Source organism: Streptomyces sp. NPDC085460 (genome assembly GCF_044541975.1).
Classification (GTDB): Bacteria; Actinomycetota; Actinomycetes; order Streptomycetales; family Streptomycetaceae; genus Streptomyces.
Genome location: NZ_JBITTO010000007.1, coordinates 1 through 54,034 on the forward strand (window position 1 = coordinate 1; position 54,034 = coordinate 54,034).

Annotated in this window: 52 protein-coding genes and 1 pseudogene; 20 read left to right on the forward strand and 33 right to left on the reverse strand. The window is 74.8% G+C overall.

Going from position 1 to position 54,034, the window contains the following annotated elements; all coding sequences use genetic code 11:
* Positions 1-263: 263 nt before the first annotated feature.
* From ACIGHB_RS18820 to ACIGHB_RS18835, 4 genes are all read left to right on the forward strand, one after another.
* Complete coding sequence (locus tag ACIGHB_RS18820) at positions 264-587, forward strand: RICIN domain-containing protein (protein WP_399914358.1); 324 nt, start codon at positions 264-266, stop codon at positions 585-587.
* A gap of 141 nt (positions 588-728) precedes the next feature.
* Complete coding sequence (locus ACIGHB_RS18825; protein WP_360309603.1) at positions 729-1,364, forward strand: ATP-binding cassette domain-containing protein; 636 nt, start codon at positions 729-731, stop codon at positions 1,362-1,364.
* Positions 1,361-2,239, forward strand: a complete 879-nt coding sequence (locus ACIGHB_RS18830) for a metal ABC transporter permease (RefSeq protein WP_399914361.1) — start codon at positions 1,361-1,363, stop codon at positions 2,237-2,239. The genes ACIGHB_RS18825 and ACIGHB_RS18830 overlap by 4 nt, the downstream gene beginning before the upstream one ends.
* Positions 2,188-3,006, forward strand: coding sequence for an ABC transporter substrate-binding protein (locus ACIGHB_RS18835; RefSeq protein ID WP_360309606.1), 819 nt, complete (start codon positions 2,188-2,190; stop codon positions 3,004-3,006). Before ACIGHB_RS18830 ends, ACIGHB_RS18835 begins: the two co-directional genes overlap by 52 nt.
* A 64-nt stretch (positions 3,007-3,070) precedes the next feature.
* On the opposite strand, the gene ACIGHB_RS18840 is transcribed toward ACIGHB_RS18835, so the two are convergent.
* Positions 3,071-4,726 carry a class I adenylate-forming enzyme family protein gene (locus ACIGHB_RS18840; protein ID WP_399914363.1) on the reverse strand — a complete coding sequence of 552 codons (1,656 nt, stop codon included), beginning with the start codon at positions 4,724-4,726 and terminating at the stop codon, positions 3,071-3,073.
* Positions 4,723-6,522 carry a CoA transferase gene (locus ACIGHB_RS18845; RefSeq protein WP_399914365.1) on the reverse strand — a complete coding sequence of 600 codons (1,800 nt, stop codon included), beginning with the start codon at positions 6,520-6,522 and terminating at the stop codon, positions 4,723-4,725. Before ACIGHB_RS18845 ends, ACIGHB_RS18840 begins: the two co-directional genes overlap by 4 nt.
* A 145-nt stretch (positions 6,523-6,667) precedes the next feature.
* On the opposite strand from ACIGHB_RS18845, the gene ACIGHB_RS18850 reads away from it, so the two are divergent.
* Entirely contained in the window at positions 6,668-7,858 is a 1,191-nt protein-coding gene (locus tag ACIGHB_RS18850; RefSeq protein WP_399914367.1) for an acyl-CoA dehydrogenase family protein, read from the forward strand.
* Here ACIGHB_RS18850 and ACIGHB_RS18855 read toward each other — a convergent pair.
* On the reverse strand, positions 7,845-8,933 hold the full coding sequence (locus tag ACIGHB_RS18855) for a sugar ABC transporter permease (RefSeq protein ID WP_399914369.1): 1,089 nt from the start codon (positions 8,931-8,933) through the stop codon (positions 7,845-7,847). The genes ACIGHB_RS18850 and ACIGHB_RS18855 overlap by 14 nt on opposite strands.
* On the reverse strand, positions 8,930-10,261 hold the full coding sequence (locus ACIGHB_RS18860; RefSeq protein ID WP_399914371.1) for an MFS transporter: 1,332 nt from the start codon (positions 10,259-10,261) through the stop codon (positions 8,930-8,932). The genes ACIGHB_RS18855 and ACIGHB_RS18860 overlap by 4 nt, the downstream gene beginning before the upstream one ends.
* A 241-nt stretch (positions 10,262-10,502) precedes the next feature.
* Here ACIGHB_RS18860 and ACIGHB_RS18865 point away from each other — a divergent pair, with 241 nt between their 5' ends.
* The 3 genes from ACIGHB_RS18865 (at position 10,503) to ACIGHB_RS18875 (ending at position 12,450) form a co-directional block, all read left to right on the forward strand.
* Complete coding sequence (locus ACIGHB_RS18865) at positions 10,503-11,177, forward strand: hypothetical protein (protein WP_399914373.1); 675 nt, start codon at positions 10,503-10,505, stop codon at positions 11,175-11,177.
* Between the two features lie 155 nt (positions 11,178-11,332).
* Complete coding sequence (locus ACIGHB_RS18870; protein ID WP_399914375.1) at positions 11,333-12,031, forward strand: sigma-70 family RNA polymerase sigma factor; 699 nt, start codon at positions 11,333-11,335, stop codon at positions 12,029-12,031.
* Positions 12,032-12,225: 194 nt separating this feature from the next.
* Positions 12,226-12,450 (forward strand): hypothetical protein, encoded by a 225-nt coding sequence (locus ACIGHB_RS18875; protein WP_360309622.1) that lies wholly within the window; start codon positions 12,226-12,228, stop codon positions 12,448-12,450.
* Between the two features lie 36 nt (positions 12,451-12,486).
* On the opposite strand, the gene ACIGHB_RS18880 is transcribed toward ACIGHB_RS18875, so the two are convergent.
* Complete coding sequence (locus ACIGHB_RS18880) at positions 12,487-12,894, reverse strand: cupin (protein ID WP_399914377.1); 408 nt, start codon at positions 12,892-12,894, stop codon at positions 12,487-12,489.
* Between the two features lie 96 nt (positions 12,895-12,990).
* Entirely contained in the window at positions 12,991-14,109 is a 1,119-nt protein-coding gene (locus ACIGHB_RS18885; protein ID WP_399914379.1) for a serine hydrolase domain-containing protein, read from the reverse strand.
* Between the two features lie 121 nt (positions 14,110-14,230).
* Here ACIGHB_RS18885 and ACIGHB_RS18890 point away from each other — a divergent pair, with 121 nt between their 5' ends.
* Complete coding sequence (locus tag ACIGHB_RS18890) at positions 14,231-14,890, forward strand: helix-turn-helix domain-containing protein (RefSeq protein ID WP_360309628.1); 660 nt, start codon at positions 14,231-14,233, stop codon at positions 14,888-14,890.
* A 58-nt stretch (positions 14,891-14,948) separates the two neighbouring features.
* Here ACIGHB_RS18890 and ACIGHB_RS18895 read toward each other — a convergent pair whose 3' ends face one another.
* The 6 genes from ACIGHB_RS18895 to ACIGHB_RS18920 all read right to left on the reverse strand — a co-directional run bounded on the left by ACIGHB_RS18895 (position 14,949) and on the right by ACIGHB_RS18920 (position 20,564).
* A complete protein-coding gene (locus ACIGHB_RS18895) occupies positions 14,949-15,554 on the reverse strand; it encodes a hypothetical protein (protein ID WP_360309630.1) in 606 nt (201 codons plus the stop codon).
* A complete protein-coding gene (locus tag ACIGHB_RS18900) occupies positions 15,554-17,236 on the reverse strand; it encodes a helix-turn-helix domain-containing protein (RefSeq protein WP_399914382.1) in 1,683 nt (560 codons plus the stop codon). The genes ACIGHB_RS18895 and ACIGHB_RS18900 overlap by 1 nt, the downstream gene beginning before the upstream one ends.
* A gap of 58 nt (positions 17,237-17,294) precedes the next feature.
* Positions 17,295-18,614 (reverse strand): hypothetical protein, encoded by a 1,320-nt coding sequence (locus tag ACIGHB_RS18905; RefSeq protein WP_399914383.1) that lies wholly within the window; start codon positions 18,612-18,614, stop codon positions 17,295-17,297.
* Between the two features lie 133 nt (positions 18,615-18,747).
* On the reverse strand, positions 18,748-19,953 hold the full coding sequence (locus ACIGHB_RS18910; RefSeq protein WP_399914385.1) for a peptidase S1 and S6: 1,206 nt from the start codon (positions 19,951-19,953) through the stop codon (positions 18,748-18,750).
* Positions 19,954-19,977: 24 nt separating this feature from the next.
* The gene (locus ACIGHB_RS18915) at positions 19,978-20,289 is read right to left on the reverse strand and encodes a hypothetical protein (RefSeq protein ID WP_360309638.1); all 312 of its coding nucleotides are present in this window, start codon (positions 20,287-20,289) and stop codon (positions 19,978-19,980) included.
* Positions 20,290-20,294: 5 nt separating this feature from the next.
* Entirely contained in the window at positions 20,295-20,564 is a 270-nt protein-coding gene (locus ACIGHB_RS18920; RefSeq protein WP_399914387.1) for a hypothetical protein, read from the reverse strand.
* A gap of 279 nt (positions 20,565-20,843) precedes the next feature.
* Between ACIGHB_RS18920 and ACIGHB_RS18925 the strand changes: the two genes are divergently transcribed.
* Positions 20,844-21,830, forward strand: coding sequence for a LuxR C-terminal-related transcriptional regulator (locus tag ACIGHB_RS18925; protein WP_399914389.1), 987 nt, complete (start codon positions 20,844-20,846; stop codon positions 21,828-21,830).
* 23 nt (positions 21,831-21,853) lie between these two features.
* On the opposite strand, the gene ACIGHB_RS18930 is transcribed toward ACIGHB_RS18925, so the two are convergent.
* From ACIGHB_RS18930 to ACIGHB_RS18980, 11 genes and pseudogenes are all read right to left on the reverse strand, one after another.
* Positions 21,854-23,653 (reverse strand): ABC transporter ATP-binding protein, encoded by a 1,800-nt coding sequence (locus tag ACIGHB_RS18930; protein ID WP_399914391.1) that lies wholly within the window; start codon positions 23,651-23,653, stop codon positions 21,854-21,856.
* Positions 23,650-25,419 carry an ABC transporter ATP-binding protein/permease gene (locus tag ACIGHB_RS18935; RefSeq protein WP_399914393.1) on the reverse strand — a complete coding sequence of 590 codons (1,770 nt, stop codon included), beginning with the start codon at positions 25,417-25,419 and terminating at the stop codon, positions 23,650-23,652. The genes ACIGHB_RS18930 and ACIGHB_RS18935 overlap by 4 nt, the downstream gene beginning before the upstream one ends.
* The gene (locus tag ACIGHB_RS18940; RefSeq protein ID WP_399914395.1) at positions 25,416-26,801 is read right to left on the reverse strand and encodes a SagB/ThcOx family dehydrogenase; all 1,386 of its coding nucleotides are present in this window, start codon (positions 26,799-26,801) and stop codon (positions 25,416-25,418) included. Before ACIGHB_RS18940 ends, ACIGHB_RS18935 begins: the two co-directional genes overlap by 4 nt.
* 8 nt (positions 26,802-26,809) lie before the next feature.
* Complete coding sequence (locus ACIGHB_RS18945; RefSeq protein WP_399914397.1) at positions 26,810-28,207, reverse strand: YcaO-like family protein; 1,398 nt, start codon at positions 28,205-28,207, stop codon at positions 26,810-26,812.
* Entirely contained in the window at positions 28,204-29,850 is a 1,647-nt protein-coding gene (locus ACIGHB_RS18950) for a CocE/NonD family hydrolase (protein WP_399914399.1), read from the reverse strand. The genes ACIGHB_RS18945 and ACIGHB_RS18950 overlap by 4 nt, the downstream gene beginning before the upstream one ends.
* Positions 29,847-30,815 carry a hypothetical protein gene (locus ACIGHB_RS18955; RefSeq protein WP_399914400.1) on the reverse strand — a complete coding sequence of 323 codons (969 nt, stop codon included), beginning with the start codon at positions 30,813-30,815 and terminating at the stop codon, positions 29,847-29,849. Before ACIGHB_RS18955 ends, ACIGHB_RS18950 begins: the two co-directional genes overlap by 4 nt.
* A gap of 94 nt (positions 30,816-30,909) precedes the next feature.
* A complete protein-coding gene (gene amiA, locus ACIGHB_RS18960; protein ID WP_360309656.1) occupies positions 30,910-31,044 on the reverse strand; it encodes a streptamidine family RiPP in 135 nt (44 codons plus the stop codon).
* Between the two features lie 58 nt (positions 31,045-31,102).
* On the reverse strand, positions 31,103-31,921 hold the full coding sequence (locus ACIGHB_RS18965; RefSeq protein WP_360309838.1) for an ABC transporter ATP-binding protein: 819 nt from the start codon (positions 31,919-31,921) through the stop codon (positions 31,103-31,105).
* Between the two features lie 75 nt (positions 31,922-31,996).
* Positions 31,997-33,004 (reverse strand): FecCD family ABC transporter permease, encoded by a 1,008-nt coding sequence (locus ACIGHB_RS18970; RefSeq protein ID WP_399914402.1) that lies wholly within the window; start codon positions 33,002-33,004, stop codon positions 31,997-31,999.
* A 155-nt stretch (positions 33,005-33,159) separates the two neighbouring features.
* Positions 33,160-34,212: pseudogene (locus ACIGHB_RS18975) on the reverse strand (FecCD family ABC transporter permease); the annotation flags it as partial.
* Positions 34,213-34,403: 191 nt separating this feature from the next.
* Positions 34,404-35,384 carry an ABC transporter substrate-binding protein gene (locus ACIGHB_RS18980; protein ID WP_399914404.1) on the reverse strand — a complete coding sequence of 327 codons (981 nt, stop codon included), beginning with the start codon at positions 35,382-35,384 and terminating at the stop codon, positions 34,404-34,406.
* A gap of 81 nt (positions 35,385-35,465) precedes the next feature.
* Here ACIGHB_RS18980 and ACIGHB_RS18985 point away from each other — a divergent pair, with 81 nt between their 5' ends.
* On the forward strand, positions 35,466-36,665 hold the full coding sequence (locus tag ACIGHB_RS18985; protein WP_399914406.1) for a hypothetical protein: 1,200 nt from the start codon (positions 35,466-35,468) through the stop codon (positions 36,663-36,665).
* A gap of 94 nt (positions 36,666-36,759) precedes the next feature.
* On the opposite strand, the gene ACIGHB_RS18990 is transcribed toward ACIGHB_RS18985, so the two are convergent.
* Both ACIGHB_RS18990 and ACIGHB_RS18995 read right to left on the reverse strand, forming a co-directional pair.
* Entirely contained in the window at positions 36,760-38,346 is a 1,587-nt protein-coding gene (locus ACIGHB_RS18990; RefSeq protein ID WP_399915010.1) for an MDR family MFS transporter, read from the reverse strand.
* 59 nt (positions 38,347-38,405) lie between these two features.
* On the reverse strand, positions 38,406-39,137 hold the full coding sequence (locus ACIGHB_RS18995; RefSeq protein ID WP_399914408.1) for a TetR/AcrR family transcriptional regulator: 732 nt from the start codon (positions 39,135-39,137) through the stop codon (positions 38,406-38,408).
* Between the two features lie 140 nt (positions 39,138-39,277).
* Between ACIGHB_RS18995 and ACIGHB_RS19000 the strand changes: the two genes are divergently transcribed.
* Together ACIGHB_RS19000 and ACIGHB_RS19005 are read left to right on the forward strand one after the other, a co-directional pair.
* Positions 39,278-40,021, forward strand: a complete 744-nt coding sequence (locus tag ACIGHB_RS19000; protein ID WP_399914410.1) for a sortase domain-bontaining protein — start codon at positions 39,278-39,280, stop codon at positions 40,019-40,021.
* Between the two features lie 9 nt (positions 40,022-40,030).
* The gene (locus tag ACIGHB_RS19005) at positions 40,031-40,555 is read left to right on the forward strand and encodes an AAA family ATPase (RefSeq protein ID WP_399914412.1); all 525 of its coding nucleotides are present in this window, start codon (positions 40,031-40,033) and stop codon (positions 40,553-40,555) included.
* On the opposite strand, the gene ACIGHB_RS19010 is transcribed toward ACIGHB_RS19005, so the two are convergent.
* A complete protein-coding gene (locus tag ACIGHB_RS19010) occupies positions 40,545-41,126 on the reverse strand; it encodes a TetR family transcriptional regulator (protein WP_399914414.1) in 582 nt (193 codons plus the stop codon). The two genes, ACIGHB_RS19005 and ACIGHB_RS19010, sit on opposite strands and share 11 nt — an antisense overlap.
* Before the next feature lie 113 nt (positions 41,127-41,239).
* Between ACIGHB_RS19010 and ACIGHB_RS19015 the strand changes: the two genes are divergently transcribed.
* The 5 genes from ACIGHB_RS19015 (at position 41,240) to ACIGHB_RS19035 (ending at position 44,420) form a co-directional block, all read left to right on the forward strand.
* Positions 41,240-41,848, forward strand: coding sequence for a DUF2867 domain-containing protein (locus ACIGHB_RS19015; protein WP_360309672.1), 609 nt, complete (start codon positions 41,240-41,242; stop codon positions 41,846-41,848).
* Positions 41,849-41,998: 150 nt separating this feature from the next.
* Positions 41,999-42,436 carry a nitroreductase family deazaflavin-dependent oxidoreductase gene (locus ACIGHB_RS19020; protein ID WP_360309674.1) on the forward strand — a complete coding sequence of 146 codons (438 nt, stop codon included), beginning with the start codon at positions 41,999-42,001 and terminating at the stop codon, positions 42,434-42,436.
* A 306-nt stretch (positions 42,437-42,742) separates the two neighbouring features.
* Positions 42,743-43,012 (forward strand): hypothetical protein, encoded by a 270-nt coding sequence (locus tag ACIGHB_RS19025; protein WP_399914416.1) that lies wholly within the window; start codon positions 42,743-42,745, stop codon positions 43,010-43,012.
* Positions 43,013-43,022: 10 nt separating this feature from the next.
* On the forward strand, positions 43,023-43,760 hold the full coding sequence (locus tag ACIGHB_RS19030) for a VOC family protein (RefSeq protein ID WP_399914418.1): 738 nt from the start codon (positions 43,023-43,025) through the stop codon (positions 43,758-43,760).
* A gap of 117 nt (positions 43,761-43,877) precedes the next feature.
* Positions 43,878-44,420: a DapH/DapD/GlmU-related protein gene (locus ACIGHB_RS19035; RefSeq protein ID WP_360309680.1), complete on the forward strand. Its 543-nt coding sequence runs from the start codon at positions 43,878-43,880 to the stop codon at positions 44,418-44,420.
* 36 nt (positions 44,421-44,456) lie between these two features.
* Here ACIGHB_RS19035 and ACIGHB_RS19040 read toward each other — a convergent pair whose 3' ends face one another.
* Both ACIGHB_RS19040 and ACIGHB_RS19045 read right to left on the reverse strand, forming a co-directional pair.
* Positions 44,457-45,575 (reverse strand): glutamate--cysteine ligase, encoded by a 1,119-nt coding sequence (locus ACIGHB_RS19040; RefSeq protein ID WP_399914420.1) that lies wholly within the window; start codon positions 45,573-45,575, stop codon positions 44,457-44,459.
* 164 nt (positions 45,576-45,739) lie between these two features.
* Positions 45,740-45,925: a hypothetical protein gene (locus ACIGHB_RS19045; RefSeq protein ID WP_360309684.1), complete on the reverse strand. Its 186-nt coding sequence runs from the start codon at positions 45,923-45,925 to the stop codon at positions 45,740-45,742.
* A 176-nt stretch (positions 45,926-46,101) separates the two neighbouring features.
* On the opposite strand from ACIGHB_RS19045, the gene ACIGHB_RS19050 reads away from it, so the two are divergent.
* Positions 46,102-46,593: a GNAT family N-acetyltransferase gene (locus ACIGHB_RS19050; RefSeq protein WP_399914422.1), complete on the forward strand. Its 492-nt coding sequence runs from the start codon at positions 46,102-46,104 to the stop codon at positions 46,591-46,593.
* Positions 46,594-46,660: 67 nt separating this feature from the next.
* Here the strand turns inward: ACIGHB_RS19050 and ACIGHB_RS19055 are convergent, their stop codons facing one another.
* Positions 46,661-47,779: a sigma-70 family RNA polymerase sigma factor gene (locus ACIGHB_RS19055; RefSeq protein ID WP_399914423.1), complete on the reverse strand. Its 1,119-nt coding sequence runs from the start codon at positions 47,777-47,779 to the stop codon at positions 46,661-46,663.
* Positions 47,776-49,005, reverse strand: a complete 1,230-nt coding sequence (locus ACIGHB_RS19060) for an NAD(P)/FAD-dependent oxidoreductase (RefSeq protein ID WP_399914425.1) — start codon at positions 49,003-49,005, stop codon at positions 47,776-47,778. Before ACIGHB_RS19060 ends, ACIGHB_RS19055 begins: the two co-directional genes overlap by 4 nt.
* Positions 49,006-49,676: 671 nt before the next feature.
* On the opposite strand from ACIGHB_RS19060, the gene ACIGHB_RS19065 reads away from it, so the two are divergent.
* Entirely contained in the window at positions 49,677-51,311 is a 1,635-nt protein-coding gene (locus tag ACIGHB_RS19065; RefSeq protein ID WP_399914427.1) for an FG-GAP repeat domain-containing protein, read from the forward strand.
* On the opposite strand, the gene ACIGHB_RS19070 is transcribed toward ACIGHB_RS19065, so the two are convergent.
* The 3 genes from ACIGHB_RS19070 to ACIGHB_RS19080 all read right to left on the reverse strand — a co-directional run bounded on the left by ACIGHB_RS19070 (position 51,308) and on the right by ACIGHB_RS19080 (position 53,451).
* Positions 51,308-52,390: a CU044_5270 family protein gene (locus ACIGHB_RS19070; protein ID WP_399914428.1), complete on the reverse strand. Its 1,083-nt coding sequence runs from the start codon at positions 52,388-52,390 to the stop codon at positions 51,308-51,310. The genes ACIGHB_RS19065 and ACIGHB_RS19070 overlap by 4 nt on opposite strands.
* The gene (locus ACIGHB_RS19075; protein ID WP_399914430.1) at positions 52,387-53,088 is read right to left on the reverse strand and encodes an RNA polymerase sigma factor; all 702 of its coding nucleotides are present in this window, start codon (positions 53,086-53,088) and stop codon (positions 52,387-52,389) included. Before ACIGHB_RS19075 ends, ACIGHB_RS19070 begins: the two co-directional genes overlap by 4 nt.
* Positions 53,089-53,211: 123 nt before the next feature.
* Entirely contained in the window at positions 53,212-53,451 is a 240-nt protein-coding gene (locus tag ACIGHB_RS19080) for a hypothetical protein (RefSeq protein WP_399914432.1), read from the reverse strand.
* Between the last annotated feature and the right edge of the window lie 583 nt (positions 53,452-54,034).

Below are 54,034 nucleotides of genomic sequence, written 5' to 3' on the forward strand. Positions count from 1 at the left end.
GGGGCCCCGGGCGGGCCGCGGGGGCGCGCCCGCGGGGCCCGCCCCGCCCCCCCCCCCCCCCCCCGGCCGGCCCCCCCCCCCCCCCCCCCGCCCCCCCCCCCCCCCCGGCGGGGGGGGGGGGGGGCCCCCCCCCCCCCCCCCCCCACGGCTGGGTCACCATCCGCCCCGCCCGCACTCCCGACCTCTGTCTGACGGACGGACGGATCCGGGACGGCACCTATCCGAGCGCCGTCGCCGTCCAGCTCCCCTGCGACCTCGCCACCGTGCCGCGCACCTTCCTCGAACCGGCCGGTGAACGCCTGTACCGCATCCAGTGGCATCACCCCCGGGAGGGAAAGGGGTGCCTGACGGTCATGGGCGCCGGTCCGGCGAAGGGGCTGCTCGAACCGCGGCAGGACTGTGCCCGGGCCACCCTCTTCCGCCTGGAGTCCGCGGGCGGCGACGGCGCGGCCGGATTCCGGCTGCGTCCGGCCGACGGCAGCCGGTGCATCGGCATCGTCGGCGACGACACCACCGACGGGGCCGAGGCCGCCGAGGAGCGGTGCGCCGACGGAGCCGACCAGCGCTTCCTCGTCCGGAAGGACTGACAGGGGGAACGGACCCTTCCGCCCCGGCCGCGCAGGCGAGCGCCGCCGACCGCGCGCACCGGTTGCCGGAGCGCGGGAACTCGGCGTCCCTCCCGTACGACTCCTTCTCCGCATCGGCACGACGGCGGCGAGGGGCAGGGGATGGGCGGACTGGACGTACGCATGCGCGGAGTCGCCTGCCGGCACGGCCGTACCGACGCCGTGGTCGGGGTGGACCTGGAGATCGCCGCCGGCGAGCGGGTCGCCCTGACCGGGACGAACGGGTCCGGGAAGACGACGCTGCTGCGCGCGGTCCTCGGGCTGCACCGGCACACGCGCGGCACCATCGAGGTGGGCGGGCGCGGCGCGCGCTCGGCCGCCGAGTGGGCGTGGCGGCGCCGGTCGTGCGCCTGGATCCCGCAGAAGCCCGCCGCCGGACGGTTCCCGCTGCGTGGCGACGAGCTGCTGGCGAGCAGCGGTGCGCCGGTGGAGGCCGCCGAGGCCGCGGCACGGCTCGGGGTCGGTGCCCTGGTCGCACGGTCCGTGGACACCTTGTCCGGCGGGCAGTTGCAGCGGATGTACCTGGCGCGGGCGATCGGTTGCGTCGCGGCGGGCGCTCAGGTGCTCCTCGCCGACGAGCCGACGGCCGCCCTCGACTTCGAGGGGCAGGAGGAGGCGGCCGACGTGCTGACCTCGCTGCCGGTGACGCTCGTGGTCGTCACCCACGACCGGTCGCTGGCGGCCCGGTGCGACCGGGTCCTGGAGATGGCCGCCGGCCATCTGCGGGAGGTGCGGTGAACGCGCTCGCGGCGGCCGACCTCGGCGCCCTGCTCCAGCTCGTGCCCGTCCAGCGGGCAGGGGTGGCGCTGCTCCTCGCGGCCGTCGGGCTGCCGGTGATCGGGGTGGTGATCGTCGGGCTCGACATCATGCCGGTGCGGTTCGCGATGATGCACGTGGCGCTGCTCGGCGTCGCCGTCGGCCTGCTGACCGGGCTCGATCCGATGGTGTGCGCCCTGGTGGCCTGTGCCTTGTCGGGGGCGGGCGTCGCCCCGCTGGCCCGGACACCGGCCGGGCTCTCCGGGGCGATGGGGCTGCTGATGAGTCTGGCGATCGCCGCCGCGCTGCTCCTCCTCGCCGTCTCCGGCGTCAACGCCTCGGGCGCCTTCGCCCTCCTGTGGGGGTCGATCCTCTCGGTCGGGACCGCCGACCTCGTGGTGCTGGGGGTGCTGGCCGTGGCCGTGCCGGCGTTGCTCTGGTGGCGCCGCCGCGAGGTGGCACTGCTGCTGTACGACCGGGAGCTCGCCCAGTGCTCGGGCGTGCCCGTACGTCTCCTCACCACGGCGCTGCTCGTCCTCGTCGCCGTCGCGGTCGCCGGCGCCATCAAGCTGACCGGCGCGCTGCTGGTCGACGCCCTGACCCTGCTGCCGGCGCTCGCGGCCCGGCGGCTCGGCCGCTCGCTGTGGTCGATCACCGTGTGGGCGATCGGCATCGGCGTCACCGTCAACGCGGTGGGTTTCCTCCTGGCCCTGTGGCTGGACTGGCCTCCGGGCCCGGTCCTCGTCCTGACGGCGGGGACGGTGGTCCTCGTCGCGCATCTCATCCCCGAACGGAGAACCGGCTCATGGCGCGCACCCGCGTCCGTCACACCCGCATCGTTTCCCTCCTCGCACTGAGCACGGCCCTGCCGCTGCTCACCGGGTGCGGCGGTGAGGCCGCCCCCTCCCCCGGGGCCACCGGGACCGGGGCCACCGGGACCGGGGGCCGCAAGCCCGTGGTGGTCGTGACCACCACCTGGGAGGGTGCCCTCGCCAAGGCCGCCGGAGCCGAGGACATCACGGTGATCGTGCCGCAGTCGGTGCACCACGCCCCCGACTACGACCCGAAGCCGTCGGACCTGGCCGCCGTCGCCGCGGCGGACTTCGTGCTGTACGCGCCGTTCGAGCCGTACGCGGCGAAGATCAAGGAGGCGGCCGGCTCGAAGGCGCGGCTCGTCGAGGTGAACCTCGACAACGACCCCGCCAAGGCGGGTGCCGAAGTCGTGCGCCTGGGTGGCCTGTTCGGTACGGAGGACGCCGCGGCCGGGTGGAAGAGCCGGCTCGACGGCGAGGTCACGAAGCTCAACGGCGAGCTCAAGGCCGCCTGGCCGGGCGGGCGGAGCCCGGTCGTCGTCACCCAGGTGTTCACCGCCTGGGCGGCGGGACTCGCGGGCGCCACGACGGTCGGCACGTACGGCCCCGAGCCGGTCACGCCCTCCCAGCTCGCGTCGCTGTCGGCGAAGAAGCCGGCGTTCGTGCTGGACAACGCCCACATGTCGACCGGGACGGTGCTGCCCGACGCGGGCGCCGAGCAGGTCGCGATCGTCAACTATCCGGGCGAGGACCTGGATCTCCTCGCCGTGTACCGCGACGCGGCGGCCGAGCTGAAGAAGGCCATGGGCTGAGCCCGGGCCGCGCGCGGGAGGGGAGGGCCGCCGGCCGGCGGCCCTCCCCTCCCGTCTGTCGTCGTCAGGCCCGGACGAGGTCTCGTTCCCGCTCGACGATCAGGCTCCGCAGCGCGGCGCGATCGGGCTTTCCGGCGGCGGTGAGCGGCAGTTCGGGCAGGACGAGGAGGTGCTCGGGGTGCTGGTGCCGGTCGAGTCCGCGTTCGGTCAGGTACGTGCCGAGTTCCGGCAGCGTCGGAACGTCGGGGCCCTTGCCCACCAGGCAGGCGGCGAGCCGCTCGCCCATCAGCGGATCCGGCACTCCGACGCACACGGCGTCGAGGACGCTCGGATGGGAGACGAGCGCGCGCTCGACCTCGGCGGGGCTGATGTTGGCGCCGCCGCGGATCACGATGTCCTTCAGCCGCCCGACGACGTGGAGGATCCCGTCGTCGTCGAGGAAGCCGAGATCGCCGGTGCGGACCCAGCCGTCCGGGGTGCGGTAGCGGGCGTCGAGCTCCGGGGAGGCGACGTAGCGGAGCGGGGTCATCGGTCCGCGCGAGACGATCTCCCCGATCCGTCCGTCGGGGAGCCGCTCGTGCGTGTCGGGGTCGGCGATGCGGATCTCGGCGACCCGGGGGTCGGGGCGGCCGGCGACGACGCCGGAGCGGTCGGTGGGCGGCACGGTGTGCCCCAGGCCCGTATGGCAGTTGACGCCGTCGGCCGAACCGTAGAGGTTGACGACCGGGCAGCCGAACGCCTCGGCCGCCGCCGCCGCGGTCGCCTCGTCGAGGGGCGCGCCCCCGAGGACGAGCGCGGTGGGGGCGGGCAGGGGCTCGTCCGTCCGCTCCACGGCCTCCAGCATCATCCGGATCATGGTGGGCACGCCGAGGATGTGGGTGGGTTCGTGCTCCCGTACGGCGGCGAGCGCGGCCTCGGGCGTGAAGTGGTCGAGCAGGACGAGGGTGCCGCCGTGCCGGGCGAGCGTGACGGCCGTGCCGTTGGAGCCGAAGGCCGAGGCGAGCGGGACGAGGAAGAGGCAGCGGGGCGGGGTTCCGTCGGGCATGAGGGAGGCGAGGAAGTTGCCGCGCCCGCCGGCGAGGGCGTTGTGGGAGTACGCCACCATCTTCGGCTCCGCCTCGGACCCGGAGGAGACGAGGATCCGCGCGGCGCTGTCGGGGTCGGGGCGGGCCGGGACGAATCCGGTGGGGTCGGTCCGCAGCAGCCGGGAGAGCCGAATCGTTCCTTCGGGTGCGGTGCCGCGGCCGGCGGCGATCACGTGGCGCAGTGCGGGCAGCGTCGGGGCGAGGGCCTGGAGATCGGCGGCGTGGTGCCGGCCGCGGTGGTCGACGGCCACGATCACCGCCACGGCCTCGGCCCGGCGCAGCAGGCTCTCGGCCTCCGCGGCGCCGCGCCCGACCGGGAAGGGGAGGGCGACGGCGCCCAGGGCGGCGAGGGCGAGGTCCGCGATGACGGCGTCGCGCCCGTTGGGGAGCTGGACGCCGATGACGTCCCCGGCGCCGATGCCGAGCCCGCGCAGGCCCTCGGCCAGACATCGGGCCTTGCGGTCGAGGGCCGTGTAGCAGAGCGCGCCCTTGGCGTCGATCACGGCGGTGCGGTGCAGGTCGGCTATCTGTCTGGCGCGGTAGAGGCTGTAGAGGTCGAGGTCCGGGCAGGTGCCGTCGACCGCCCAGGAGCGGCGCAGTGCGGCGGGCAGCAGGTCGGTGAGGGTGACGGTCACGCGAGGCTCCAGGGGTCGGGAACGGCGGGGGCACCGTGCGTGTCCCGGCCGATCGGGCCGGACAGGCGCGGGTCGTGGTGGAGGGCGGACAGGTCGGTGGTGACGGCGGTGGCCGTGAGGCCGTGGCCGCGCAGCTGGTCCAGGGCGTCCTCGGTGCACATGCCCGAGACGTCGTACGCCGCGGCTGCGGGCGCGGCGGCGTCGGCGGCGGCGATCCAGCCGTCGGCGGTCCTGAGCGGGTGCCGGAATCCGGCGGGGCGCCGGGGTTCCGCGCCGCCGGCGGCCCGGCGCAGGGCGGGGGCGAGGAGGGTGTCGGCCGCGCCGAGCAGCGAGGAGTCGACGCGTATGCCGTGGCCGGTGCGCTCGCGCAGCAGGAGGCCGGCGAGGACGGCCTCGGTGCCGTGCAGGCCGCCCAGGACGTCGAGCAGGGTCATGAGGGACGGTGCGGGCGGTTCGTCCGCCGGGTGGACGGCCTCTCCCACTCCGGTGCGGGCCTGCACCATGAAGTCGGTACCCATGGGGGCGTCGGCGACGCGGTCGGCCCAGCCGCCGGTGTAGGCGTAGACGAGGGACGGGTTGACGGCGGCCAGGTGTCCGGCGTCGAGTTCGAGCTCGGCCGCCTTGCCGGGAGCCCAGTTGTGGACGAACACATCGGCGGTGGCCACGAGTTCGCGCAGGCGACTCCGGCCGTCGGGCGCCTTGATGTCGATCTCCACCGCGTCCTTGCCCCGGTTGAGCGCGAGCCAGCGCGCGGAGATCCCGTCGCAGGCGGGCGGCATGCCCCGGAGCGGGTCGCCGCCCGGCGGCTCGATCCGGATCACGCGGGCGCCGAGCAGCCCCAACAGATGGGCCGCGAGGGGTGCTTGGATGCGCCGGCCGGCCTCCAGGACGGTCAGCCCGGCCAGCGGGAGGTCCGCCGTCGGCGCCGCCGAGCTCCTGAGGCGCCGGCCGGGGCCGAGCGAGCACAGGGCCCACGGGTCGGCGTCGCCGTCGCCGTCGTACTCGGCCGCGCGCTCGACGAGGGTGCGCAGCCGGCACACCTCGGCTCCGGACCGCGCGGCGGCCTGCCGGATCCGGGTCCAGGCGTGCCGCCGGGTCACCTCGTGCAGCGCGGCGGGGAAAGGCGCGCAGGCCGTGGCGTACCGGAACTGGAAGGGCCGCCAGCCCGTCCGTACGGCGTCGGCGGGGGCCTCCAGGCAGCGCCAGAACTCCGCCCAGGCCCCCGGGTCGAGCGTCTCCAGCTCGAAGAGGACGCCTTCGGCGGAGGTGAACGGCGGTCCGCCCGGGGCGGGTCGGACGGCTTCCGGCTCGTCGGCGCCGGAGGCGGCGAGGTACTGGGAGACGGCGAGGAGTCCGGCCCGGTCGGCCGTCGTCGTCCGCACGCGGGCCGGCGCGCCTCCCCTGGCCTGCCCGATGAGCCCGGCGAGCAGTCCCTGGACGGTGAGGACGCCGGTGGCGGTGGCCAGGTAGTCGACGCCGAGTCCGCGGGGCGCGCCGTGGCGACGGCCGTGGACGGCCATCACCCCGGTGACGGCCTGGGCGGTGGCCTCGTCCTCGATCCCGGATCCGGCCGCTCCCCATTCGGTACGGGCGGCGACGGGCGCGAACCCGCCGCCGCCGAGCGCGATGGCCCCCGCTCCGTCGTCCCGCACCGTCGCCCCGAGCCGTCTCATGTGGTCGGACACGACGCGGGTCAGCGCCTCGGGGCCGCCGACGTCGCACCGCAGGGCGTGGAGCGGACGGGCTGTGTCGAGCGGACGGCGGGCCGCGGTGCTCGCGGTCGTCGATGACGCCATGGCTCTCCTCTCCTGGCGCGGCGGCGGTCGCCGTCGCGCGGGGACTTCTCGGTCTCGGGAACTGGGGAGCCGGTACGCCCGACCACTTCCCCGGGCAAGAAGTCGGACGCGCGTTCTGCCGAGTTCCCGGGACGGAGGAAAAAAGGTGACGGATCATGGCGTAACGGAGCGCGGGGCGGCGGGTGTCGAGCCGCCGCACGCGGACGTGTCCGCGTTCGTCCGTGAGCGTGTCTTCCCCGTGGAGCCGGTCCTCGACGCCGGCGGTCCGGCCGCCCGGGAGCTGCGGGAGCGGCTGCGCTCCGAGGCCCGCGCCTGCGGCCTGTGGGCCCTGCCCCTGCCGGGCGAACTGGGCGGCGGCGGACTGCCCTTGAGCGCGTACGCGGCGATCGCGGAGGCCGAGGGTGCCAGTGATCACGGACCCGGGGCCCTCGGCTCTGCTTCCCTCCTCGACGTGACGATGCTGTCCCGGCACGGCTCCGCGCGGGTGGGCGAGGAGTACCTGCCGCGTCTGGTCTCGGGCGAGCTGCGCGCCTGCTACGCGATGACGGAGCCGGACACGCCCGGGACGGAGCCCGCGCTCACGGCGACGCGGGCCGAGAGCCGGCCCGGTGGCGGGTGGCGGGTCACCGGCCGGAAGTGGTTCGTGTCGCACGCGGGGGACGCGGACCTGGTGACCGTGCTCGCGCGGACGAGCGGCCGGCCCGGCGACCGCACGGGCCTGTCCCTGCTCCTGGTGCCCACCGGCTCTCCCGGCTTCCGGGTGGTGCGCGAGCTGCCGGTCCTGGGCGCGACGGGGCAGTACGAGATCGCGTTCGACGGCGTCGAGGTCGGCGCCGGCCACCTCGTCGGCGACCCCGGTCAGGCCCTGGCGGTCGCGGGCGAACGCCTCGGCCTCGGCCGGACCCTGCGGGCGTTGCGGTGGCTCGGGCAGGCGCAGCGGGCCTTCGACCTCCTCTGCGACCGCGCCACGGCGCGGCAGGGCGCACGGGGGCCGCTCGCGGACCGTCAGCTCGTCCAGCAGCACGTCTTCGAGAGCCTGTTGGCGCTGCGGACGGCGCGGCCGCTCGTCCACGAGGCGATGGCCCTGGTGGCGGAGGGGCGCGAGGCCCATGTGGAGGTCGGCCTGGCGAAGACCGCGGCGGCCCGCACCCTCCAGGAGGTCGCGGACCGGGCCGTCCAGGTCTTCGGCGCGGCCGGCCTCGGCCCGGACACGCCGCTGCCGGCCCTGTTCCGCACCGGGCGGACGGCCCGGATCCTCGACGGGCCGGACGAACAGCACGTGTCCGCCGTGGCCCGGCGCGTCCTGCGGGGCCGGCCCGCCGTCACACCCGGCTGAGGTCGACGCGGCCGAGGAGCGCGGTCAGGCCGAGGGCCAGGAAGAAGTCGCCCCAGACGAGTTCGTGCCGGACGGCGGTGCCGGCGCGGGCGTCGTAGCAGCCGTCGAGGAGCATGCCCGGCGGGCGGCTCCCGCCCGGCCGGGTGAGGTGGGCGTCGGCGAGCCGGCGCAGGACCGCCTCCGCGCGGGCCGCGCTCGCGCCCGACCACGGGGCCCCGGGGACGCGCGCGAGCTTCAGCAGGGCGACGGCCGTGATGGCGGCGGCGGAGGTGTCGCACGGGCCGTCGGCGGGGGCGGCGTCCGCCGGCGGGACGAGGGGGCCGTCGAGCATCTCGCCTTCCGCGAGGAGGAGTTCGGCCGCCCGGGTCAGCCGGTCCGCGCGCCAGGGCGGGGCGTCCGCGAGCAGCAGGGCGTCCGCGACGGCCAGCAGGAGCCATGCCTCGCCCCGGGCCCATCCGGGGGCCGGGTCGGCTTCGGCCGTCCACCCGCGCGCCTCGTCCCGGCACCAGGCCGGGCGGGGCCGCTCCCCGCTCCGCGTCGGCAGACACAGGTCCAGGTGACGGTGCAGGTGGGCGGCGGCGGCCTCGCGGCCCCCGGGTCCGGCCGTGGCCAGCAGGGGTACGAGTCCGGGGACGCCGTCCGTACGGGCGCGCGGCCGGGGACCGCCGAGGGCCGCGCCCCACGGGACGAGGCCGAGTTCCGGGTCGAAGGCGCCGAGGACGGCCTCGGCCGCGCGTTTCCGCAGGGCTCCGGCCTCCGTGTCCCCGGTGGCCAGGGCCGTGCCGTACCAGAGGATGAGGCCACGGGTCGCGGTGTCCGCGTCGGCCCAGGGCGCGAGCCGCGCGGTGACGGCGGCCGCCCGCGCGCGGTGCTCGTCGCTTCCGGTGCGGGCGGCCCTGAGCCACAGAAGTCCCGCCCAGAAGCCGCCCGTCCACGAACCGCGCGCCGTGGTCGTCCAGCGTCCGCCGGCGGGATCGGCGTACAGGGGGAAGCGGTCGCCCACCTGCCCCCAGGTCTCCCCCACGCGGTGGAGCACGAGGTCGAGTGCCTCCTCCGCCCAGCCCGGGGCGTTCATCGTGGACCACCGTCCCGGCGGGCACGCCCGTCCCGTACCGCCCAGACGAGCGCGACGGCTCCCGCGACGGCGAACTCCGCCGCCACCAGCAGCCAGCCGCCCCCGTACTGCCCGCGCTCCGCCAGCAGCCCGAACAGCGGCGGCCCGACGGCGAATCCGGCGAAGAAGCCGGCGGCGACCAGGGCGGAGTCCTGGCCCGCGCGGCCCGGGGCGGAACGCTGCATCACCAGGACCATCGAGACGGCGTTGCCGGACACGGCGAAGACGCCGACCGCCACGGCGGCCACCCACACCAGCGGGTCGACGCGGTCGGCGGCGGCCAGGAGCAGGGCCGCGACCACCGCTCCCCCGGCGAGCAGGCCGGGCAGCCACGGCGCCCGGCCGGGGGTCGCGGCCCGGGACCACCCGACGCGGCCGGCGATCCCCGCCACGCCGAGGACGGCGACCAGCGCGCCCGCCACCGTGGGCCCCATGTCGAGGCGCCGGGCGCCGAACAGGGCGAGGTAGGTGTTGACGGAGGCGATGCCCGCGCCGAGGAAGAGCGAGAAGGCCGCCAGCCAGGGCACGGGACCCCGGCGCCCGGCCGGCGCCGCACCGCTCGCGGCTCCCTGCCGCTTCGTACCTGCCGTGGCCCCCCGTGGCGCCGCACCGCTCGCGGCTCCCTGCTGCTTCGCACCTGCCGTGGCTCCCCGTGGTGCCCCGCCGCTCGCGCCCTCCCCCGGCGCCGGCGCGTCGGCGGGCAGCGCGCGCCAGGCCCACACGGCGGCGAGGAGGGCCGCGCCGGCGGCCACCCAGACGGCGCCGCGCCAGCCGATCGCGCCCGCCGCCAGGGCGAGGGGCAGCCCGGCCGCGAAGGCCCCCAGCTGGACACCGGACTGCTTGGTGCCGGTGACCGCGCCCCTCCTCGGCGCGGGAACCGACGCCAGGATCGCCTTGTTCGTCGCCGGGTTGGCGAGCGCCTGGGGCAGCCCGCCGACCGCGACGGCCGCGAGCAGCAGGCCCGGACCGGGCGCGGCACCGATCAGCCCCAGCGCCACGGCCGAGAGGACGAGCAGCGCCACGAGGGAACGGCGGGGCCCGACGCGGTCCACGATCCGGCCGCCGACGGGCGAGAGGACGGCCGCCGTGCCGAAGCCCACCGTGGTGGTCAGGCCCAGCAGGGTCTCCGAGACGCCCAGCCGGTCCACGAGACGGGGGCCCAGCGCTCCGAGCAGGAAGAGCTGGAGCATCGAGAAGGCCATGGCCGTCGTCAGGAGCGCGGTCAGTCCCCGGGACCGCGCCTCTCCGCTCTCGGCGGGCACCACCGCCGCCGTGTCCGCGCCGCTCACCGCATGTCCCCTCCCCCGCCCGGACACCGGTCCGAACGCCGTCACCCTGGAGGAGTCGTGGCGGGCGAGCCGGAAGTTCCCGAGGCGCTCTTGTGGGACGGGTCACAGTCGCGTACTCATGTCCCGACAGGTCGAGGGGGCGGCCGCACACCGGTCGTACCGCCCCCGTACCTCCCGGGAGTGGTGCAAGGATGGGCGCGCCATGACGCCAGGCCGATGTTCGCGAGGGGTCCGGGCCGCGATGTTCGCGGCCGTCTGTGTGCTGCTCGCCGCCACCGGCCACATCCTGATGTCGGGCCGGGGCGTACCCGGCCCGGCCCTCGCGCTCGCCTTCGCCGGCACCGTCGCGGTCACCTGGGCTCTGGCGGGCCGCGAACGCGGCCTCCTGGCCGTGACCGTGGCGAGCGTGGCGGTGCAGAGCGCGCTCCACGAAGCCTTCACCTGGGCGCAGCCGACGGCGTCGACGACGCCGGCATCACCGACGCCGACGCCGCCGCCCGCGACGATGCCGACGCCCTCGGGCGACGCGCACGCGGCACACATCCACGCGTCGCACGCGGCCATGGGCCACGCGGACGTGAGCCCGTCCGCCGGGGTCGCCTTCGAGGCGCCCGCCGGGCACGACATGACAGACCTGTCGTCGTCTTTCGGCATGGTGGCGGCGCACCTTCTGGCCGCGCTCCTCAGCGGACTGTGGATGGCGTACGGGGAGCGGGCGGCGTTCCGCCTCCTGCGGGCCGCGTCCCTGCGGCTCTTCCGCCCGCTGTGTCCGCTGCTCGCGTCCTGCGCCGCCGTCGTACCGGACCGGCCTCGCCTCCGGCCGGTGCGGGCCGGGGACGAGCGCGCTCCGAGGCGGCTGCTCCTCGCCCACTCGCTCATCTCCCGGGGTCCACCACGGGAGCTCGCTGTCCTCTGACAGCCGGCTCCCCGAGCGCGACGGCTCCGTGCCGTCCCTCGGGCATCGGTCATGCCGCCTCCGCCCGGTCGCGGCCGGCCGTACCCGTCACCGGCACGGCGCCGCCCTCATCCGCGCCCGACCGGATTCCCTTTGCCTCGTAAGGACTTGTGGCGATGACTCCTGCCCACGGCACCCTTCCGCACGCCGCCGCCGAACGCCCGGCGCGCCCCTTCCGCTCCGCGCACGCGCCGGACGCCGACACCGACGCGGCGACGACGCTGCTCGCGCTCGCGGCCCGGGACGGCGACCCGGACAAGGCCGACCTGTTCGTCCGCGCGCTCCACCGCGACGTGCGGCGCTATGTGACCTATCTCAGCGCCGACCGCCAGGCGGCCGACGACCTCACCCAGGAGGTCTTCCTCCGCGCGCTCGCCGCGCTGCCCCGCTTCCAGGGGCGTTCCTCGGCCCGCACGTGGCTGCTGTCGATAGCCCGCAGGACGGTGGTCGACAGCCTGCGGCACGCGGCGGCCCGCCCGCGTCTGTCGGACCGCGACGACTGGCAGGCGGAGGCCGAACACACCCAGCCCCGGGGGCTTCCCGGCTTCGAGGACGGTGTCGCGCTCTCCGAACTCCTGGCCGCCATCCCGGCCGAGCGTAAGGACGCGTTCGTCCTCACCCAGCTCCTGGGCCTGCCCTACGCCGAGGCCGCCGAGGCCATCGGCTGCCCCGTCGGCACGGTCCGCTCGCGCGTCGCGCGGGCCCGGACCTCGCTGGTCGCGCTGGTGCGGGGCGACGAGGAGGCGGTGGCGCCGGCACCGGACGGCCACCCGCCGGCCCGGAGGCGGTTCACGCGGGCACCGGCGCTCGCCTGAGGGCTCCCTCCGGTGAAGCCTGGGGCATCGGTGGCACAGGTGACATCGGTGGCATCGGTGACGTGACCGGGGCGGGATCACGGTGTCGTACCGTCATCCCGCCCCGGGAACCGAACCGCCCCGCCGTCCGACTCCTCACGGAGGGACGGTCCGATCCGTCCGGTGCCGTACGACACGTTCGGGAGAGACCGCACATGGACAAGCCGCGAGCGTCCTCGCCCGCCGCGCGGGCGACAGGGCGGTTCAGGTCACCGCCCTTCGTCCTCGGCGGATTCCTCCTGCTGCTGGCGCTGGTCTTCCTGGGGTCGTACGCGCTCGGCGCGGCCGTGGGGCCGATCGGCCCGCTCCCGGACCCGCCGTCGACGCCGAGCCCGGCGCCCGGGACGTCGCACCCGCACCACGCGGGCCATCCCGGGTGAGCGGGGCGGTCGCGCGCGGCCGTGCCCCGGGAGGCGTCACGCCCCGGCTCCGGTCCACCTCTCCTCGCGGGTGCCGCGGGGCAGGGTGACGGCCATCATGTCGCTGGGGGCGTCCAGGGCGAGGCGGTGCCATCGGCCGCGCGGCACGATGGTTCCGGCGCCGGCGCCCAGTGCGATCACCTCCTCGTCGCCTCCCGGCTCTTCCGGGCGGAGGATGACGCGTATGCCGCCGGTGAGGCAGGCGACGAACTCGTCGGCCTCGGTGTGGATCTCCCAGTGGTCGCCGTGGACGTCGTCGTCGGTCTCCGCGTGGGCGACCATGAACAGCCAGCCCTCGCGCTCCAGTTCGGTGTCCGTGGCCGGCTGCTCGACGCGCATCCGGCCGCTCGGGTGGAGGTGGAGCAGGGATCCGAAGAGGTCGATCCGGGGGACGGGGACAGTCATGCGGGTACGTCCTTCCTGGGTGGGTCTTCATCGGGTGGTGCGTGCAGGGGTGCCGTCGGGCCTCGACCGCCCGCAGGCGGGGTCGGTGAGGGCCCGTCAGCCGTACATCGCCACGCGGTGCAGGGCCGCGAGCGCGTCGTCGAGGGGGTGCGGCGCCGGCCTGCCGGAGGGGTCGAGGCGGTTCCACCGCTGGAGGTTCACCGCGACGGCCATCTGCCGCCGGCCGTCAGCGCGGATCATGGCCAGTGCTCCGGCTCCCCACACCGTGCCGCCGTGGCCCCAGAACCGGGCCCGGCCGGGCTCCTCCATCGGGTAGAGGCCGAGGCCGTAGTCGCCCTTCTTCCCGTCCTGGGTGATCACCGGGACGGTGCCGCGCATCTGCTCCAGTGACGACGGGCCGACGATCTCGCCGGCGAGCAGCAGGCGGAAGAAGCGGTTGAGGTCCGCGACGGTCGATATCAGCGAGGCGGCCGGGCCGACCCAGGACATGTCGAAGACGCTGTAGTCGCGCGGCGGGTCGATCATGCCGAACCACGCCTCGTAGAGGTGCGAGTGCGGCCCCTCGATGTGGGGTCCGGCGGGGAATCCGGTGTCCGTGAGTCCGGCGCGCTCGATGACGTTCCGGGTGATGTACCGGTCGGCGGTGGTGCCGGTGACCTCTTCCAGGAGCCGCGTGAGAAGCAGGTAGTTGGTGTTGGAGTACACCCCCGGGGCACCGCCGGGGGTGCCGACGGCGGGCGCGGCGACACCCATCTCGATCAGTTCGGTGTGCTCGAAGCGGGTGAACCGGTGGTCGTCGAGACTCTCGGGCCGGGTCTCCGCGAGGGCGGGGAACGCCTTGAGCGAGGGGTAGGCGTACGGGAGGTACTCGGCGAGGCCGCTGGTGTGGTTGATCAGCATCCGCACCGTGATGGCCCGGCCCCGCTCCCCCGGGACCAGCCCCGGCAGGTACCGGCCGATCGGGGTGTCGAGGCCGATCCGGCCGGCCTCGGCCTGCTGGAGGACCGCGGCGGCGGTGAAGGTCTTCGTGATGCTGCCGACCCGGTGCCGCATGTCGGCGGTGACCGGGCGGCCGGTGGCGACGTCGGCCACCCCGCAGGCGCCGCGCCAGACCTGGTCGCCGTCGCGGACCTCGGCGAACACGCCGGGCATTCCGGCGCGATGGACGTTCTCCAGAGCGGCGTCAAGCGCCGCGGGATCCAGGGAGTTGCTCATGACACGCGTCCTTTCGCATGGCCTCTGGCCGAGCTCGTGCACTCATTATGCACGCGGTGCGTGCAACACCAAGTGCATTGCCGGGCGCATGGGTTAGAATCAGCCTGACGAGAGGGGCGAAATGGCAGGTCGCAAGCGTTGGTCGACCGAGGAGATCCTTGACGCGGCGGCGGAGTTGCTGCGCACGAGCGACGCGGAGTCGTTCAGCGTGCGCAAGCTCGCCGCGACCCTCGGGACCGATTCCTCCAGCCTGTACCGGCACTTCCGCAGCAAGACGGAACTGCTGCGCGCGGTCGCGGACCGCATCCTGGTGGCCTCCATGGACGGCTACCGCCCCGAGGGCGACTGGAAGCAGCGCATCACCGCCCTGGCCCTGCGCGTGCGGGAGGCGTTCGGCCAACAGCCCCAGCTTGCGTCGGCCTGGGGCCGGTACGCGTCGGGCGGCGCGGGCTCCCGTCTGGTCATGGAAGAGGTGCTTCAGGCCCTGCGCGCGTCGGGGCTGCCCGACGAGGAGATCCCGGTGCGGTACCACCGGCTCGCCGTCCTCATCGCCTCGCTGATCGCCTCCGAGGCCGGCGTCGGCACCCTCACCGCCGAGGAGTACGAGCAGGGCATGGAGCTGTTCCGGGTGGCGGTGCTCGGCGCCGACCCCGAACACTTCCCCGCGGTGGCCCACTTCGCGCGCGAGGTCCGCCCCCTCGGCGCGGACCGCGGCGCCGCGTTCGAGGAGATCCTCGCCGCCCACCTCGCCCACATCGAGGCGGCACTCCCCCCGGCCTGACCCGCGGGGCGCCGGTCAGGCTCGGGGCCGGGGGCCGTGAGGTCAGGCGCCGATGCCGTCAGGCGCCGATGCCGACCGAGGAGACGTAGGCGTAGGCGTTGTAGTCGGAGTCGAGATCGGTGATGACGTCGTCCCAGATCTCGTCGAGGGTGCCGGCGTCCTTGCGGGCCCAGGCGTCGACGAGGTCGCTCCAGATGTAGCGGACGGTGATGGTGCGCTGGGTGACGTTCGCACGGATGTGCTCAGGCGCGGTCAGGGTGGTGTCGACGGGGTAGATCTCCATACGCCGGCCGCGGCCCTGGTTGTCGAGGTGGCGGGTGAGCCAGCCCGAGCGGATCAGGTTGTCGCGGCGCCGGTGCCAGTAGGCGGCGTCGATCTTCTCGCGGCTCGCCGGAGTCGGGGCGATCCCGCCCTTCTCCCTCATCCACGCGCGGATCGTGCGGGGCGCGACGCCCTGCTCCCTGAGCGCCTCCCGGCCGGCCTTGCTGTCGAGGTAGCGCAGCCGGGCGGCGATGCCGCGCCGTGAGGTGACGGGCGAGGCGATGCCGGAGGAGTACACGATGCGGTTGAGCTCCAGGACGAGGGCCTCGCCGCCTTTCATGCCCCGGGCGTCGTACGCGCCGAAGCCGCCCCAGCGGGCCCACAGGTCGGGGGAACCGGTCATCACGCGCCTCCGAGGGTGTAGGTCTTCTTCGCCTTGACCTCATGCAGGTCGCGGCCCTCGGCGAAGACGGTGTGCCAGTCGCCGATGACGTGGAGCTCGTCGGTACCGGACATCTCCACGACCGTCAGTCCCGCGGTCCGTGCCTTGTCCGCCTTCATCCACAGGTTCGCGAACGCCTTGGCCCGGATGATGTGCATCCAGTCCGGGCGCCGGATCTCACGGTTCGCGCTGGACTCCCCGATGGTGGAGACGAACTTCGCGTACATCGCCTTGACGTACTCGACGGTGAGCGTGTCGCCCTCGGCGAGGGCGGTCCTGCGGACCTCGGCGAGGGCGCGGCGGAGCTTCTCCAGGAGGACTTCGGTGGCGCCGGAGACGAGCGAGCGGTGGATGACGGGGGCGTCGGCGAGTCCCGCGCGGGCGCAGTCGAGGAGCTGGCGGAGGGTGGACTCCGTCACCCACAGCTCCCCCGGTTCCATGCGGTGGCCGAGCGGGTTGGGCAGGTCGGTGTGGTGCCAGTCGGCGGGAGTGATCAGGTGGACGCCGGACTTCTTCGGATCGTGGACGCCGCCGCTCGTCTCGCGGAGCTGCCCGATGGGCAGCCAGCACTTGAGGGCGGAGAGGTAGGCGGCGTTCATGTCGAGGGCCGTGACCTCGAAGCGGGCCCCCTGCTTCGCCGCCTTGAAGACGTCGGCGTTACGCCACTTGGGGCGGCCCTCCCAGATCTCGTCCGCGCCCTTCTGGGACTTCTTCCGCAGGATGTCGGCGGTCGGGGGGAAGTCGGAGTGCTCGTAACGGCCGCTGGCCCGGGACACCTTGAACAAGGCCATGACGTCCGGGATCGCCGCCTTGATCAGCGCGGCCTGCGCGGTCTCGACGTCACCGGCGTGCTCGGCGAGGACGTCGTGGACGCGGCCGGTGATCTGCTCGACGAGGGTGCCGGAGGCGTAACCGGCCGTGGTACGCGGCGGCCTGGACACGCCGGCGGCCGGAGGCGCGGGAGGGGCCTCGGGCTCGACGGCGGCCTCGGGCCCGGCGGCGGGGGCCGTGGCGGGGGCGGGATCAGGGACTTCGGGCTCGTGTGCGTCGGGCTCGGGCTCGTGGGCCTCGGACTCGGTGGCGTCGGGCTCGTGTGCCTCGGGCTCGGGGGCCGCCGTGGAGGGGGCGCCCCGCACGATGTCCTCGATGTCCCTGGTCGCGACGGCGGGGACGGCGGGGACTGCGCGGGCGGTGGCGGCGCACTCCTCGGCGCTCAGATGCTGCGGAAAGCCGTCGACCTCGTCGGTGGCCGGCCCCCCGCACAACACGCACGGCCCCAGGGTCACCTCCGGTGCCCCGGCCGGTGCGGGCACGGTGGCCAGGTGGGCGGACGGAGCGGACGGAGCGGACCCCGTGGCCGGCGCACCGGCGGGAGCGGGGGCGTCGGGCGCGAGCGGAAGGGTGGCGCCGTGCAGGACGCCGGTGGCATGGGCCGGCCCGGCGAGCAGGTCGAGCGCCGACAGGCCGTAGTGGGCGGCCAGCAGGTCGACGTCGTCCAGCGACCAGTGCGCGGCGCCGGACTGCTTGCGCGACACCTGCGCCTGGGAGAGGCCGATCGCGGCGGCCAGATCGTTCTGACGCTCACCGGTCCGCGCCATCAGCGCGGCGACGGTGAGCCTGAGGCATTCCTCCGTACCCGACACGCACGCCAACGTAGCACCCCGTATGCGGAACTCGCATACGGGGTGGGAGCGGGCGTGGCTAGCCGTTGACGATCTTGTCGTAGCGCAGGGCGACGTAGCCGGAGGCGGAGTGGCCCGCGATGCGGCCGTCGGTGCCGCCGTCGAGGTAGTCCTGTCCGCGCATCATGTCGTCGTTCGGGTTGGACTGGTGGATGTACGAGAACTTGCCGGCGCCCTTGTCGACCCACCGCTCGAAGAGCACCACGTGACCGGACGAGGTGTTCAGCGCGTCGCCGGGCTGGAGGTCGCCCTTGGAGATGGTGGCGCTGACGCCCGGGAGGCTGGCGGTGGTGTAGCTGCTGGTGGCGTGCCAGGCCATGGAGACGAATCCGGAGCAGTCGGTGCGGTAGGTGTGGTCGCCGTCCGGGTCGCTCGCGTAGGCGCTCTGGCTGTAGGGGATGTCACGGTTCAGCCAGTTCACGGCGCGGCTGACGACCTCGCTCCGGGTGATCTGCCCGCCGCGCGTGGAGGGGGTGGGGGTGGGGGTGGGGGGCGCCGGCGGCCGGTAGGTGCAGTCGTTGGCGAACGCGGAGAGCAGGGTCTGGGTCCAGCCGCTCGCGTCGACCGGGTCGGAGGGGTGGTAGGCGATGTCGTCGCCCTTGCCGTCGGTGGGGTCCGCGTCGTGGTACCAGTACAGGCCGCCGTTGGTGCGACCGTAGTAGAGGCCGCCGCCGGGCGAGACGAGGCTGTCGACGCCCGACCAGCCGGAGCCCTTGAGGTCGGAACGCTCCCAGTCCCCCACGCCGTTGATCTGGTAGGAGAGCAGCTTGCCGTCGGTCGTGGTGGCCACCAGGACGTCGTCGCCGGCGGCGGCGAGCGTCTTGAGGACGAAGCCCTCGTCGATCACGACGTGCTTGGCGATGTGGGCCGGCCCGGAGGGCTTGGCCTGCGAGACGTTGTAGCGGTGGAGCTGGCCGGCGACGGTTCCGTACAGGTGGCCCGCGCCGTCGTAGGTCAGCTTGTCGAAGGTCCAGCCGCTGTCCCAGATTCTGGTGACTCCGGCGAGGCCGAGGCTGGTGTTGTTGGTCTGGACGTCGACCCGGTAGAGCTCGCCGGCAGTGGAGGTCACCAGGACCGTGTTGAAGTTGAGGGTGGCCATCGCCTTGGGCGTGAAGCCGAGGTCGGGGCCGATCAGCGTCTTGACGCGGTCGCCGGTGTTGGGCGATATCGCCGTGTAGGTGAGGCGGCCGTCGGCGAGGACGCCGTAGACGGAGACGTCTCCGCCGCAGATGGCGGCGGCCTGGGCCGGCGCCGCCGTGCCGAGGGTGACCAGACCGAGGGTCGAGGCGGTGAGGGCGAGGCCGACGGCGAGACGGAGCGCGCGGGACGACGTGGACATGAGGGTCTCCGGTTTCGGGTGGGTACGCGTGCGTGCGAGGGGGCGCGGAGGGAGGTTGCGCGGGCGCGGAGGGAGGTTGCGCGGTGGGCGGTTGCGCGGTGGGCGGTTGCGCGATGGGTCGGGCCGGCGGCGCTCAGTACCAGTTGTGGTCCTGGAAGTGCTTCCAGGCGGCGCAGGGGGTGCCGTACCGGCCGTCGATGTACGAGAGTCCCCACTTGATCTGGGTGAGGGGGTTGGTGCGCCAGTCGTCGCCGAAGGCGTCCATCTTCGAGCCGGGCAGGGCCTGGGGGATGCCGTAGGCGGAGGAGCTCGGGTTGTCGGCCCAGTAGCGCCAGCCGCTCTCCCTGGTCCACAGCTGGTCCAGGCAGTTCCACTGGGTGGAGTTGTTCCAGGCCCCGCCGTCGTGCTTGTTCATCAGCTCGCGGCCCGCCGCCTTGACGGCCGGGATGTCGGTGCCGTCGAGCGGGTCGGGGTTGGTGGTGCAGCTGAAGGTGCCGGGCTGCGCGGAGAGCAACCGCTGTGTCCAGCCGCCCGTGTTGACGGGGGTGTCGTTGTGGTAGGCGATGTCGGTGCCGGAGCCGTCGGCCGGGTCGGCGTCCTTGTACCAGTACATGGCGCCGGTGGTGGCGATCCGGCCGTAGTAGAGGCCACCGCCGGGCGACACGACCTGGTCGAACGCGGACCAGCCCGAGGTCTTCAGGTCGTCCCGCTTCCAGCCGCCCGCGCTGTCGATCTTGTACGAGTAGAGCGCGCCGCCCGCGGTCGTGGCGAGCAGCCGGTCGTCCCCGGCAGCGGTGAGGGTCTTCAGGACGAAGCCGCCGCCGATCTCCTTGCGCTGCCCGATGTGGGCCGAGCCGGTCGGCTTGGGCTGGGAGACCAGGTACTGGATGAGCACGCCGCCGGCCGTGCCGTACAGGTGGCCGTGTCCGTCGTACGTGAGCTTGTCGTGGGTCCAGCCGCTGTCGAAGAGCTTGACGGGCGGGCGCTCCAGGACGAGTGAGGTGTTGTTGGTGAGCACGTCGAGGCGGTAGAGCGCGCCGGTGGTCGACGTGACGAGGACGGTGTTGAAGTTGAGGGTGGCCATCGCCTTGGGCTCGAAGCCGAGGTCCGCGCCGATGACGACCTTCTTCAACTCGCCCGTGGCGGGCGTGATGGTGCTGAAGGTGAGTCGGCCGTCGGGGAGGACGCCGTAGAGCGAGGCGGTTCCGCCGCAGGTGGTCGCGGCCTGGGCCGCGGGCGCGGCCCCCACGGTCGCGGCGGTGAGGAGTCCGGCCCCGAGCGCGCCGGAGAGGACGGCGGTCGTGGCCCTGCGGGCGGCCTGGCGGAGGGTGGTCGTCACGGTGTTCCTTCTGCTGATGAACCATCAGGGGCGAGGTGGGGCGGTGGTGTAGCCGTGCGTACGCAGGGGGGTGCGGGCGTCGGCGAGGATGGCGCGGGCCTGGTCGAGGGCGGCGTCTTCCGAGGGGGCGCGCAGGAAGAGGTAGACGTCCACGCCGTCGTCGGTGGCTCGGGCACGGACGTGTTCGAGCCCGTTCCTCGGGGCCGCGTGGGCCCAGACGAGGTCGGAGAGGAGTGCGAGGACGGCGGGCGTGGCGGGGGGAGGGGCGGGGGCGGGGGCGGTGGGGTCGGCGGGGTCCGGCCGCCGGCCTTCGAGAGAAGCCCGGACGACGCGCACGCGCCTCAGTCCCAGCTGATGCTGTCGTCCGAACCGTGCGGCACCGAATCCCAGCTGATGCTGCCGTCCGAACCGTGCGGCGCCGAGTCCCAGCTGATGCTGTCGTGGGAGGCGCTGACGTGGTGCCCGGTGTGGCCCTCCCCGGACCCGCTGATCACCGGGGAGACCGCGACGACGCCGATGCCCGCGGCGGCGCAGAGGACGGCGGCGACGGCGAACGAGCGGGCGGTGCGGGCGGTGCGGGCGGTACGGGCGGTACGGGCGGCGCGGAGCATGGAAGTCCCCCTGGTGGAGTGTCGGGAAGCGAGGCGTTCACGTGCGAGGTGCCGGTCTGCGTGCTGTCCGGATCCGGTCGGTCCCACCGGCTCCGGCTCCCGGTCCGGGGGCTGCCGCCCCGCCGTTCCGGTGCTCACCATGCTGCTGCCCGCGTCACGCGTGGGGAAGAAGTCACGCCTGTCACCAAGCGGTCTGGCATGTTGGTGTCAGACCGCGTCTACGATCGCGGACGGGGGCCGCTCACGGGAGCGGTCGGAGCACAGCTGGGGGGCTGGGGCATGCTGCAGGCGTTGGGGCTGGGGGCCGCCGTGGAAGCGGTGTACCGGGGGATGCTCGCCGATCCCTCGGGAGGGGTCGCGGAGTTGGCCGCGCGCCTCGGCAGCACGGAGACACAGGTCCGCGAGGGCCTGGACCAGCTCGTGGACCTCGGCCTGCTGAAGCCGTCACGGGACGATCCCGGTGCGCTGCGGGCGGTGCGGCCGGAGCTGGGCCTGGAAGTGCTCCTGCGCCGTCAGGAGCAGGAACTGGCCCGCAGACAGCAGGAGTTGGAGCACAGCCGCGCCGCCGCCGCGCAGGTGGTCTCCGAGTTCGCCGAGCTGCGTCCGAACACCGAGATCGACGGCGCCGAGCGGCTCGTGGGGATGGACGCCATCCAGAGCAGGCTCGAACAGCTCGCCCACGGGCTTGAGCGGGAGTGCCTGGCGATCCTGCCGGGCGGCGCGCTGTCGGCGGCCAGCATGGAAGCCTCGCGTCCGCTGGACCGGCGGGCGCTCGCCCGGGGCATCGAGATGTGCTCGGTGTACCAGGACAGCGCGCGCAACGATCCGGCGACGCTGGCCTACGCCCGGTGGCTGACCGAGCAGGGCGGCCAGGTGCGCACCAGCCCCCTGCTTCCGCCGCGCCTGCTCGTGTTCGACCGGCGGATCGCGGTCGTCCCCGTCGATCCGGCCAACTCCCGTACGGGCGCCCTGTGCACCAGCGCGCCCGGCATCGTCGCCTCCCTGGTGACCCTGTTCGAGCAGACGTGGGCGGCGGCCGTTCCGCTCGGGGCGGACCGCCCCCGCGCCACCGACGCGCGGCCCAGCGGGCCCGAGCTCGAACTGCTGAGGCTCCTGGCCTCGGGCATGACCGACGAGGCCGCGAGCAAGCGCCTCGGCGTCTCGCTGCGCACCGTGCGCCGGCAGATGGCCGGGCTGATGGAACGCCTCCATGCCACCAGCCGCTTCGAGGCGGGCCTGAAGGCCGCCCGCGAAGGCTGGCTCTGACATACGGTCAGCCGCGCCCCCGGTCAGGGGGTGGTGTCGGCGAGGATGCGGTTCAGGGCGCTGTCGGGGGTGGCGGTGAGCTGCCGCCAGGTGCCCTCCTCGACGATCCGGCCGGCTTCCAGGACGGCGATGCGGTCGGCCCTGCGGATGGTGGCGCGGCGGTGGGCGATGACGAGCGTCGTACGCCCCTGGTGGTGGAGCGCGGAGGCGAGTCGGGCGTCGCTCTCGTTGTCGAGGTGGGCGGTGGACTCGTCCAGGATCAGGACGCGCGGCCGGGCCAGCAGGGCGCGGGCGAGGGCGATGCGGGCGCGCTGGCCGCCGGAGACGGTCGCGCCGCGTTCGCCGACCGGGGTGGTCAGGGGGGCGATGCGGTCGACGCCGCACAGGCGGGCCGTCTCGGCGAGGAGCGTGTCGTCGGCGTCGGGGGCGGCGAGCCGCAGGTTCTCGGCGAGGGTTCCGTGGAAGAGGGGGGTCTCCTGGCCCACCAGGGCGACGGCCCGGCGGAGGTCGGCGTCGCTCAGCTCGCGCAGGTCGAGGGGGACGCCGTCGGCGGGCAGCAGCTGGACCTCGCCCTCGGTCGGGTCCCAGAAGCGGCCGAGGAGGTGGGCGCAGGTCGACTTGCCGGCGCCCGACGCGCCGACCAGGGCCAGCGTCTCCCCCGCCCTGACGGTCAGGTCGACGCCGTCGAGGACGGGGCCCCCGCCGTAGTCGAAGCCGACGCGGCGCAGCCGGACGCCCAGCGGCCCGGGCGGCAGGGGCCGGGGCGAGGCCGGTGGCGGAGCGAGGGCGGGGGCGCGCACGGCCGCGCCGACGCGGGAGGCGGCGGCGCGCAGGGAGACGGCCTGGCTGAGGGAGCGGGCCGATTCCGCGACCGGGACCAGGAGGCCCAGGGCGAGCGCCATCGCCGCCGGCGCCCACGCGCCGTGCAGCCTGCCGGAGGCCGCCGCGTGCGCGGCCGCCGCCACCACGCCGAGCAGCGCCGCCACGATCAGGAGCTCGCGGAGCGCGGCGGCCGCCGCTTCCCACGTGGCCTCGGCGCGCTGGGCGTCCCCGAGCTGCCGTCCACGGTCGGCCAGGCGCCGACGGTGGCCGGGCAGGGCTCCGTGGGCGAGGAGTTCGCGCAGTCCGTCGACGGTCTCCACCGTGTCGGCCGAGAGGGCTGCGGTGGCGGTACGGGTGCGGGCGCCGCGTTCCGCGCGCCCGCGCGCGTCGGCGAAGGGGGCCGCCGCGAGCAGGGCCGCCGCGGGCAGCACGGCGGTCAGCAGCCACGGTTCCAGGACCGCGAGGAACGCCGTGCCGCCGGTGAAGACCGTGCCCGCCGCGAGGAGTTGCGCGGTGGTGTGGGCGTAGAAGAACTCCAGTGCCTCGACGTCGGCCATGGCGGTGGCGGCGAGGTCCCCGCTGCGCCGGCCGGCGATGCGGGCGGGCGCGCTGCGGGCGAGCCCGTCGAAGACGCGTACCCGCAGCGCCGCGAGCACCCGGTACGCCAGGTCGTGCGAGAGGTCCATCTCGTGCCAGGTCGTCAGGGCGCGTACGAGGACCAGAGCGACGAGCACGCCGACGGTACCGGACGTCGGGGCCTGCGCCTCGACGACGGCCGTGCCCACCGTGTGGGCGGCCAGGGTCACCAGCGCGACGAGCGAGCCCTGCTCCAGGAGCGCGGCCGCGCAGGTACGGGCCGTCATGGCGCGGTGCGCGGCGAGGGCGGGGAGGAGGGCGCGCAGGGAGCCGCGCTCGGGCGCGGCGGCTTCGGGGGCGGGGGTGAGAGCGGGAGTGGGAGTGGGTGTGTCGGTGTCTGTGGGGGCCTTGACGGTCCGGCTCATGCGGCGTGCTCTCCTCGCTGGGTGGTACGGCCCGCCTCGACGAGCCGGGCGTAGACGCCCCCGGCCTCGGCCAGAGCGGTGTGGTCGCCGACGGCGTCCACGCGGCCCCCGTCGAGGACGACGATGTGGTCGGCGTGCCGGACGGCGGCGAGCCGGTGGGCGATCACCAGGACGGTGCGCTCGCCGGCGGCGTGCAGCAGGTCGCGGACGATGGACGCCTCGCGGCGTTCGTCGACCGAGCTCGTCGCCTCGTCGAGGACGAGGACGGGGGCGTTCGCCACGAGGGCGCGGGCGAGGGCGAGCCGCTGGCGCTGCCCGCCGGACAGGCCGGCGCCGCGTTCCCCGAGCACGGTGGCGTAGCCGTCGGGCAGGGCCGCTATCTCGTCGTGGACGCCGGCGACGCGGGCCGCCGCGGTCAGGTCCTGGTCCGTGGCGTCCGGGCGGGCCATGCGCAGGTTGTCCGCGACGGTGGCGTGGAAGAGGTACGTGTCCTGGGACACCACCGCGACGCCCTGCCGGAGCGCGTCGAGGGCGTAGTCGGTGGTACGGCGCCCGCCGAGGACGATGCGGCCTTCGCTCGGGTCGTGGTGGCGCAGGAGCAGCGCGAGCAGGGTGGACTTGCCGGCGCCCGAGGGGCCGACGACGGCGGTGGTACGGCCTGCCGGGGCGGTGAAGGAGACCCCGTCGAGGGCGGGCGCGGACGCGTCGGCGTAGGTGAACCGCACGTCCTCGAAGCGGAGTTCCGGCGGCGTCGGCCAGACGGCGGGGACCGTGCCGGTGTCGCGGACGGCCGGTGCGGCGGTCCGCAGTGCGGCGATCCCGTCCGCGGCCGACAGGCCCAGGTATCCGGCGTGCCACTCGCGGGCGAGGTCGCGGACCGGCCGGAAGCACTCGGAGGCGAGCAGCAGGACGAGGTAGGTGCCGGTCGCCGTGGTCGAACCGCTGACGGCGGACCAGCAGGCGAGGAGCGCGGCGGCCGCGGTGCCGCCCTGGACGGCGAGATCGGTGAGGGCGGTGTCGACCAGGGAGACGCGGAGCTTGGCGACGGTCGCCCGGTGCAGGGCCGCCGAGCGGTCCTCCAGGCGGGCGCGGGTGCGGCCGACGGCTCCGGCGGCCCGCAGGGCGGGCATGCCCTGAAGGGCTTCGAGGTAGTCGGCGCCCAGCCCTTCGTACGTGTCCCAGTGCTCCCTGCCGCGCGCGGCGAGGAGTCGGTCCCAGGCGCGGGGGCCGACGAGGGCGAGGAGCAGGGCGGGGACGAGCCCGAGCAGCGCCGCCGGTTCGACGATGGCCAGGCCGACGAGCACCAGGGGCGGCACGGTCAGGGTGACCAGGAGCTGGGGCAGGTAGCGGGAGACGTAGGCGTCGACGCCTTCCACGCCGTCGACGAGGGTGGTGCGGACGGCTCCGGCGCGCGAGGGGGGACCCCCCGGCCGGAGGCCGGCGGAGGTCAGGTGGGCGGGGCCCAGGCGGCCGAGGTGGGCGAGGAGTTCGTCCCTGAGGGCCACCCTGACGTCGGCTCCGGCACGGGTGGCGGTGCGCCGCTGCCAGGTGCCGAGCCCGGCGCGGCCGGCGACGACGGCGAGGACCGCGGCGATCAGCCACGGGAGCCGCGCCGTGTGGCCGCGGGCGAGGTCGGCGAGGGCGAGCGCGAGCAGGGTCGCCTGTCCCAGGTGGGTGAGGGTGACGGCGCCTTGCAGCAGGGTGGCGTGGAGCAGCGGTCGCCGGGCGCGGCGGGCGGCGCGGCGGAGTTCGGGGTGGACGATCATGCGGGGTTCTTCTCCTCTGGGGCCGGGAGAGCGGCGGGGAAGGGACGGGAACCGGTGGGGGCGGCGGGGGCGGTGGTGGCGGTGGTGGGGAGCGCGCCGAGGGCCAGGCCGTGGACGATCCAGTCCTGGCCGGGCGGGGCGCCGAGCGCGGCGCCGAGGTCCGCCTGTTGCCAGGAGCCCACCGGCCGGGCGGCCAGGCCGTGGTGGAGGGCCGTGACGTGGGCGAGGTGGACGGCGAACCCGGCCCGCAGGTGGGTGCGGACGATGTGCGCCGCGTCGGCGTCCGCGGGGCAGCCGCGCGCGAGGAGGACGGCGCCCGCGTCCGCGAGCCACGCCTGGCCGCCCGCCCAGGCCGCGAGGGTCGGGCGGGCCTCGCCCGCCGCGAACCGGCGCGGGGGCGCTCCGCCGGGGGCCGGTTCCAGCAGGCAGGGCTCCGGGGTGCCGACGGCGACGCACCACCGCAGCTCGGCGCCGCCGGCGCGCACGGCGCTGTCGAGCACCGCGCGCAGCGCCTCCGGGGCGGGGGCGGTGTGTGGCAGGGGGGGTGGGGTGCTGCGGCGGGCCAACAGTTCCCCGGGCGTCGGGGTGCGACTCGGCGGGTGCGCGGTGGCAGGGGACGTCGGGGTGCGACCCGGCGGATGGGCGGTCGCCGGTGAGGTCGGGTTGCGACCCGGCGGGTGGGCGGTGGCCGGGGATGTCGGAGTGCGACCCGACGTGTGAGTGGTGGCCGGGGACGTCGCGGCGGGTGCGGGAACGCGTACGGCGGCGAGCGGACGCGCGGCGGCTCCGTCCAGCCGGACTTCGGGCGCGCCCGCGCCCAGCGCGCGGGCCGCGAGGACGACCGCCGCGGCGGCGTGGCCCGTGTCGAGGAGCAGCAGCGGCCAGGCGCGGTGGCCGTAGTGCGAGACCGTACGCCGGGCGGTCACGGACAGTTCGACGGTCACGCCCGGCGGCGTGCCGTCGGGTTCCCGGCCGAGGCGGTGGACGCGGTGGCGCAGCGGGTCGTAGCCGTAGCGGCCCGGTGGCAGGGAGCAGCCGGCGCCCACGACGAGCTCGGTGTCCACCGGGTGCAGGGCCCCGGCGGAGGGGACCGGGCGCAACCGCCCCGAGCCGTCCGAGGCGGCCAGCGAGAGACGCAGCAGGCCGCCCAGATCGAGCCGGCCCGGTCCGGCTCCCGGAAGGGGCGACGGCCGCCCCGGCCAGGCCGGTACGCGCGGACCCGCGGGCGTGTCGGGGCCGGGCCGGCGCGCGGATCGGGCGTGGGCGAGCACGGTGGGGAGATCCGCCGGAGCGCTGTCCCCGCGGTCGCGCGCGCCCTGGGGCCCGTCACGACGGAGCCGCTTCACGTCCGCCGTGCGGCCGTCGTCGTCGAGGTGTTCCATCGCCGTCCTCACATGTGGGGCGGAGGCGCCAGCGTGTAGTCCTCGGGGGCGCTCGGGGCGGTCGTGCGCCAGCCCCTGCGCAGGGCGGTCTCGGCGAGGCGGGGACAGCCGAAGTAGCCGAAGGCGGCGGGGGCGTTGGGGAGGAGCCCGGAGACCAGGACCCGGGCGACGCTCAGGGGCGTCTCGGCCACGTCCTCGGTCGTCAGGTCGAAGGTCATGAGCCGGTGGCCGCCCGCCTGCAGCGCGCGCTCCAGCCGCTCCCGGCTCCCGGGCTCGACGGCGTCGACAGGGACGGTTCCGTGGGCGGGGGCGGTGAAGCGGCGGGCCTCGGCCGCCATCCGTTCGTCGAGCCACACCTGGACGTGCGCGCCCAGGTCCCGTACGTGCTCGAACCGCTCGCCGCACGCGTCCAGATAGCGTCCGTCGGCGCGGTGTTCGAGGTACAGGCCGCGGGCGAGCAGGCCCGCCTCCACGGCCTGGAAGACCCAGCCGTCGGGGCCGGTGAGGCCCTGGGTGAAGACCCAGGTGTGGACCGCTTCGAGGACGGCCTTGCGGGCGGCCTCGGCGGGGTCGTACTTGCAGGCGAAGCCGGCCGCGTACAGGCCGAGGGCGGGGTCGTGGACGAGCGCGGCGACGCACGGCGCGAACTCGGACGGCATCTCGACGAGGTGGACGTCGAGCCCCGATCCGGCGAGGTCCGCCGTCAGTCCGGGGACGGTGGCCGGGTCGATGCCGCGGGTGGGTCCGTCGAGGTGCCACCACAGTTCGAGGGCGTCGCGCTCGACGACCTCCAGCAGGCCGCGTTCGACGGCGTCCTCGTGGCCCTGCCCGGTGGCGATGCCGGCGTAGTTGAGGTGGTGGGTGCGGGGGAGTTCCCGCAGCTCGCCCTGGCGCCAGTTGAGGTGGGTGAGGGCGACGGGTGCCCAGACCTCCGCCGTACGTCCGCCGGGCAGCCGCTCGGTGCCGCGCGTCCACAGCGACGGGGTGTCGGCGGTGAAGGGGCGGTACGGGAACCCGTCCCGGCCGTACTGCCAGGGCGCGTACGCGGGCAGGTCGTCGGGGCCGTAGAGCCGCAGGCCCTTCCCGGCCAGTTCGGTGGCGGTGGCGCGCAGGGGGGCGTCGGGGTGGCCGGGCGGGGGCACCCGGTTGCCGCAGTACCGTTCCACCCCCTCGGCTATCGCGGCGATCCGGGCCTGTGCGGGGTCGCCGAAGGTGGTGCCGAGGGAGACCCGGTCGGCGGGCCACAGGCCGAGTCTGCGGGCGTCGGATATCTCCGCGGTGAACGCGGTGTAGCGGGGCGGGGCGCCCACGGGGTGGTCGACGGCCTTGACCTCGCGGACGATGCCGCACACGGGGTCGACGAGTGCTTCCAGCGGCAGTTGCGGCGGGAGTGGCGACGGCGTCATCGCAGGATCTCCTTGGCGGGATCGAGGGGCTCGGAAGGGGAGGTGGCAGGGGGCGCGGAAGCGGATCCGGAGACGGGGGCGAGGACGGTCAGGGTGAGCGTCACGCTCTCCGGGTCGACTTCCCGCCGGGAGGGCAGCAGCCGTTCGGCCGTGACCGGGTCGTCTCCGGTGTGGGGGTTGCGGGCGTGGGCCGGGAAGTGGTGGCCGGCGATCTCCAGCCGCAGCCGGGTGCCGGCCGGTAGCCGGCGCGCGATCCGGCCGAGCTCGACGGTGAACGCGCTGTCCGCCGGTCCTCGGCGGCGCAGCACGCCGACGCACAGGCGCTCGCCCTTCCCTTCCGGGGTGAGCGCGACGAGCCGGACGGCCCAGTCGGCGGACGGCGTGTCCGCGCCGGCCCGCAGCCGTACCCGTACGGGCCCGACGGCGTCGAGCGGGTACGGCAGCGGTGGACCGGCCAGCAGACAGCGGTCGGGTACGCCCCCGGTGGGCACGCTGAGGTCGTCGGAGCGGACCGGCCGCTCGGGGTCGGCGGTGAAGCGGGAACCTGTCAGCATCGTCAAGGGCTGCGTGCGCGGCACCCCTTCGCGTGTCGGCGCGCCTTCCCCCCGCCCTCCCCCGCTTCCCGCCGGGAGCCACAGGTCGGCGCCGCCCAGCGCCACCGCTCCGTGGCGGCCGGGGGTGAGGGCGCCGGCGAGGGCGCGGTGGGCCCAGCGCGCGTACAGCGCGCCGAGGGCGATCCGGTGGGCGGGGCCGGCGTCCGGGCCGGGCGCGGTGACGAGGCCGTGTCCCCACGGGCCGAGCAGCAGACGGGCCGAGGGCCCGCCCCAGTTCCGCCACAGGGCGAGGGTGTCCTCGGCGAAGTGGTCGTGGTGGCCCCCGACCGCGAGCAGGGGCACGGTGGCGCGCGCCGCGCGGGAGACGAGCCGGCCTCGTTCGCGGTGCCGCCACAGGCCGGCCCAGGAGGGCAGGCTCCGCCCGAGTCGTTCGGGAAGGCGGGTGAGGGGCAGGTGGGTGAGCAGGGCGGGGTCCGTGGCGAGGGCCTTGTCCAGCGCGCCGTCGTCGGAGTCGCGCCGGTCGCCGTGGGCGGCCCACCAGCCGGCGCGGGCCAGGAGCCGTTCCGGCCCGGAGGGTTCGCGTGCCGTCTCGGCCGCGCCGAGTGCGGGTACGGCGGCGATGACCGCGTCCGGCCGGGTTCCCGGCTCCTCGCCGGGCCCCTCGAGGGCGAGGACGAGGGCGCAGTGGGCGGCGTAGGAGGCGCCGGCGGCGACGTACCGGCCGTCGCTCCACGGCTGTCGCCGGATCCATCGCGCGGTCGCCGCCCCGTCGGCCGTCTCGTTCTCGTACGGTCGCCACTCCCCCGCCGAGGCGAACCGTCCCCGCACGTCCTGGACGACGGCGGCGAAGCCGTGGCGGACCCAGCCGCGCGCTTCGGCCAGGTGCCGGGCACGGTCGTACGGGGTGCGGACGAGGACGGCGGGGAAGGGACCGCTGCCTTCCGGGAGGAGCACGTCCGTGGCGAGGTCGCCCGCGACGACCGTGCGCAGGGTCGTACGGGGGACGGCCGTGCGCGCGGTCGTACGGGGCACGGCGGTGTGCGGGGCCGTGCGGGGTACGACCGTCGTGCGCTCGTCCGGGGAGGTCATCCGTCGTTCCCCGGCGTCGTCGGGGCGGCGGGCTTCGCCGTCACGGTGGGCGTCGCCGTGCCGACGGGCACCGCCACAACGGCGGGCACCGGAGGGGCGGCGGGCACCGGAAGCACGGCCGGCGGAAGGACGGCGGGCACCGGCAGCACGGGGTGTTCGGTGACGGTCAGCGTGCGCAGGTCCACCCGCCGGAGCCGGCGGCGGGCCGGGATTCCGGTCGTGGCGTCGGCTCCGGTGGCCCACCGGGCGAGGTCGTCGGCCAGCAGGGCCGCGAGGAGCGCGGCGGCGGGAACGGTGAGGTCGACCGGCGCGCCCGCCGTGCGGGGCCCGCTCCAGTAGGCGGCGAGTTCGCGGTGGGCGGGGGTGGCGGCGAGCCGGCGGGCGCGGACGTGGGCGGCGGTGACGTCTCCGGGGGCGGCGGCGAGGGGTTCGACGTACGCCTGCCAGCCCTCGCGGTGGCAGCGGAGCCAGGCCACGCCGTGCGCGGGCAGCCGGTCGGCGGCGTCCCACAGTCCCTCGGGGACGGGGCCGTCGAGGCACCAGACGACGGCGGCGGGGTCGCCGTCGAGCAGGTCCTCGATCGCGGGCGGCGGCGCGTCGGGGGCCGTCGTCGCCGGTGCCGTCCGGGGCTCGGCGCCCAGGGCGGTCAGGTGCGCGGCGAGCGGTCGGGTGAGTGCCGGGGTGCCGAGGAGCAGGACGGCGCGGCGGTCGGCGGGCCACGGCGCGGGCGGCGGCGGTTCGTCCGCCAGGTACCCGGCTTCCTCGAACGCCTCTACCACAGCGATCAGTTCCTTCCCCGGAGGGATGGTGGCACCGGCGCCGGAGAGCAGGGAGAGCAGCGCGCTCTCGTCCGCCGCCCCGGGCGTTCTGACGCCGAGGAACTCCCCTTCGGCGGTGCGGACGGCGAGGCCCCGCCCGGGTACGGCGACGACTTCGACACCGGGAACGAGCCGGCTGCGGGACACGACGAACTCCTGACCTGGGAAACGGGGGTGAACAGGCGTGGGCCCGCCCGTACGGCGACGGGCGGGCCCACGGTGGAGGGGTGGAAGCCCTCCCTTACTTCTCGGTGCCCTCGGCAGCCTCGACGCCGTCCTCGAAGGGGTTCTCGACGAGGGCGTTGGAGTGGGTGGCCGAGGCGTGGGCCAGCTGACCCGGGTCGGCGATCGGCGTGAAGATCTGCTCGTTGTTCATGAACTCTCCTTGTTCGTAAGGGAGATGGGGCGTTCGGTCGAGCGCCACACCCGGAACACTAATTGAAATGATTTTCATTTTCTAGCTCGGTCGACTCGGGCAGAGGGTGATCTGGGTAACACACCGGCCAGCCGCCCTCGGGGTCCGTACCGACCCGGCCGGCCACCCTCAGCACGTCCGCGAGGAGCCCCGGGGTGACGACCTCCTTCGGGGCCCCGTCGGCCACCACGCGGCCCTCGCGCAGCGCGACGAGCCGCTCGGCGAACCGGGCCGCGTGAGCCAGGTCGTGGAGCACCATGACCACCGTCAGCCCGCGTTCCGCCCGCAGGCGCACCACCGTCCGCAGCACGTCGAGCTGGTGGTGCAGGTCCAGATACGTGGTCGGCTCGTCGAGCAGCAGGACGCGGGTGTCCTGGGCGAGCGCCATGGCCAGCCGTACCCGCTGCCGTTCGCCCCCCGACAGCGCGTCGACCTCGCGGTCGGCCCACTCCTCCACCCCGACGTCCCGCAGCGCCCGGGCCACGACGGGATCGTCGCCCTCGCGGAGCATGCCCAGCGGGCCACGGGCCGCGTAGCGCCCCTGCCGCACCAGATGACGGACGGTCATGCCCGGGACGGGCGGGGCCGATTGGTGCAGGAGCGCCACGCGCGCGGCCGTGGCCCGCCGGGAGAGGCGGGCGAGGTCGTCGCCACCGAGCAGGACGCGCCCCCGGTCCGGCCGCAGCAGTCCGGCGACCAGCCGCAGCAGAGTGGACTTGCCACAGCCGTTGAGGCCGATGAGCGCGGTCAGTTCACCCGGGCGCACGGTCAGGTCGACGCCCCGCAGCACGGGCCTGCCCGGGTAGCCGTGGTGAACACCCTCGACGTGTATCCCCATGGGCTCGCCGGCGGTGACCGATCCGCTCGTGGTCGTGCTCGTGGTCGTGGTCAATTTCCGGTCCTCCGTCGACTCTCAGAACGAACCGCCGGGCGCGCGGCGCACGACGACCAGCAGCAGGGCGGCGCCCAGGCAGGCGGTGAGCGCGCCGACCGGCAGCGACAGCCCTCCGGCGCCCAGCACTTCGGCCGGCAACCGCGAGAGCAGCTGCGCCGCGGCGTCCGCCCCGCAGACGACCACCGCGCCCAGCAGGGCGGCGCCGGGAAGGCTCACCCTCAGGTCGGCGCCGAAGACGGCGACGGCCAGGTGCGGGACGAGGAGCCCCACGAAGCCCAGCGCTCCGACCGCGGCGACCGCGCCCGCCGTCAGCGCCACCGCGCACATCAGGGCCAGGGTCCGGGCGCGCGGGGCGGCGAGGCCGGCCGCCAGGGCGATGTCGTCGCCGCAGCGCAGCAGGGTCAGCGGCCCGGCGAGCAGCCAGGCCGCGGTGCCCCAGACCAGCGCCCACGGCCACAGCAGGTGCCAGTGGTCCCAGACCCGGCCCTCGGTGGTGCCGACCAGCCACTGCACGACGCTGCCGAGTTCGCCCGGTGCCACGAGCAGCACCATGGCGGTCAGTCCGCCGAGGACCGCCGTCACCAGCACTCCGTGGACGGCGGTACGGGCCGGGTCGCCGCTCGCGCGGCCGGCGAGCAGCCGCAGCAGCAGGGCTCCCGCGCATCCCCCCGCACAGGCGGCGAGCACCACGGCCAGCGGCGTGTCCCATCCGGCGAGGCCCAGGGCGGTGGCGGTGACGGCCCCGAGGACCGCCCCCGGGGTCACCCCCGTCACCTCGGGCCCGGCGAGGGGGTTGCGCAGCGCGGACTGGAGAACGAGGCCGGCCACCGCGAGGGAGGCGCCCGCGCCCAGCGCCACCAGCGTCCTCGGCAGCCGTAGCCGCCAGAGGATGTGCCGGCCCGTCGCGTCGCCGCCACCGGCGAGCACGTCCCAGACGGCCCCCGGGGCCATGCCGCGCCCGGCCACCAGCTCCGCGCCCGCGCAGACGACCAGCAGGACGGCGAGGACCGCGAACCGCCGGCTCACCGGGCCTCCTCCGCCCCGGTCTGCTCCACCCTGGACTTCTCCGCCCCGGTCTTCCCCGCCCTGGACTTCTCCACCCCGGTCTGCTCCACCCCGGTCTGCTCCACCCCGGTCCTCTCCACGGCGGTCCTCTCCACCCCGGCCCTCTCCACGGCGGTCCTCTCCGCCGCGGTCTTGTCCCCGGGCGGCGGGGCGGGGTCGCGCGCCACGGGCACGCGCCGGGGCACCAACCCGCCCGGCGCGGCGGCCGTGCCTCTTCCGCCGGTCCGGCCGCGGGCGCCGCCCGTGCGCATCAGGGCGACCCCCACGGGGACCCCCAGCAGGGCCGTCCAGGCGCCGGCCGGGGTCTCCACGGGGGCCAGCGCCAGCCGGGCGGGGACATCGGCGACGGCCACGGCGACCGCGCCCCACGCGGCCGACCAGGGCAGCCAGCGCACCGCCCCCGAGGCGGGGTCGAACCACCGGGCCAGGTGCGGGGCGAGGAACCCCACCCACGCGACGGGCCCGCACACGGCCGTGACCGGCGCGATCAGCACGACGGCGACGGCCAGCGCGAACAGCCGGGCGCGCCGGGCGCGTACGCCCAGCGCCTCGGCGTCCTCGTCGCCCAGCCTCATGACCGAGAGCACCGGCGCGCAGAGCACGAGGGCGGGGACCGCGACGAGCAGCCACGGCCACAGGCCCGCGATGTCGTCCCAGGTCCGGGCGGAGAGCGACCCCAGCAGGTAGCGGTAGATGAGCTGGAGGTCGAGCTGGTCCGCCATGACCATCAGGACGAGCAGCGCGGCCTGCAGGGCGGCGGCGACGGCGGCGCCGGTCAGCAGCACGGCGGACGGGCTGCGCCCGAGGCCGGCCGCGAGCAGGGTGAGGCCGCCGCCGAGCGCGGCGCCGCCGAGGGCGAGCAGGGGCTGTACCGCGGCGGGCACCGACAGGGCGAGGACCAGGGGCGCGGCGACGCCGAGCGCCGCCCCCGAGGAGACGCCCAGCATCTCCGGCACCGCCAGCGGGTTGCGGAGCGCTTCCTGGAGCACGAGCCCGGCCGCGCCGAGGCATGCTCCGGCGATCAGCGCCAGCAGCAGGCGCGGGACGCGGAGTTCGGTGACGACGATCCCGGCGAGTGTCGTGTCCCCGTCCAGCACCGCGGCGACGAGCCGGTGCGGGGCGACGGAGGGCGTACCGAGGCACAGCGAGCAGACCGATGCGGCGATCAACAGGCCGACCACCAGCAGGGGTTGGCGTGCGCGGGTACGGCGCCGGGGGCGCGGTTCGCCGCCCGGCGCGAGCACCGGCGGACCGGCGGGCGCGGCGGGGGCCGGTTCCGGCTCCGGGGCGCGCTCGGGAGCCGGACCCGGTGCGGTCACCGAGGCGCGCGCGGAAGCCGGACCCGGCTCAGGCGTGGGCCTCACCGCAGTGCGGCCGTGGCCTCGTCGAGGACGATGCCCATCGAGCGGGTACCGCGCCCCTTGGCCCACACCTCTGAGTTCACCTCGTGGACGTCGCCGTTCCTCACCGCCGGGATCTTGCTCCAGAGGGGGTTCTTCGCCAGCTTCTCCGACAGCTTGCCGTCGCCGCCGCCGAAGCTCATCGTCTCGACGAACAGGACGTCGACGTCCTTGGCGAGGATTTCCTCGAGGCTGTAACTTCCCTCCACGCCCCGGGACTTCCACGGGTACGCGGCGATCTTGGGGAACAGTCCGGCGGTCACGTCGGCGTCCGGGGTGGCGACGCCGAAGTTCTCGTCACTGCCGTAGATGATGAGCGCCGTCCTGTCGCTGGGGGTCTGCTCGGCCTTGGCGAGCTTGGCGCGGAAGGCCCGTTCGGCCTTCTCCCCCTGGGCGGTGCGGCCGGTGAGGGCGGCGGTGTCGCGCAGGTAGCCGACGCTGTCCTCCCAGCTCTCGGGCTGCATGGCCCAGAAGGTGGTGGCGCCCTTCAGCGCGGGGGCGAGCTTGCCGTGGGTGTCTCCCAGGCCGATCACGAGGTCGGGCTTGTGGGAGAGGATCGCCTCCACCTCCGGGGCGATGAAGCCGCCGGGGACCACGGCGACCTCGCCGGCCCGGCTCTCCCCGAGGAAGTCGGGGTGGGCGAGCAGCGCGCTGTTGGTGGCCGTGGGGACGATCCCGAGTTCGGTCAGGATGTCGTCGCAGAGCGCGAACAGACAGACGATCCGCTCCGGCCGCTTCTCCAGGGAGATCGTGACGCCCTTCGCGTCGGTGACCTCCGTGGCCGCCTTGATGGGCGCGACGGTGACCTCGGTCCTGGCGCGCGGCGCGGCGTCGCCGCCGGCCTCGCGCTCACCCGGGGACGAACCGCAGCCGACCAGGACGGAACCCGCCACGGCGACGGTGAGCCAACTGCGGACGAATCTCGACGGTGCGTGCGACATCGACGCCCTCGCTTCCTCTTCGGGGTCTGGAACGCACCGAACATACATGATAATCGTTTTCATCAAACCTCTGGAGGACCCATGCGCACACCCCCTGCCGCCCTGCTCGTCTCCGACCACATGGCCGGCTCCGTGTACGCGCTGTCGGTCCCGGACGGCACCGTGACGGGGCACCTCACCGGCCGCCATCTCTCCGAGCACGCCGGGTTCCTGGCGCTGCCGGGAGGACGGGTGGCCTGTGTCGACGACCGCCGGGGAGAACTCCTGGTGCTCGACCCGTTCGGCGACCGGCTCGTGGAGCGCGCGGTCCCGGTCGCCGTACCGGCCGAGCACCTGGCCTGCGATCCCTCCGGACGACTGCTGGCCGTCACGACCGGCCTGGGCGAGAACGCGGAGCCGTGGTCGGACCTCCTGACGGTCGTCGACCTGAGCACCGGCGACGCCGCCCGGGTCCGCACCCGGGTCGGCGAACCGGGCGTGACGGTCCTGGGCGGCGGCGGACCGCTCGTCGTCCTGCGGCACAGGGAGCCGGGCGCGCTCGCGGTCCACCGGTTCGCGGAGCTCCTCGCGGCCCCGCCCGGCTGTCCGGTGGTCACGCCCCACGCACTCCTGCCGCTGCCGGACGACGGGCACGGCGACGCCCACGACCCCGCCTCCGGGCGGGTGTTCGCGGCCACGGGCGCCGGGGTGCGGGCGGCCGGCAGGAAGGACGACCGGCTCGTGGCCGAGGCGACGATCCCGTGGGGGTCACCGGCGCGGGGCTGGTACCTCCGCCTCGACACCCGGCGACGCGCCCTGTGGAGCACCCTGCGCGGCGGCCCGTCGGACCCGCTGCGGTGGCCGGAGTGGACGAACCACGCCTGGTACCACGAACTGGACACGGGCCGCACCCGGCAGACCGAACTCGGCCCCGGTCTGGTCTTCCGGCTGGCTCTCGCCCGGAACTCCACCGCTTTCAGCCGCGTCCACCCCGACGGCGACCAACTCGTGCTCCTGGACGGCGACTTCACCCCGCGGCGCGTCCCCCTCCCCGCCATGGACGGCGCGCCACGGCGCGGCGGCACCCCCTGGGAGGGGGTCGAGCGCCGGGCCGTCGCCGCCTCGCCGGGCTCCGACTGGGTGGCCGTCACCCGGGGCGGTCACGGCGAAGTGCACCTGATCGACGCGGAGTCGGGCCAGGAGGTGAACCGAGTCCGTCTGAGCACCCCCCTGCACCACGGCGGCCACGTCACGCTCGTCGGCCGGAACGACGGCTCGGACGGCGATCCCGTGGGCAGGTGACAGCGGCGGACGGCATCGGCCTCCCCCGCCCCGGAGGGCGAGGGAGGCCGATGTGGTGCTGCGGGCCCGCGGTGCGCGCGGCCGGTCGCCGAGGTTACCCGGGGACGTCGGTGGTCGCCCGGGACGGGCCGCCGGCGCCGTCCCGGTCGCCGTCGCCGTCGCCGGCTTCCTCGGCGAGCCGCTGCATGCCGCTGGTGGTCTTCAGCGGCTTCTCCTTGACGAAGAGGACGCAGAGCAGCGCGAGCGCCGCGAAGGGCGTGGCGATGAGGAAGAGTTCGCCGGTGGCGACGCCGTAGGCGTGCTCGACGATCTCCCGGATCGGGCCGGGGAGCGCCGTCATGTCCGGCATCGCGCCGTGTCCGCCCCCGCCCGCGCCGGCCGGTACGCCGGCGTCCGCGAGGCCCTTGCTCATCTCCGTGGCGACCCGGTTGGCGAGGATGGCGCCGAGCACGCTCGTGCCGATGGTGCCGCCGAGGCTGCGGAAGAAGGAGAGGACGGAGGTGGCGGCGCCGAGTTCGGTGGCCGGTACGTCGTTCTGCGCGGCGAGGACGAGGTTCTGCATCAGCATGCCGACGCCGATGCCCATGACGGCCATGTAGAGGCTGGTCAGGGCGAAGGGCGTGTCGGCGTCGATCGTGGCCAGGAGTCCGAGACCGGCGGTCATGGTGAGGCCGCCGGCCACCAGGTACGCCTTCCACCTGCCGGTCTTGCTGATGATCTGTCCGGCGACGGTGGAGGAGACGAGGAGGCCGAGGATCATCGGCAGGCTCATGAGGCCGGCGACGGTCGGGGACTTCCCCAGGGAGATCTGGAAGTACTGCGACAGGAAGACGGTGCCGCCGAACATGGCGAGGCCGACGAAGAGGCTGGCGACGGTGGTGAGCGAGACGGTGCGGTTGCGGAAGATGCCGAGCGGGATGATCGGCTCCGGAACGCGGGACTCGACGAAGACCGCCGCGACGAGCAGCACCAGTCCGCCACCGGTGAGGGCGGCGGTCTGCCAGGAGGCCCAGTCGAAGCTGTTGCCGGCCAGCGACACCCAGATGAGGAGCGCGCTGACGCCGGCGACGATCAGGAAGGCGCCCAGGTAGTCGATCTTCGCCTCGCGGCGCAGGTCGGGGAGCTTCAGCGTCCGCTGGAGGAGCACGATGGCGAGCAGGGCGAAGGGGACGCCGATGAAGAAGCACCAGCGCCAGCCCAGCCAGGAGGTGTCCACGAGGACGCCGCCGATGAGCGGTCCCGCGACGGTGCCGACGGCGAAGACGGCGCCGAAGATGCCGGCGTACTTGCCGAGCCTGCGCGGCGGGATGATCGCCGCCATCACAACCTGCGCGAGGGCGGTGAGTCCGCCGGCGCCGATGCCCTGGGCGACCCGGCTGAAGATGAGCAGCCCGACCTCCTGGGAGAACCCGGCGAGCAGCGAGCCGACGACGAACAGGCCCAGGGAGATCTGGAGGAGGAGTTTCTGGTTGTAGAGGTCGGCGAGCTTGCCCCACAGGGGCACCGTGGCCGTCATGGCGAGCAGTTCGGCGGTGACGACCCAGGTGTAGGCGGACTGGGTCGCCTCCAGGTCGGCCATGATCCGGGGCAGCGCGTTGGCGACCACCGTGCCGGCGAGGATGGACACGAACATGCCCGCCATCAGGCCGGACATGGCCTGGAGTATCTGCCGGTCCGACATCGCGGCGGCAGGAGACGCCTCGGCCGGCGCCGTGGCTGGTGATTTCACAGCTTCTCTTCTCAGTGTTTCGTGGATCGCGGGGGTTCGTGGGGCGCGGGGGTGCGCGGGGCGGGCGGCGGCTCCGGGAGCGGAAGGCCCGCGGCGAGGTGCTCGAACGTCTCCCGGAACACGTCCGCGAAGACGGCCTCCCCCTGACGGACGGACCAGTGCTCGACGGCGACGCGCACGGCCGTACCGCCGACGGCCGCCAGGAGGCGCGGGTACAGCCCCAGGGCGCGCCGCCGTTCCTCCTCCTCGGGCGACGCGAAGGCCGGGCGTTCCTCGGCGAAGAGCGGCGAGCCCGCCCCCATGCGTTCCGCGAGGGTCTCGGCGAGGCCGAGTTCGTCGGCCATGTGGGCGCCGATCCTGCGGGCGAGCAGCTGCGGCGCCTTGCGGAGGACCTCGGCGTGCAGGCACCACAGCTCCTGCTGCTGCTCCACCTCCTCCAGCTCCGAGGCCAGGGCGTCGCGGAGCGCCTCCAGCGGGGAGAGTGCGGGCCGTGCGGCGAGGACGGCCCGGCGGACCCGGTCGCCGGCGTCCGCGCCGACCATGACGAAGACCTCGTCACGGGAGTCGAAGTAGTTGAAGAACGTACGCGTCGAGACCCCCGCCGCCGCGCTGATGGCGTCCACGGTGACGTTCTCGACACCGCGCTCCGCCGCCAGCCGTACGGCCGCCTCGACGAGCGCGGCCCGCGTCGCCCGCTTCTTGCGCTCTCTGAGCCCGCTCTCGGCAGGCACCCCCTCCACCATGGATGCATGGTACGCAAAAATGCAGAGCCTGCAAAAATATAAGGAGCTTCGAGAGCGGGGACCCGGGAATACGGCGCGCCGGCCCGTCGTTCCCCCCTGCACGCACGCAGGTGCCCTCCACGCCCAGGCGGTCGAGAGCCATGACCCGTACCCGCCGTACCCGCCGCGCCACCACCTCGGCGGCCGTCGCGAGCATCCTCCTCGCGCTGCTCGTCGCCCTCCTCGGCGGCTGCGCCGCCACCGCCGGCTCCGGCGCCCCGGCCTCCTCGGACGCCGCCCCGCCGGAACCCGCGCCCGCCGCGAGCAGGCCACCGCCCGCCCGCACCGCCGGGCAGCCGGAACCGGTGGCCGCCGCGCCCACCCCGCGCCCGCGCCCCGCCGAGCTCGACATCCCCGCGATCGGGGTGACGGACCTGCGCGTCGTGCCGTACGAGGGGAAGACCGACGACCGGGCGGGCACCCGCATCCAGGACCGGGGCGTGGCGGCCAGCCCGTACGGGAAGGACGGCGGCGTCGGACCCGGCGACGTCGGCAACTACCAGGTGACCGCGCACCGCCTCTCGGCCGGGGGCGCGCTCCGCGACCTGCCCGACGTCGACGTGGGCGACCTGGTGCGCGTCACCGCCGAAGGCACCACGTACACGTACCGGATCACCGAGACCCGTACGACCTCCTTCCGCTCCGCCCGCTCCCTCGCCGAGCAGCGGGCCGCCGTGCCCGGGGCTCCCGGCGAGCGCCCCACCCGCGCCATGATCACGCTCTCCACCTGTGCCACTCCGGAGGACGACGCGGCGGGCAACTTCTGGCGGGACGCGCTCGGCAACCCCGAGCACCGCATCGACAAGATCGGCGTCCTCACGACGACCGATCCCGCGCGCCGCTAGCGTGGGGCCATGATCGTATGGCTGAACGGCACGCACGGCGCCGGCAAGACGACGACGAGCGCGCTCGTGCGGCAACTGATCCCGGACTCACGGGTGTTCGACGCCGAGAAGGTCGGCGAGACGCTCATGGACATCTCACCCGGGTTGCCCGAGACGGACAACTTCCAGCACTGGCCCCCGTGGCGGCCGCTCGTGGTCGAGACCGCCCGCCACGTCCTCGACTACACCGGCGGCACGCTGGTGGTCCCCATGACCGTCCTGGTGGAGGAGTACTGGCGGGAGATCAGCTCGGGACTCGCGCGCCACTCCATTCCGGTACGCCACTTCGTCCTCCACGCCGACCGGGAGACCCTCCGGGGGCGCATCGCCGGGGACACCGTCGTCGGCCCCGACTCCCCCTTCCGCCTCGCCCACCTGGACCCGTACGCCGAGGCGGCCCGATCCTGGCTGCACGGGGAAGCCGAGGTCGTGGACACCACGCACCTCACGCCCGCCGAGGCCGCGCTGCGGATTGCGGAGGCGGTCAGGAGCTGACGGGCGGCGCCGGCCGGGCCAGCAAGCGCTCCCGGACCGCGGCGAGGACCTGCGCGCGGGTGCGCGGGCCGTCGTCGGCGGCGATGAGGTGGTCACCGATCCGGAGGGAGAAGGTGATCAGGCAGCGGGCCTCGACCTCGCCCTCGTCGGGGCAGAAGGCTCCGTAGAGCTCGCGCAGATAGTCCATGCGCCGGTTGTCGGCCCGGCGGAGCCGCTCCGCGACGCCTTCGTCACGCCGGGCCCAGTCGCGTACCGCCAGTTCGACTCCGGCGCTGGTCACGGGCGCCTCGGCCGCCCCCACGACGTCGAAGAGCCGCCCGAGCCGCTCCCGGGCGTCGCCCCCGTCGCGCTCGATCCGGGCGATGACGTCCTCGGTGACCCCGCGCTCCCAGGTGTCGAGCATCTCGGCGAGGAGCGCGGCGCGATTGCGGAAGTAGCCGTAGAAGCCGCCCTTGCTGACGCCGAGGGCCTGGGCGAGGACCTCGACCCGGACGGCCTCGGGTCCGCCGGCGGCGAGCGCCCGCAGCCCCTCCTCGACCCACTTGGCCCGCGGCGTGCGGATCACGCCCATGCCGCACCTCCCCTCACGCGATGACGACGACTGGAATGACAGCCCGAGTATACGGCGCCGTATAGAGAGGGCTATGCTCGATCTATACGCCACCGTATAGACAGGGGTCCGTCATGAACGCTCTGCGCCTCCCCCCGACCGACCACACCTCCCGCCCCTGGCGGATCCACGAGATCGCCGGCGACTTCCGGCTGGAGGACCTGTGGGCCCTGCCGACGCCGGGCGGACCGGACGACCTGCGGCACCTGGTCGCCCAGATGGCGGGCGGGACGGAGGGACCCGACGGCGGCAACCCCGTGGGCCGCTTCCTCTTCGCGGTGCGCTGGAAGCTCGGCAGGCTGCTCGGCTGGGACGGGCCGGACGCGGGCGTCGGCGGCCGGGTGGCGACCCTGCGCGACCGGCTGCCGGACGACCTGCGCGACGGGCCGCGCGGCCCCGACCTCAGCTCGGCCCCCTTCACCTCGGTCTTCCAGACCCACGACGAGTGGGCCGCCGAGTACGCCAACAAGACCATGCACGGCGTGATGCACATCGCCTGGGTCCCCGACGGCCACGGCGGCTACCGGGGCCAGATGGCCGTCCTGGTCAAGCCCAACGGGCGTCTCGGCACCCTGTACATGATCGGCATCAAGCCGTTCCGGTATCTCGGGGTCTACCCGGCCCTGATGCGCTCGATCGGCCGTGAGTGGCGGGAGAACACCGCACGTCGGACGGCCCCCTGACCTCCCGTCGACCACCGGGCGGGCGCCCGACCGAGAGGGCACATCGGGCCGTCTCCCCTGGTGGCACCGGCGGCGACCATGATGAAGTGGGAGGAACGGCGCACTCCGGAGAGGCCGGCCGCCGTCGGACGACGAGGAGAGGAGAACGGCATGCCGCTCGAAGGAACCTACGAGCCCAGTCCGTCGCAGTGGGTACGGGAGCAGGTCGAGGAGTACGAGTCGTCGGGCGGGACCCGGGGAACGACCATGCGCGGCCTGCCCGTGGTCCTCGTGACGAGCGTCGGCGCGAAGAGCGGCAAGCTCCGCAAGACCCCGCTCATGCGGGTGGAGCACGAGGGCGCCTACGCGCTCGTCGCCTCCAACGGAGGGGCCGTGAAGCACCCCGTCTGGTACCACAACCTGATCGCCTCCCCCCGGATCGAGCTGCGCGACGAGACGCGGCGGTGGGACATGGCGGTACGCGTCGTGACCGGCGAGGAGCGGCGCGCCTGGTGGGAGCGGGCCGTCGCGGCGTTCCCGGACTACGCCGACTACCAGCTCAAGGCCGACCGGGAGATCCCCGTCTTCGTCGCCGAACCGACCGCCTGACCGCCGGATCGACCGCCGGACCGCCGGATCCATCGCCTGACCGCCGGATCCACCGCCTGACCGCCGGGTCAACCGCCTGACCGGTGAGGCGATCGCCGGAGCGGCCCGTCGCCGAGCCGACCGCCCGAGCGGCCCGCCGACGAGCCGACCGCCCGAACGGCCCGTCGCCGAGCCGACCGTCCGAACGGCCTGCCGACGAGCCGGTTGTCCGTGTTTCACCGGGCCTCCGAGGGGCAGCCGCCACACGGGGCGGCGCGTCCCGGCGGGACGTGCCGCCCCGGCCACCCCACGAGCCAGGAGGAGACGATGGGCCACCACGAACGCCGGCGCACGCTGCCCGCGGACGAGCCGCCGCGGACCACCCCTTCCGAAGCCGTCGGCGAGAGCGGCGACGAGGAGGCGCGCCGCCAGGCCGATGAGGCGGAACGGGGCCGCCGCGGCAGGGCCGAGGACGCCGAGGACAAGGGACACGGCATGAGCGCCAAACGCCAGTCCCCCGGCCTCGGGCGCGAGGAACAGCGCCGCCCGCTCGGACGGCGGGGCGACGCCGGGGACGGGGCGCCGGACCGCTCATAGGATCGGCGGCATGGCGACAAGACTCGTGCAGATCAACATGAAGGCCAGGGACGACGCCGCTCTCGGACGCTTCTGGGCCGCGGCACTCGGCTGGAGCCTCGACAGCGAGGGACCGGGCGTGACCAACCTCGAACCCCCGGGCTTCTCCTACCCCGACCCGGTCGCGGTCTGCGTCGACATCGTCGCCCGTCCGGAGCCCAAGACGGTGAAGAACCGGGTGCATCTCGATCTGGCCACCACGTCGCCCTCCCACCGGGCGGAGCTGGTCGCCCGCCTGGAGGAGCTCGGGGCGACGCGCGCCGACATCGGCCAGGGCGACGTGCCCTGGACCGTCATGGCCGACCCCGAGGGCAACGAGTTCTGCGTGCTGGAGCCCCGGCCGGTCTACCGGGACACCGGGCCGGTCGCCGCGGTGGTCGTCGACTGCGGCGACCCCCGCGAGCTGGCCCGGTTCTGGGGCGCGGCGATGGACTGGGCAGTGCACGAGGTCGCCGACGGCCACGCGACCCTGCGCTCCGCCCGGGGTGTCGGCCCCTACCTGGAGTTCATCCGCAACCCCGACCCGAAGCGCGGGTGGAACCGCGTCCACCTCGACGTCCGCCCCTACCCCGGTGACGACCCGGCGGCGGAGGAAGCACGGCTGCGCGCCCTGGGCGCGACCGATCCCGGGATCGACCAGTCGGCGATCCCGTGGACGATCCTGGCCGACCCGGAGGGCAACGAGTTCTGCCTCCTGAGCCCGAGCTGAGACCGGCCGTCGGCGACCGGCGGGGTACCTGTGGACGTGTACGGTGACCGCTTCTCCTCACAGGGACAGCTCCCCTCACAGGGACACAGGGACACAGGAACAGGAAGGGGCCCCGGCATGACCGGCGACCGTCTCATGCGCATCCACAGCCCCGAGTTCCAGGCCATGGCCGAGCGGGTCCTGCGGGTCACCGAACTCACCTCCCGACTCAACGTGCTGCCGTTCGAGGACGACGCGGGCAAGGCGGAGCTGTTCGCGCGGATCCTCGGCAAGCCGCTGCCGCCGCGCGTCACGATCTACCCGCCCTTCTACACGGACCACGGGCTGAACCTCGACCTCGCCGAGCGGGTCTTCATCAACCAGAACTGCACGTTCCTGGACTACGCCGGCATCCGGATCGCCGAACGGGTGATGATCGGGCCGAAGGTCACGTTCATCACCAGCGGCCACCCGGTCGATCCCGAGGAGCGGCGGCTGTACCTCACCGGCGCGCCCATCGACGTGGCGGAGAACGTGTGGATCGGCGCCGGTGCCACGATCCTGCCCGGCGTCAGCATCGGCCGTGACGCGGTGATCGCCGCCGGCGCGGTGGTGGCCGACGACGTTCCGCCCGCGAGCCTCGTGACCGGCGGCAAGGCGACCGTACGCCGCACATGGTGACGCCGGCCGCGTCGGCCGCGCCCGCCGCCCGGCCGTTCAGGAGCCGCCCGGGTCCGTGGTGATGCGGGCGCAGGCGCGGACCACCTCGCCGAGCTCCATGCCCTCCGCCCGGAGGGCGCGCTGACGGTGGGCACCGCCGCCGCGGGTGAGGAGGTCCTTGAGGGCGGCACGGGCCCGGTCCAGGTCGCCGGTGTCGCGCAGGGCGGCCTCGGTGTGGGCGACGAGGGCGTCGAAGGCGGCCTCCGGCGGGACGGGACGCAGGGTCCGGGGGTCGAGGAGGGGGCCCTCGGGGCCGGAGCGGGCGGCCTGCCAGGCGGCGAGCCTGAGGAGGTCGAGCGGGACGCGGGGGACCGGTTCTCCCGCCCGCCACGCCCGCGCCTCGGTCTCCACCAGGGCGCGGGCCAGGGTGGCGACCAGCACGGTGGTGTCGGGTTCGAGGCAGACGTCGGCGACGCGGATCTCGACGGTGGGGAAGGTGTGGGAGAGGCGGGCGTCGAAGTAGATCATGCCCTGGTCGCGCAGGACTCCGGTGCCCAGCAGGTCGCGCACGCGCGCGTGGTAGCCGGCGGCGTTGCCGAACGGCTCGTACGGGCCCGCGGAGGGGAGGCGGTACCAGACGCGGCTGCGGTATCCGGCGTATCCGGTGTCCTTTCCCTGCCAGTAGGGCGAGTTGGCGCTGATCGCGGTGAGGAGCGGGAGCCAGGGACGGATGCGGTCGAGGACCCCGACGCCTTCGTCGTCCGACTCGACCGAGACGTGGACGTGGCATCCGCCGGTGAGCTGTTCCTCCGCCGTCAGGCCGAACTGGTCGGCCAGCCAGCGGTACCGGCGCCCGAGGCTGCGGTTGGGCCGCACGGGCATCGGGGAGGTCGCCAGCGCGGCGACCTGGGCGCCGACGCCTTCCGCGTGGCGGCCGGCCTCGCCGCGCCACCGGACGATCTCCTCCCGGAGGGCGCCCATGTCCGCGACGGGGCGGGTGGCGAACTCCAGCTGTTCCTGGTGGAGTTCCTTCTCGAAGACGGCTCCGGCCGCCTCCCCGGCGGCCGAGGCGAGGACGGCGGACGAGAGGGCGAGCGGTTCCCCGGTCCGGGCGCTGACGAGCAGCAGCTCCTCCTCCACGCCTACCGTACGGGTGCTGTGGTGCGGCTGGGCCACGCTGGTGTTCCTTCCTTCGGAGCTGGGCTGTGCCGTCCGCACGGGGAGGCTGTGCCGGTCCCGTGCGGGGGCGTGCCGTCTCGGGGCTGTGCCGGTCCGCGCCCGCACGGTGGGGCTGTGCCGGTCCGCGCGGTGCTCCGCGCGCCTACCCCGGATCGGGCGGGTCAGGCGCTGCCCCGCGGATCGCTCTCCTCCCCAGCCCTGCGGGCTCGGCGCCGTTCGGTCTCCGCGCGGGCCTCCTCCTGGAGCCGGCGCCCCTCCGCCTTGCGGACGGGATCCTGGAGGGCCTTGCCGTCGGACTCCCGCATGGCGCCCCGGGCTCGCTTGAACAGGGTGTTCATCATGCTCATCTCACGTCTTCCTGGGCCGTCGGGTTTGCCCTGTCAGGGGTTCCCGTGCCCGTACACCTTTCGGACAAAACGTCTCTATTGCCCCATTCCCTTCAAGGGGTCACGCGTGACGGAGGAGGCGCCCCGGACGGCTAGAGTCGGAAGCCCCCACCTCCCGCGAAGAACCTGGACTCGTCATGACCACCGCGCAGGGCCGCCCCGCTCCTCCCACCGTCCGCCCGGCGACCCTGGAAGACCTCGGCGCCCTCCAGGCACTGGCGCGGCGCACCATCGACACCTGCTACCGCGGCTTCCTCGGTGACGAGGCGGTGGACTGGTTCCTCGGCAGCGGCGCTTCGGACGCGCATGTGAAGACCCACCTGGAGCAGGGGGGCGCGCACTGCCTCGTCCAGGACGGCCGGATCGTCGGCCTCTCGATCCTCGACGGGCCCACGGTCGACCTCATGATGATCGACCCGGAGCACCACCGCCGGGGGCTGGGCGGCTTCCTGCTCCGGCACGCGGAGGAGACGCTGCTCCCCCGGTACGCGACCGTCCGGCTGGAGACGTTCACCTCCAACACGGCGGCCGTGTCCTTCTACGAGGCGTGCGGCTGGCTCCGCGGGGAGCCGCTGGAGGGCGAGGGGCCGGACAAGGTCGAGTACACCAGGAGCCGCGCGGCCGGCTGAGGATCGGCGGACTCGTCCACCGTCGGGGAGCCGGCCGCGTCGGCGCCTGTTCGCGTAGGCGCCCTGGTCAGGAGGGAGGCGCCGACCGCCCGCGCGTGGAGGTGGAGGGCCGCCACAGGACGGTGAGGGGGGCGTCCGGCTCACCGCGCCGCCAGGCTTCGGCGAGACGGGCGATGCGGTGGGGGGCGGCGATGCCGCGCAGGGTGGCGATCCTGCCTCCCGCGAGATCGAACAGGGCGGCCCCGATGACCTTGTCGCCGATCACGAAGAGAAGGGCCGGAGCCCGGTTGACGAGCGCGTAGTGGACGGTGGGGACGCCTCCGGCGAGGCGCTGCTTCGCGGGGGTCGGCCGGAAGCCGGCCCGTACGAGGGCGGCCACCCGCTCCGGAGTCGCGTAGTGCAGCAGCTTCCTGGCCAGACCGGCGCCGTCGGAGATCGCGGTCACGTCGTCGGTGAGGAGCGCGACGAGCCGTTCGGTGCGACCCGAGGCCGCGGCGGCGAGGAATTCCTCGACGACCCTGCGGGCGGCCGCCGGGTCGGCCTCCCCGCCGCGCCGCGCGGTGGTGAGACGGCGCCGGGCCCGGTGGAGGTGCTGCTGGCCGGCGGACGCGGAGATGTCGAGGAGGTCGGCGATCTCGGCATGGCTGTACGAGAACGCCTCGCGCAGGATGTAGACGGCCCGTTCGAGGGGCGTGAGGCGCTCCATGAGGGTCAGGACGGCCAGGGACACGGATTCGCGCTGTTCGACGGTGTCGGCGGGGCCGAGCATCGGGTCGCCGTCGAGCAGCGGTTCGGGCACCCAGCCGCCGACGGCGCGTTCCCGGCGGGCGTGGGCGGAGCGGAGCCGGTCGAGGCACAGGTTGGTGACCACCTTGGTCAGCCATGCCTCCGGAACCCTGAACCGCCGCCGGTCGGCGGCCTGCCACTGCAGGAACGCGTCCTGGACGACGTCCTCGGCGTCGGAGGCCGAGCCCAGCATGCGGTAGGCCAGTGAGGCCAGCCGGTTCCGGTGGGCCTCGAACCGGCCGGTGTCGAAGCGGTCGGGGCCGAAGTAGCCCGCTTCGACACCGTCGGCGCCGGAGCGGTCGGGGCCGCGGCCCGCATCGACACCGTCAGGGCCGAAGCCGTCGGTGCCGAAGCCGTCGGTCGTCGTGTTGTTCACCGTGATCGCCTCCGGGGGTGTCACACGGCCGCCTTGCCGGCGGGCGCCTCCGGCGCGTGTGCCGGCGCCCACGCGTCCGGCAGGGCGGCGACGAGCCGGCGCTTCCGGCCGGGCAGGCCGAAGGTGGGGTGCGAGGTGGCCCACAGCGCCGTCGCGAGGATGGCCGCCTTGATCCGCGCCGCGCCGCTTCCGCCCAGGAACTTCGGCTTCGGGCGCGCCGCGCCGTCGACCACCTGCACGAGGGCGTCCCGTCGTCCGAGGCTGATGTGGTTGCCCACGTACGTCAGCTTGACGCGCGGGATCCCGCCGCCGGTGAGGCGGCCCAGGATCGCGGCCGCGGCCTGCTTGCCGGTGAAGCCGGCCGAGGCGCAGGACATCGGCAGCGGGTGGCCGTTGTCGCCGATGGCATGAGCGCCGTCGCCGACGGCGTACATGTCCGGGTGCGAGACCGACCGCATGGTGCGGTCGACGACGATCCGGCCGGTCTCCGTGACCTCAAGGCCCGAGGCGGCGGCGATCGGCTGGACCGCGAACCCGGCCGCCCACACGATCGCGTCCGCCTCCAGGACGGTGCCGTCCGCGCAGAGCGCCCGCGTCGCCTCGACGGCCTCGACGGCGGTGTGCTCGACGACGGTGACGCCCAGCCGGCCGCAGGCCCGGCGGAGGTGGAGGCGGGCTCCCGCGGAGAGCGTGGCGCCCAGCTCACGGCGGGCGAGGAGGGTCACCGACAGGCCCGGCCGGGACTCGGCGATCTCGGTCGCGGTCTCGATGCCGGTCAGGCCGTCGCCGACGACCAGGACCTTCCCGCCCTCGGGGCGCCGGGCCAGGTGGTCGAGGTGGGCGCGCAGGCGCAGCGCGGCGGGCCGGGAGGCGACGTCGAAGGCGTGCTCGGCCACGCCGGGGACGCCGTGGTCGGCGACGTGGCTGCCCAGCGCGTGGACGAGGGTGTCGTAGCCGAGGTCGCCGCCGCCCTCGGCGTCGGCCACGGTGACGACGCGGCGCTCGGGGTCGACGGCGGTGACACGCGCCACGCGCAGCCGTACCGGCGTGCCCGCGAAGACGTCCGCGAGCCGGGGCGCCGCGATGTCCTGCCCGGCCGCGAGCTGGTGCAGCCGGAGCCGTTGGACGAAGTCCGGCTCGGCGTTGACCACGGTGATCTCGGCGTCGGCCGGGGACAGCCGGCGCGCCAGCGTTCCGGCCACGTGGGCCCCTGCGTAGCCGGCGCCGAGGACGACGATGCGGTGCTTCATGGCGGGCTCCCGTCTGTGGTGTGCGCTTTCGGCGACTTGAACGGGACAGCCCACCGATTCCTGACAGGTATGGGAGGTGACCTGGGTCACACATGGTCCGGAGGTACGTCGGATACGGAGCCCTGCTGTACTCCGCCTGGTGACAGGCGTACGGAGATGTGGTGGTACGCCGCGATCGCGGCGGGGCCGAGGCCGGGATCGGGGAGGGTGGCCTCGATGAACGCGCGGACCGCACGAGGAGGACCTGGCGCCTGGTCTCGTGGGCCGCCGGGGCGCCGCCGCTCACGGTCACGAGGAACGTCGTGGAGAGCGCGGCGCGACGCCGCCCAGGCGGCGCAGCTCGTCCGTCTCGCACCGGCCGGCCTCGGCGCGCAGCGGCCTCAGGCGCCGCCGCACCCGGAGTAGGCCGGGCGGAGGGTGGCGGCGGGCGGGTGGAGCTGACGGACTCCGAAAGTGGTGTGCGCGTTCGAACATTCTTGTCAGTACACTCCGCCCACGCATCCGGGGGGGGTGTTGTCACTCCGCACGGCCCGTCGACAGGGCCGTGCGGCGATGCCGCAGACCTCGTTCCGGTCCGATTCCACGTTCCCCAGGGGGGACCTTTGCCTTTCGCTTTCTCCGGGCGTGCCGGTCGTGTCACCACGTGCACCGCGCTCGCCCTGTCCGCCGGCATGCTGACGGCATCGCCGGCCGTTGCCGAGTCGGCGCCCCGGCTCGCTCTGGAGCGGACGCTGACCGACACCTCGGCGGTGCCGACGCTCGACGAGCCGCGGGCGGGTACGGCCCGTGCCGCCGGGGCGACGGCCGTGCCGCGCCCCCGTTTCGACGTGACGGGCGACGGCAAGACCGACCTGATCCACCGCACGCGCAACGGCATCACCTTCGTCGCTCCGTCCTCGGGCGGGGCGCACGTCGCGTTCGACACCGCCGGGACGTCCACCGATCTCGACCTCGTCCCGCTCGGCGACCAGAACGCCACCGGCAAGCCCGAGGTGCTCTCGGTCTCCGCGACCGGCGCCCTGCGCCTGTACGCGGACGCCTCCACCACCAAGGGGACACTGCGGTGGACCGGCCACGGCTGGAACATCTACAACAAGGTGTTCTCGCCCGGTGACGTCGACGGCGACGGCAGGGCCGACGTCATGGCCCGCCGGTACGACGGCGAGCTGTACTTCTACCGCGCGACCGGGACACTGACGGCGCCCTTCGCCGGCCCCGTGCGGGTGGGCCCCGGCTGGGGCGCGTACGACCAGCTCGTGGGTCTCGGCGACAACGACGGCGACGGCAGGGGCGACCTGCTCGCCCGTACCCCCGCCGGCCAGGTGTACTTCTACGGCAGCACCGGCGACAAGCGGGCGCCGTTCAAGCCGCGCAAGGCGCTCGCCACCGGCTGGCAGGTGTACAACCAGATCGTCGCCGTCGACGACCGTGACCTCGACGGCCGCGCCGACGTCTTCGCGCGCGACCTGAACGGCACGCTGTGGGCCTACTACGGCCGCGGCAACGGAACGTTCACGTCGCGGGCGCAGACCGGCACCGCCTGGAACAAGGTGGAGCAGTTCGGCGGGGCGGGCAACATCCCCTCCCTCGGCAAGACCCTGTTCATGGGCCGCGACCTGGCCGGAACCCTCTTCTGGCACCGCGGCCTGAACAACGGCAAGCTCGCCGCCCGCGAGCAGATCAGCAGCGTCGGCGGCTGGGCGGGCGCGCACATCTCGCTCGCCTACGCGCTGGACGGCAACACGCTCCCCGACCTCGTGGTCGTCCACCGGGGCCACCTGATCAACACCTCCAACAAGAAGGACTTCGGCGGCGGCTGGCAGGTCTACGACCGGCTCGTCGGCCCCGGCGACCTGAGCGGCGACGGCACGTCGGACCTCCTCGCCCGCGACACCTCCGGCGTCCTGTACCTGTACCGGGGCAACGGCGCCGGTACGGGCTTCGCCTCCCGCGTCCGCGTCGGTTCCGGCTGGAACGCGTACGACCAGATCCTCGGCGCGGGCGACTACACCGGCGACGGCCGCGCGGACGTCCTGGCCCGCGACGGCGTCGGCAAGCTCTTCCTGCACAGGGGTACGGGCTCCGCCACGGCCCCGTTCGCCGCCCGGACGCTGATCGGCGGCGGCTGGGGCGCGTACGCCCGGCTGGTGGCCCCGGGCGACATCAGCGGCGACGGCCGGGCCGACCTGCTCGCGGTGACCGCGGCCGGCGACCTGTACCGCTACCTGGGCACCGGCACCAGCGCCGCGATCAGCGCGCGGCACAAGATCGGCCACGGCTTCCAGACGTACAGCAACCTGTACTAGAGACGGCCGAAGGCGCTCCGCACCGGCCCTCCGGTGCGGAGCGCCCGCCCCTCGCTACGAGGTCCTGCCCCTCGCTGCGGGGTCCTGCCTCCCTCGTCCACGATGCCGACGGCCACGAGCGCCACGGACGACACCTCGGTGCCCGCCTCGCCCCAGGCACTGTCCTCGAGGAGTACGGTCCGCTCGCCCAGGAGCCGGGCGGTGCGCGCGTCGAGGATCCATTCCCTCCTCTCGCCGGCGTGCGCACGCGCCACGGCGACGCCGCGACGTCCCGCGGCATCGACGGCGTCGGGCACCACCTCGACGCCGGGGATGAGGGCGGCGGCGCGGTAGAGGGCCGCGGTGAGCTCGGGACCGGCGGCACCGCTGCGGAGCAGGTCGCCGATGGTGACGAACGACTGCTGGTCCGGGCCCGTCGTGGAGCCCGATCCGGCGCCGTGGTTCTTCTCTGCGTCCTCGCGGATCAACCTCAGCAGGACCCGGGGATCGGTCGGCAGGGTGGCGAGGAAGGCGTACGTCGGCGAGCCGAGGCCGCCGCCGTCCTCGGGGCCGCGCAGGACGATGTCCTTCCCGTCCTCGCGCTGGAGCGTGCTCGCGCTGCCGTCCACCGACGTCCACTGCTCAAGGTTCTCGTTCTCGCGCAGGAGCTCCATCCGCCCGTCCTGGTTCTCCGACAGCGCCGACGTGTGGCCGACGGTCTTGACGTACACGTACTGCCCGGCCTGAGCCTTCTTCTTGGGCGTGGTGTCGGCGGCGGCCAGGGCTGCCCTCTCCAGCAGTCGGACCGACGCGACGGTGGCCGGGGGCGCCTGTCCCGGTCCCGAGGAGGCGCCGGGGCCGAGGCCCGCCACCACGACGGTGGCGCCGGCGGCCAGGGCGGCCCCCAGCACGAGGACCGTCCGCCGGCGCGGTCGCCGAGCGCGACGAGGGGACAGGGCGTGTGCCTGGCGGTCGATCTCGCCGAGGAGGTGCCGGCGGCGAGCCTCCATGCACGCGGTCGGGAGGTCCGGGCAGGACGGCGCCGGCAGGGCCTCCTGCGCCTGCTCGCGCTCGAACCGTTCGCGCCGCTCCGCGTTCATCGGGTCCCCCTCCTGTGGGATGCGCGGGCTGTGGCCACCCCGCTGGTCGGCAGAGGTCCGCGGCGGCGCCGCGGCTCCGTGCTTCGCGCGTCGGCCGCCGGTTCTTGGACGGCCGGTTCTTGGACAACCGGTTCTCGGGCAGCCGGTTCTCGGGCCGCCAGTTCCTCCGCCGCCAGTTCTTCCTCGACGAGCCGGCGCAGCTTCCCTCTGGCCCTGGAGAGCCGGGACCGTACGGTGCCGACCGGAATCCCCAGCGCTTCGGCGGCAGCCGCGTACCCGAGTCCGGACCAGGCGACCAGGGTGAACACCTCGCGCTCCGTCCGCTTCAGGCGTCGCAAGGCCCGGGAGACGGCGGCGAGCCGCCGGCCGTCGGCCAGCCGGCCGACGACTTCGCCGGAGAAGTCAGGCTGCGGCTCCGGGGGAGGCAGCCGCCGCATCGCTTCCCGGTGCCTGCGGGCCGCCCTGGCGGTGTTGCGCATCACGTTGGTCGCGATGCCCAGCAGCCAGCCGCGGACGCTGACCACGTCCGCCAGCTTGTCGCGTAACCGCCACGCTTCGAGGAAGGTGAGGGACATGACGTCCTCGGCGACGGCCCAGTCACCTGTCGTGCGGACGGCATGGGCGTAGACGACGCGTGCGTGCTCGTCGAAGATCTCGGCGAACGCGGCCCGGTCTCCGGACCGGACGCGTTCGTTCACAGGGGACTCCACGACCACAAGTGTCCGCACGCTCCGATCGGTTCCCTCTTCGGAGCCTGGGAGTGATCACGATCACGCGGAGACCGGACGTGACGTCGCGAAGGGGCCGCACTCCCGGGCCCTTCAGCCTGACCGGCCTGCGGCGAAGGCGATGAAGCCCCACACGCACACGGCGACGAAAACCACGAAGGCCGCGGGCCCGGTCCAGCGGAACACGTCCTCACCGATGTGCGCGAGCCCGGAGGCGATGCCTTCGCCGGGCGTGTTGTAGTCCGCGCTGTTGTTCCTGCCCTTGCACCGGTGGTGGGAGAAGAGGAGCCAGGCGAGGCCGCGAAGGATCCCGAGCAGGAGGAACAGGATCAACCCGGTGATCATCGGCGGTAAGAGGGGACGAGCCGAGAGGGGTGAGTACGCATCCATGCCGCCACGGTTCCACTCCCCGGGCTCCGGCTACCTGAGTACGCGTACTCAGGTAGCCGGCCCCCTCCGGGCGCTGGCCCCGGGAGGGGGCGGGGCACAGTCGGGGTGAGGCACGGCCGGGGGGGCGTCAGAACACCGCCTCCAGAGGCTGTTCGGACCAGATGACCTTGCCGCGGTCCGTGTGACGCATGCCCCAGCGCCGGGTGATCTGAGCGATCATGAACAGACCGCGGCTGCCTTCGTCCTTCAAGGAACTGGCCCACCGGGACGATCCCACCTTCGGTCTCCTCGTCGAAGCGGACGACGAGCGTTCCAAGGCCCGGCAGACCCGGATATCCGAAGCGAGTCCGGCCATCCAGCCGTTCTTCTACTGGTTCATGGTCGTGGCCCTGGCCGCCACCGTCGGCGCCTTCGCCCTCGGCCTGCCCCGCGACCGCGGGCCCTCGCACCCTCACCCTGCTGTGCGTGCTCGCCGTGCTGTTCACCGGAACCCTGCCGCGCGACGCGGACGGCAGGCGCAGCACTC

Excerpts from the sequence above, each read along its gene's own strand:
- ACIGHB_RS18825 (WP_360309603.1), top strand. The coding sequence starts at position 729 with ATGGGCGGACTGGACGTACGCATGCGCGGAGTCGCCTGCCGGCACGGC.
- ACIGHB_RS18835 (WP_360309606.1), top strand. The coding sequence starts at position 2,188 with ATGGCGCGCACCCGCGTCCGTCACACCCGCATCGTTTCCCTCCTCGCA.
- ACIGHB_RS18845 (WP_399914365.1), bottom strand. The coding sequence starts at position 6,522 with ATGGCGTCATCGACGACCGCGAGCACCGCGGCCCGCCGTCCGCTCGAC.
- ACIGHB_RS18855 (WP_399914369.1), bottom strand. The coding sequence starts at position 8,933 with ATGAACGCCCCGGGCTGGGCGGAGGAGGCACTCGACCTCGTGCTCCAC.
- ACIGHB_RS18865 (WP_399914373.1), top strand. The coding sequence starts at position 10,503 with ATGTTCGCGGCCGTCTGTGTGCTGCTCGCCGCCACCGGCCACATCCTG.
- ACIGHB_RS18870 (WP_399914375.1), top strand. The coding sequence starts at position 11,333 with ATGACTCCTGCCCACGGCACCCTTCCGCACGCCGCCGCCGAACGCCCG.
- ACIGHB_RS18875 (WP_360309622.1), top strand. The coding sequence starts at position 12,226 with ATGGACAAGCCGCGAGCGTCCTCGCCCGCCGCGCGGGCGACAGGGCGG.
- ACIGHB_RS18880 (WP_399914377.1), bottom strand. The coding sequence starts at position 12,894 with ATGACTGTCCCCGTCCCCCGGATCGACCTCTTCGGATCCCTGCTCCAC.
- ACIGHB_RS18885 (WP_399914379.1), bottom strand. The coding sequence starts at position 14,109 with ATGAGCAACTCCCTGGATCCCGCGGCGCTTGACGCCGCTCTGGAGAAC.
- ACIGHB_RS18890 (WP_360309628.1), top strand. The coding sequence starts at position 14,231 with ATGGCAGGTCGCAAGCGTTGGTCGACCGAGGAGATCCTTGACGCGGCG.
- ACIGHB_RS18895 (WP_360309630.1), bottom strand. The coding sequence starts at position 15,554 with ATGACCGGTTCCCCCGACCTGTGGGCCCGCTGGGGCGGCTTCGGCGCG.
- ACIGHB_RS18905 (WP_399914383.1), bottom strand. The coding sequence starts at position 18,614 with ATGTCCACGTCGTCCCGCGCGCTCCGTCTCGCCGTCGGCCTCGCCCTC.
- ACIGHB_RS18920 (WP_399914387.1), bottom strand. The coding sequence starts at position 20,564 with ATGCTCCGCGCCGCCCGTACCGCCCGTACCGCCCGCACCGCCCGCACC.
- ACIGHB_RS18925 (WP_399914389.1), top strand. The coding sequence starts at position 20,844 with ATGCTGCAGGCGTTGGGGCTGGGGGCCGCCGTGGAAGCGGTGTACCGG.
- ACIGHB_RS18930 (WP_399914391.1), bottom strand. The coding sequence starts at position 23,653 with ATGAGCCGGACCGTCAAGGCCCCCACAGACACCGACACACCCACTCCC.
- ACIGHB_RS18935 (WP_399914393.1), bottom strand. The coding sequence starts at position 25,419 with ATGATCGTCCACCCCGAACTCCGCCGCGCCGCCCGCCGCGCCCGGCGA.
- ACIGHB_RS18940 (WP_399914395.1), bottom strand. The coding sequence starts at position 26,801 with ATGGAACACCTCGACGACGACGGCCGCACGGCGGACGTGAAGCGGCTC.
- ACIGHB_RS18945 (WP_399914397.1), bottom strand. The coding sequence starts at position 28,207 with ATGACGCCGTCGCCACTCCCGCCGCAACTGCCGCTGGAAGCACTCGTC.
- ACIGHB_RS18950 (WP_399914399.1), bottom strand. The coding sequence starts at position 29,850 with ATGACCTCCCCGGACGAGCGCACGACGGTCGTACCCCGCACGGCCCCG.
- amiA (WP_360309656.1), bottom strand. The coding sequence starts at position 31,044 with ATGAACAACGAGCAGATCTTCACGCCGATCGCCGACCCGGGTCAGCTG.
- ACIGHB_RS18965 (WP_360309838.1), bottom strand. The coding sequence starts at position 31,921 with ATGGGGATACACGTCGAGGGTGTTCACCACGGCTACCCGGGCAGGCCC.
- ACIGHB_RS18980 (WP_399914404.1), bottom strand. The coding sequence starts at position 35,384 with ATGTCGCACGCACCGTCGAGATTCGTCCGCAGTTGGCTCACCGTCGCC.
- ACIGHB_RS18985 (WP_399914406.1), top strand. The coding sequence starts at position 35,466 with ATGCGCACACCCCCTGCCGCCCTGCTCGTCTCCGACCACATGGCCGGC.
- ACIGHB_RS18990 (WP_399915010.1), bottom strand. The coding sequence starts at position 38,346 with ATGTCGGACCGGCAGATACTCCAGGCCATGTCCGGCCTGATGGCGGGC.
- ACIGHB_RS18995 (WP_399914408.1), bottom strand. The coding sequence starts at position 39,137 with ATGGTGGAGGGGGTGCCTGCCGAGAGCGGGCTCAGAGAGCGCAAGAAG.
- ACIGHB_RS19000 (WP_399914410.1), top strand. The coding sequence starts at position 39,278 with ATGACCCGTACCCGCCGTACCCGCCGCGCCACCACCTCGGCGGCCGTC.
- ACIGHB_RS19005 (WP_399914412.1), top strand. The coding sequence starts at position 40,031 with ATGATCGTATGGCTGAACGGCACGCACGGCGCCGGCAAGACGACGACG.
- ACIGHB_RS19010 (WP_399914414.1), bottom strand. The coding sequence starts at position 41,126 with ATGGGCGTGATCCGCACGCCGCGGGCCAAGTGGGTCGAGGAGGGGCTG.
- ACIGHB_RS19015 (WP_360309672.1), top strand. The coding sequence starts at position 41,240 with ATGAACGCTCTGCGCCTCCCCCCGACCGACCACACCTCCCGCCCCTGG.
- ACIGHB_RS19020 (WP_360309674.1), top strand. The coding sequence starts at position 41,999 with ATGCCGCTCGAAGGAACCTACGAGCCCAGTCCGTCGCAGTGGGTACGG.
- ACIGHB_RS19025 (WP_399914416.1), top strand. The coding sequence starts at position 42,743 with ATGGGCCACCACGAACGCCGGCGCACGCTGCCCGCGGACGAGCCGCCG.
- ACIGHB_RS19030 (WP_399914418.1), top strand. The coding sequence starts at position 43,023 with ATGGCGACAAGACTCGTGCAGATCAACATGAAGGCCAGGGACGACGCC.
- ACIGHB_RS19035 (WP_360309680.1), top strand. The coding sequence starts at position 43,878 with ATGACCGGCGACCGTCTCATGCGCATCCACAGCCCCGAGTTCCAGGCC.
- ACIGHB_RS19045 (WP_360309684.1), bottom strand. The coding sequence starts at position 45,925 with ATGAGCATGATGAACACCCTGTTCAAGCGAGCCCGGGGCGCCATGCGG.
- ACIGHB_RS19050 (WP_399914422.1), top strand. The coding sequence starts at position 46,102 with ATGACCACCGCGCAGGGCCGCCCCGCTCCTCCCACCGTCCGCCCGGCG.
- ACIGHB_RS19060 (WP_399914425.1), bottom strand. The coding sequence starts at position 49,005 with ATGAAGCACCGCATCGTCGTCCTCGGCGCCGGCTACGCAGGGGCCCAC.
- ACIGHB_RS19065 (WP_399914427.1), top strand. The coding sequence starts at position 49,677 with ATGCTGACGGCATCGCCGGCCGTTGCCGAGTCGGCGCCCCGGCTCGCT.
- ACIGHB_RS19070 (WP_399914428.1), bottom strand. The coding sequence starts at position 52,390 with ATGAACGCGGAGCGGCGCGAACGGTTCGAGCGCGAGCAGGCGCAGGAG.